This is a genomic window from Neisseria sp. HMSC058F07 (assembly GCF_001810035.1).
In the GTDB taxonomy this organism is placed as follows: Bacteria; Pseudomonadota; Gammaproteobacteria; order Burkholderiales; family Neisseriaceae; genus Neisseria; species Neisseria perflava.
This window is the reverse complement of the sequence record NZ_KV799676.1, coordinates 1-55,372: the sequence shown is the minus strand read 5'-3', so window position 1 is coordinate 55,372 and position 55,372 is coordinate 1. Positions and strand designations below refer to the sequence as shown.

At 48.5% G+C, this 55,372-nt stretch carries 46 protein-coding genes, 1 tRNA gene and 1 pseudogene; 18 read left to right on the top strand and 30 right to left on the bottom strand.

Annotated features, from left to right (window positions below):
* The 4 genes from HMPREF2696_RS05910 to HMPREF2696_RS05890 all read left to right on the top strand — a co-directional run.
* Positions 1-333, top strand: a 333-nt coding sequence (locus tag HMPREF2696_RS05910; RefSeq protein WP_070588090.1) for a DNA adenine methylase, incomplete at its 5' end; no start/stop codon positions are given.
* Positions 334-433: 100 nt separating this feature from the next.
* Entirely contained in the window at positions 434-1,168 is a 735-nt protein-coding gene (locus tag HMPREF2696_RS05905; protein WP_210383759.1) for a hypothetical protein, read from the top strand.
* 229 nt (positions 1,169-1,397) lie between these two features.
* Entirely contained in the window at positions 1,398-1,772 is a 375-nt protein-coding gene (locus HMPREF2696_RS05900) for a CopM family metallochaperone (RefSeq protein WP_070440423.1), read from the top strand.
* A 766-nt stretch (positions 1,773-2,538) separates the two neighbouring features.
* On the top strand, positions 2,539-3,879 hold the full coding sequence (locus tag HMPREF2696_RS05890) for a DUF2868 domain-containing protein (RefSeq protein ID WP_049336242.1): 1,341 nt from the start codon (positions 2,539-2,541) through the stop codon (positions 3,877-3,879).
* Positions 3,880-3,952: 73 nt separating this feature from the next.
* Here the strand turns inward: HMPREF2696_RS05890 and HMPREF2696_RS05885 are convergent, their stop codons facing one another.
* From HMPREF2696_RS05885 to grpE, 3 genes are all read right to left on the bottom strand, one after another.
* Positions 3,953-4,171, bottom strand: a complete 219-nt coding sequence (locus HMPREF2696_RS05885) for a hypothetical protein (protein ID WP_049336244.1) — start codon at positions 4,169-4,171, stop codon at positions 3,953-3,955.
* A 268-nt stretch (positions 4,172-4,439) separates the two neighbouring features.
* Positions 4,440-6,371 (bottom strand): molecular chaperone DnaK, encoded by a 1,932-nt coding sequence (gene dnaK, locus HMPREF2696_RS05880; RefSeq protein WP_070588087.1) that lies wholly within the window; start codon positions 6,369-6,371, stop codon positions 4,440-4,442.
* 304 nt (positions 6,372-6,675) lie between these two features.
* Entirely contained in the window at positions 6,676-7,236 is a 561-nt protein-coding gene (gene grpE, locus HMPREF2696_RS05875; RefSeq protein WP_049336248.1) for a nucleotide exchange factor GrpE, read from the bottom strand.
* A 150-nt stretch (positions 7,237-7,386) separates the two neighbouring features.
* On the opposite strand from grpE, the gene cysE reads away from it, so the two are divergent.
* A complete protein-coding gene (gene cysE, locus HMPREF2696_RS05870) occupies positions 7,387-8,205 on the top strand; it encodes a serine O-acetyltransferase (protein WP_004520667.1) in 819 nt (272 codons plus the stop codon).
* Positions 8,206-8,278: 73 nt separating this feature from the next.
* On the opposite strand, the gene HMPREF2696_RS05865 is transcribed toward cysE, so the two are convergent.
* Positions 8,279-8,869 (bottom strand): tyrosine-protein phosphatase, encoded by a 591-nt coding sequence (locus tag HMPREF2696_RS05865; protein ID WP_070588085.1) that lies wholly within the window; start codon positions 8,867-8,869, stop codon positions 8,279-8,281.
* A gap of 125 nt (positions 8,870-8,994) precedes the next feature.
* Between HMPREF2696_RS05865 and mnmC the strand changes: the two genes are divergently transcribed.
* Positions 8,995-10,605 (top strand): FAD-dependent 5-carboxymethylaminomethyl-2-thiouridine(34) oxidoreductase MnmC1, encoded by a 1,611-nt coding sequence (gene mnmC / locus HMPREF2696_RS05860; protein WP_070588083.1) that lies wholly within the window; start codon positions 8,995-8,997, stop codon positions 10,603-10,605.
* A 77-nt stretch (positions 10,606-10,682) separates the two neighbouring features.
* Here mnmC and HMPREF2696_RS05855 read toward each other — a convergent pair whose 3' ends face one another.
* Together HMPREF2696_RS05855 and HMPREF2696_RS05850 are read right to left on the bottom strand one after the other, a co-directional pair.
* Positions 10,683-13,055, bottom strand: a complete 2,373-nt coding sequence (locus HMPREF2696_RS05855; RefSeq protein ID WP_070588082.1) for a TonB-dependent hemoglobin/transferrin/lactoferrin family receptor — start codon at positions 13,053-13,055, stop codon at positions 10,683-10,685.
* A gap of 174 nt (positions 13,056-13,229) precedes the next feature.
* Complete coding sequence (locus HMPREF2696_RS05850) at positions 13,230-13,853, bottom strand: biliverdin-producing heme oxygenase (RefSeq protein WP_049329094.1); 624 nt, start codon at positions 13,851-13,853, stop codon at positions 13,230-13,232.
* A 404-nt stretch (positions 13,854-14,257) separates the two neighbouring features.
* Here HMPREF2696_RS05850 and HMPREF2696_RS05845 point away from each other — a divergent pair, with 404 nt between their 5' ends.
* From HMPREF2696_RS05845 to HMPREF2696_RS05835, 3 genes are read left to right on the top strand one after another with little or no spacing between them, the layout of a single operon-like run.
* On the top strand, positions 14,258-15,568 hold the full coding sequence (locus tag HMPREF2696_RS05845) for a paraquat-inducible protein A (protein ID WP_079453990.1): 1,311 nt from the start codon (positions 14,258-14,260) through the stop codon (positions 15,566-15,568).
* The gene (gene pqiB / locus HMPREF2696_RS05840; RefSeq protein WP_049344638.1) at positions 15,565-17,226 is read left to right on the top strand and encodes an intermembrane transport protein PqiB; all 1,662 of its coding nucleotides are present in this window, start codon (positions 15,565-15,567) and stop codon (positions 17,224-17,226) included. Before HMPREF2696_RS05845 ends, pqiB begins: the two co-directional genes overlap by 4 nt.
* Positions 17,226-17,744, top strand: a complete 519-nt coding sequence (locus HMPREF2696_RS05835; protein WP_004520659.1) for a PqiC family protein — start codon at positions 17,226-17,228, stop codon at positions 17,742-17,744. The genes pqiB and HMPREF2696_RS05835 overlap by 1 nt, the downstream gene beginning before the upstream one ends.
* Positions 17,745-17,801: 57 nt before the next feature.
* Here HMPREF2696_RS05835 and HMPREF2696_RS05830 read toward each other — a convergent pair whose 3' ends face one another.
* Positions 17,802-18,512, bottom strand: coding sequence for a GrxB family glutaredoxin (locus tag HMPREF2696_RS05830; RefSeq protein WP_004520658.1), 711 nt, complete (start codon positions 18,510-18,512; stop codon positions 17,802-17,804).
* An 87-nt stretch (positions 18,513-18,599) separates the two neighbouring features.
* Here HMPREF2696_RS05830 and HMPREF2696_RS05825 point away from each other — a divergent pair, with 87 nt between their 5' ends.
* The 4 genes from HMPREF2696_RS05825 (at position 18,600) to putA (ending at position 27,613) form a co-directional block, all read left to right on the top strand.
* On the top strand, positions 18,600-20,813 hold the full coding sequence (locus tag HMPREF2696_RS05825; RefSeq protein WP_070588080.1) for a RelA/SpoT family protein: 2,214 nt from the start codon (positions 18,600-18,602) through the stop codon (positions 20,811-20,813).
* Positions 20,814-21,011: 198 nt separating this feature from the next.
* Positions 21,012-21,806, top strand: a complete 795-nt coding sequence (locus tag HMPREF2696_RS05820) for a formate/nitrite transporter family protein (protein WP_036493807.1) — start codon at positions 21,012-21,014, stop codon at positions 21,804-21,806.
* A 451-nt stretch (positions 21,807-22,257) separates the two neighbouring features.
* Positions 22,258-23,784 carry a sodium/proline symporter PutP gene (gene putP / locus HMPREF2696_RS05815; protein WP_070588079.1) on the top strand — a complete coding sequence of 509 codons (1,527 nt, stop codon included), beginning with the start codon at positions 22,258-22,260 and terminating at the stop codon, positions 23,782-23,784.
* A 223-nt stretch (positions 23,785-24,007) separates the two neighbouring features.
* Entirely contained in the window at positions 24,008-27,613 is a 3,606-nt protein-coding gene (gene putA, locus HMPREF2696_RS05810) for a bifunctional proline dehydrogenase/L-glutamate gamma-semialdehyde dehydrogenase PutA (RefSeq protein ID WP_070588074.1), read from the top strand.
* Between the two features lie 57 nt (positions 27,614-27,670).
* Here the strand turns inward: putA and nth are convergent, their stop codons facing one another.
* The 4 genes and pseudogenes from nth to HMPREF2696_RS05790 all read right to left on the bottom strand — a co-directional run bounded on the left by nth (position 27,671) and on the right by HMPREF2696_RS05790 (position 31,935).
* Positions 27,671-28,300: an endonuclease III gene (gene nth / locus HMPREF2696_RS05805; RefSeq protein ID WP_049323145.1), complete on the bottom strand. Its 630-nt coding sequence runs from the start codon at positions 28,298-28,300 to the stop codon at positions 27,671-27,673.
* Between the two features lie 136 nt (positions 28,301-28,436).
* Positions 28,437-29,816, bottom strand: a complete 1,380-nt coding sequence (gene nhaC, locus HMPREF2696_RS05800) for a Na+/H+ antiporter NhaC (RefSeq protein WP_039862424.1) — start codon at positions 29,814-29,816, stop codon at positions 28,437-28,439.
* 180 nt (positions 29,817-29,996) lie between these two features.
* Positions 29,997-30,619, bottom strand: a pseudogene (locus tag HMPREF2696_RS05795) (esterase/lipase family protein).
* Between the two features lie 92 nt (positions 30,620-30,711).
* Positions 30,712-31,935 (bottom strand): sugar MFS transporter, encoded by a 1,224-nt coding sequence (locus HMPREF2696_RS05790; protein WP_070588072.1) that lies wholly within the window; start codon positions 31,933-31,935, stop codon positions 30,712-30,714.
* 273 nt (positions 31,936-32,208) lie between these two features.
* Here HMPREF2696_RS05790 and HMPREF2696_RS05785 point away from each other — a divergent pair, with 273 nt between their 5' ends.
* On the top strand, positions 32,209-32,622 hold the full coding sequence (locus HMPREF2696_RS05785) for a YqaA family protein (protein WP_070588070.1): 414 nt from the start codon (positions 32,209-32,211) through the stop codon (positions 32,620-32,622).
* 66 nt (positions 32,623-32,688) lie between these two features.
* On the opposite strand, the gene HMPREF2696_RS05780 is transcribed toward HMPREF2696_RS05785, so the two are convergent.
* From HMPREF2696_RS05780 to HMPREF2696_RS05760, 5 genes are all read right to left on the bottom strand, one after another.
* A complete protein-coding gene (locus HMPREF2696_RS05780; protein WP_070588069.1) occupies positions 32,689-33,882 on the bottom strand; it encodes an amino acid aminotransferase in 1,194 nt (397 codons plus the stop codon).
* Between the two features lie 98 nt (positions 33,883-33,980).
* Complete coding sequence (locus HMPREF2696_RS05775; protein ID WP_070588067.1) at positions 33,981-34,631, bottom strand: HAD family hydrolase; 651 nt, start codon at positions 34,629-34,631, stop codon at positions 33,981-33,983.
* An 89-nt stretch (positions 34,632-34,720) separates the two neighbouring features.
* Entirely contained in the window at positions 34,721-35,044 is a 324-nt protein-coding gene (locus tag HMPREF2696_RS05770; RefSeq protein ID WP_070588091.1) for a hypothetical protein, read from the bottom strand.
* A gap of 11 nt (positions 35,045-35,055) precedes the next feature.
* Positions 35,056-36,000: a cation diffusion facilitator family transporter gene (locus HMPREF2696_RS05765; protein WP_070588065.1), complete on the bottom strand. Its 945-nt coding sequence runs from the start codon at positions 35,998-36,000 to the stop codon at positions 35,056-35,058.
* 15 nt (positions 36,001-36,015) lie between these two features.
* Positions 36,016-36,846 carry a ferritin-like domain-containing protein gene (locus tag HMPREF2696_RS05760; RefSeq protein ID WP_070588063.1) on the bottom strand — a complete coding sequence of 277 codons (831 nt, stop codon included), beginning with the start codon at positions 36,844-36,846 and terminating at the stop codon, positions 36,016-36,018.
* Between the two features lie 289 nt (positions 36,847-37,135).
* Between HMPREF2696_RS05760 and lolA the strand changes: the two genes are divergently transcribed.
* Positions 37,136-37,756: an outer membrane lipoprotein periplasmic chaperone LolA gene (gene lolA, locus HMPREF2696_RS05755; protein WP_004520641.1), complete on the top strand. Its 621-nt coding sequence runs from the start codon at positions 37,136-37,138 to the stop codon at positions 37,754-37,756.
* Between the two features lie 93 nt (positions 37,757-37,849).
* On the opposite strand, the gene glmM is transcribed toward lolA, so the two are convergent.
* Both glmM and HMPREF2696_RS05745 read right to left on the bottom strand, forming a co-directional pair.
* Entirely contained in the window at positions 37,850-39,187 is a 1,338-nt protein-coding gene (gene glmM, locus HMPREF2696_RS05750; protein WP_004520640.1) for a phosphoglucosamine mutase, read from the bottom strand.
* 216 nt (positions 39,188-39,403) lie between these two features.
* Positions 39,404-40,270, bottom strand: a complete 867-nt coding sequence (locus HMPREF2696_RS05745; RefSeq protein WP_070503767.1) for a c-type cytochrome — start codon at positions 40,268-40,270, stop codon at positions 39,404-39,406.
* A 285-nt stretch (positions 40,271-40,555) separates the two neighbouring features.
* On the opposite strand from HMPREF2696_RS05745, the gene HMPREF2696_RS05740 reads away from it, so the two are divergent.
* Positions 40,556-40,631 (top strand) — tRNA-Arg (locus tag HMPREF2696_RS05740).
* Positions 40,632-40,725: 94 nt separating this feature from the next.
* Here HMPREF2696_RS05740 and HMPREF2696_RS05735 read toward each other — a convergent pair.
* Complete coding sequence (locus tag HMPREF2696_RS05735) at positions 40,726-41,916, bottom strand: amino acid aminotransferase (RefSeq protein WP_004520638.1); 1,191 nt, start codon at positions 41,914-41,916, stop codon at positions 40,726-40,728.
* A gap of 110 nt (positions 41,917-42,026) precedes the next feature.
* Positions 42,027-42,800, bottom strand: a complete 774-nt coding sequence (locus tag HMPREF2696_RS05730) for a FadR/GntR family transcriptional regulator (RefSeq protein ID WP_004520637.1) — start codon at positions 42,798-42,800, stop codon at positions 42,027-42,029.
* A 339-nt stretch (positions 42,801-43,139) separates the two neighbouring features.
* Between HMPREF2696_RS05730 and HMPREF2696_RS05725 the strand changes: the two genes are divergently transcribed.
* Positions 43,140-45,116, top strand: coding sequence for a TonB-dependent copper receptor (locus HMPREF2696_RS05725; RefSeq protein WP_004520636.1), 1,977 nt, complete (start codon positions 43,140-43,142; stop codon positions 45,114-45,116).
* A 127-nt stretch (positions 45,117-45,243) separates the two neighbouring features.
* Here the strand turns inward: HMPREF2696_RS05725 and HMPREF2696_RS05720 are convergent, their stop codons facing one another.
* From HMPREF2696_RS05720 to HMPREF2696_RS05705, 4 genes are all read right to left on the bottom strand, one after another.
* Positions 45,244-46,581 carry a sodium-dependent transporter gene (locus HMPREF2696_RS05720; protein WP_004520635.1) on the bottom strand — a complete coding sequence of 446 codons (1,338 nt, stop codon included), beginning with the start codon at positions 46,579-46,581 and terminating at the stop codon, positions 45,244-45,246.
* A gap of 265 nt (positions 46,582-46,846) precedes the next feature.
* On the bottom strand, positions 46,847-47,752 hold the full coding sequence (locus HMPREF2696_RS05715; RefSeq protein ID WP_049331107.1) for a metal ABC transporter solute-binding protein, Zn/Mn family: 906 nt from the start codon (positions 47,750-47,752) through the stop codon (positions 46,847-46,849).
* A 79-nt stretch (positions 47,753-47,831) separates the two neighbouring features.
* A complete protein-coding gene (locus HMPREF2696_RS05710; RefSeq protein WP_003685375.1) occupies positions 47,832-48,707 on the bottom strand; it encodes a metal ABC transporter permease in 876 nt (291 codons plus the stop codon).
* Positions 48,708-48,783: 76 nt separating this feature from the next.
* Entirely contained in the window at positions 48,784-49,509 is a 726-nt protein-coding gene (locus HMPREF2696_RS05705) for a metal ABC transporter ATP-binding protein (protein WP_004520633.1), read from the bottom strand.
* Between the two features lie 270 nt (positions 49,510-49,779).
* Here HMPREF2696_RS05705 and HMPREF2696_RS05700 point away from each other — a divergent pair, with 270 nt between their 5' ends.
* Positions 49,780-50,076 carry a DUF2288 domain-containing protein gene (locus HMPREF2696_RS05700; RefSeq protein ID WP_004520632.1) on the top strand — a complete coding sequence of 99 codons (297 nt, stop codon included), beginning with the start codon at positions 49,780-49,782 and terminating at the stop codon, positions 50,074-50,076.
* A gap of 63 nt (positions 50,077-50,139) precedes the next feature.
* Here the strand turns inward: HMPREF2696_RS05700 and apaG are convergent, their stop codons facing one another.
* From apaG to hpnD, 6 genes are all read right to left on the bottom strand, one after another.
* Positions 50,140-50,508, bottom strand: a complete 369-nt coding sequence (gene apaG, locus HMPREF2696_RS05695; RefSeq protein WP_004520630.1) for a Co2+/Mg2+ efflux protein ApaG — start codon at positions 50,506-50,508, stop codon at positions 50,140-50,142.
* A 98-nt stretch (positions 50,509-50,606) separates the two neighbouring features.
* A complete protein-coding gene (locus tag HMPREF2696_RS05690; RefSeq protein WP_039862448.1) occupies positions 50,607-51,095 on the bottom strand; it encodes a phosphatidylglycerophosphatase A family protein in 489 nt (162 codons plus the stop codon).
* The gene (gene thiL / locus HMPREF2696_RS05685; protein ID WP_004520628.1) at positions 51,088-52,044 is read right to left on the bottom strand and encodes a thiamine-phosphate kinase; all 957 of its coding nucleotides are present in this window, start codon (positions 52,042-52,044) and stop codon (positions 51,088-51,090) included. Before thiL ends, HMPREF2696_RS05690 begins: the two co-directional genes overlap by 8 nt.
* A gap of 187 nt (positions 52,045-52,231) precedes the next feature.
* Positions 52,232-52,951, bottom strand: coding sequence for an SDR family oxidoreductase (locus HMPREF2696_RS05680; RefSeq protein WP_003682583.1), 720 nt, complete (start codon positions 52,949-52,951; stop codon positions 52,232-52,234).
* Between the two features lie 95 nt (positions 52,952-53,046).
* Positions 53,047-54,354 carry a hydroxysqualene dehydroxylase HpnE gene (gene hpnE / locus HMPREF2696_RS05675; protein ID WP_070588061.1) on the bottom strand — a complete coding sequence of 436 codons (1,308 nt, stop codon included), beginning with the start codon at positions 54,352-54,354 and terminating at the stop codon, positions 53,047-53,049.
* Positions 54,351-55,199, bottom strand: coding sequence for a presqualene diphosphate synthase HpnD (hpnD, locus tag HMPREF2696_RS05670; protein ID WP_004520626.1), 849 nt, complete (start codon positions 55,197-55,199; stop codon positions 54,351-54,353). Before hpnD ends, hpnE begins: the two co-directional genes overlap by 4 nt.
* Positions 55,200-55,372: the final 173 nt, after the last annotated feature.

The window sequence follows — 55,372 nt, the reverse complement described above, 5'->3', positions numbered from 1 at the left end:
GCTGCTAAAGACCGTTTAAAAGGTGTTTATATAGAGAATGAATCATGGGATCGTTGCTTCAAACGATATGACCGTGAGCACACCTTCTTCTATGCAGCCCCACCATATTGGCAGACCGCAGGCTATGACCAATCATTTGGCTGGGAGCAGTATGAATTACTGGCCAAAGTGATGGCAGAGAGTAAGGGTAAGGTCATGCTATCCATTAATGACCACCCTGATATCAGGGAATTGTTTAAAGATTTCCGTATCACTCAACTTGAATTGGCTTATACGGTCGGAAGAAATAAAACTGGTAAAGCCAGTGGAGAATTGGTCGTATGTAATTGGTAAAATAAAAAGCGACGGTATCGTCGCTTTTGTTTTCATTTCTGAATTGCAATTTATTTGGCACAGTCGATATTTTTAAAAGTGTCAAAATTTCCGCGAAACTATGACAAATCCGCCGCGACCTTACACTGACATACAAGCAGAGGCAAGATATGGCATTTACGACACGTTACACGGCTTCGCAGATGGCGCGAAACTGTCGGAGCATATCAACCAAGCCACAGCCAAGCAACGAGGAACAGCAGGCCGCGCCCTTATCCGCCAAATCCTCAAAGATGGAAAAGAAGCCGCCGCCCAAGCCGTAGAAGCTAGCCGCGCCCGATTCCTTGAGACCTTACCACCAATGGAGGGACAGGCGCGAAGAATTGCCCGCCGCTTCGCCCTTTTGGCCGCCGTCTTGGAATATGCCGCCCCTATTACCGGCATGAGACAAGGAGCAGGAGAAGCAGGAGTAAGGCAGTGTTTCAATGAATGGCTTGAAGAAAACGGCACAGGAAACCGCGAAGACCGCCGAATCATTGAGCAAGTAACCGCCTTTATGGACGTTAACGCCCTATCTATGCGCTTTTCAGACTGGAACGCCCAAACCACAAACCAAAATCACGCAGGTTATCGGAAACAAGAGGGAAGCATAGATGAATATTGGATAATCCCCTTTACCTTTGAAAATGAAGTCTGTAAAGGATATAGCCTGCGTAAAGTGTGTGAAGTCCTACATGATCACGAATGGTTAAAAAAAGCCGATAACGGCAGATGGCAACACCAGCGCAAACGCAACGGCAGTGCAAGCCGATTCTATGTTTTGATGGGAGAAGCCCCGCCCGACTTTGACGAATAACCAAGAGCAAGCCCGCTATTACCGACAATGGCGGGCTTTTTTACGTCCAAACATTCAGGCAGACCAACCAAGAAAGCATAAAATCAACAGGAAGCCCCTAAATTTCAAAAATTAGGACTGTTTGCCCCTTTCCTTATACCAACCCTTGTGTATCGAAATAAATATTGACTTTAACCCTAGGTCAAAGTTTATGATTTGTGTTCCTTTAGTTATCACATAGGCGAAAAACATGAAAAAACTTATGACTTTTATCACACTTAGCGCTATTGCAATTTCAAATTATGCCCAAGCTAATGAGCAACCGCATCAAGCACACATGAATATGCAAATGTCGACAGGTTCTGCAATGCAACAAGAATTAATGCAAGGTATGGATCAAATGAATCAAGACATGATGGCAGCTGCGCAATATAAAGATCCTGATGTTGCTTTTGCAGCAGGTATGCTGCCACACCATATTGGCGCAGTAAAAATGGCGGAAGTTGAATTAAAATACGGAAAGGATCCTGAAATGCGTAAGCTTGCTGAGGATATTATTAACGCACAACAAGCGGAAATTGAACAAATGCAAAAATGGCTTAAAGCACACAACAAAAAAAAGTAAGCCGTAGCCTGCATCCTCGCTAACCGCGTTCTTTAAAACCAAGGTGTAGCAACTGTATTTTTCACCCCGTCTGGCAAAAATACAGTTGCTACCCAATCAATGAAACACGTTTACAGCGCAATTTTAGTCTATTTACGCCATATCTACCCAAAAGGCAGGCAGTGGAATAAATAATTTCGACACCAATACGCGCGCGCGCGTAATAACGCAGTCCCTAGATTTTTGCAAGTCCATGAAAAGAAAGCAAAAGGCGGCGGGTAACCACTTAACCGGCACTGGTAACCAATGACAAGAGCATAACTTGTTACCGCATTATCGTTGATTTATAAAGGTTTTTAGGGGCTGGTAACCAAGTAACCAGAGTAACCAGTGCATTTTGTATATATATATAGCGTTTTAAATTTGAGATGGAAGCCGCCGGCCTAATCACTCAAATAACAACACGCACCAAAAAAAGTTATAATGACCGGCACTAGACTGCTAAATTATTTTTTGACCTTTGCAAAATGTGGTGATATTTGTGGGGATATTTGAATTGCTTTATTATTTTTATAATATAAAACAATGAATTATCTCTTTAGTTCATATCCCTCCGTCCGCACCACACTCAAAATGAGCAGCTTTCGGGCTGCTTTTTTTACATCTATTCCACTATATACCCTATTCAAAATCAAAACTGCTTTTAATTTTTTGACCTTTGCAAAAAAGGGGTTTATTTGGGGGTATAACAGACGTTTCCACTTATCTTTCAGACGGCCTATCATTTATGTTGAATCCATCGCAAAAACTTGTCGAATTGGTCCGTATCCTTGAAGAACGTGCCTATATTTTTCCGGGAGATCCCGTTCAGGCGACGGAAGCGTTGCGACATATTGATGGCGGCAACGAGGAAAAACTGATACACCGTGCCCAAATTATTGACCGCGACCAGCATTTGAAATATGTGTTGCAACAGGTGGAGACAGGCTCGTTTTGGCTTTGGATTGTTGCGGCGACGTTGTTGTTTACGGTCGGTTTTTCCAGTACTTATCTTTTGATGGACAATCAGGGGCTGAACTTTTTTCTGGTATTGGCCGGGATTTTGGGCATGAATACAGTCATGCTGCTGGTGTGGCTGGCGACTTTATTCCTGCATTTGAAAAATGTGCACTTTATCAGCAGTCCGGCAACTTGGTTCCGAGGCAAAGATCCTGTCAATCAGGCAATTTTGCGGCTTTATGTGGATGAATGGCGCAAACCGCAAACGCGTTGGCTGATTGGTGCAACTTCACACGGTCTGTGGCTATGCACGCTGTCGGGAATGTTGGTTTCTGTTTTGCTGCTGCTTTTGGTGCGTCAATATACGTTCAACTGGGAAAGTACGCTTTTAAGTAATACGGCATTGGTGAAAACGGTTGAGGCTTTGTCATGGCTGCCGGAACGTTTGGGCTTTCCTGTTCCCGACAGTCAGGCAGTAATTGCAGGCCGTCTGAACAATCATATCGAAGATGCACGCGCTTGGGCGGGTTTACTCATCGGCAGCATTATCTGCTATGGCATTCTGCCGCGCTTGCTTGCTTGGCTGGCTTGCAAGATTACTTTAAAAACCCTTCGCGAACGTTTGGATTTGAATCAGCCCTACTATCAAAACATCCTCCGCACATGGCAAACGAAAATTGTCGACGCCGATGATTTTCAGGAAAACATCGTTCCCGTTTCATCTAAAATTACGCTGAATAATGCGCCCAAATGGGCTGTTACACTGGAAACGGAATGGCCTGATCCGCTTTGGTTTTCCGGCGTTTTGGCGCAAGAATGGATAGACAAAGGCGTGGCCGCCGGCAGAAAAGATTTGGAACAATTAGAAGCCGAATTGAAACAAACTCCGGCGCAACTTCTCATCGGCGTACGCACGCAAACTGTTCCCGACCGCGGCATTTTGCGTCAAATCAGCCGCTTGGCCGAAGCTACGGACGGCGGCGTTATCATTCAGCTTTTGAATCAAGACAGTTTCTCTGAAGATTTGGATACCAAACTGGATTATTGGCGCGATGCGCTGGCAGAGAGAAACATTGCCTGGCTGGAGCCGACCCGTTTGGCACAAGAAAAACGGCAAAGCGCTATTTGACAGATAAACCGAAGGCCGTCTGAAAACTGATGTTTGGGTTTCAGACGGCCTTATTTATTGTTGAGGGTTCATCTTAATGATGTTCGTGGCGATGCTCTTGATGATGTTTGGGCTTGGCTGCGTGGTGTTTGGCTTTAGGTGCAGGTTTTTTCATTTTTTGCAGTTTGGCTTTTTCGTGCATACGCTCTTGTTTCGGATGCATTTCGTGTTTGCCGTGTGCAGAAGCGACAGGAGCAAATACCAAGCCGGCAGCCGCAACCATCAAAGAGGTCATTTGAATCAGTTTTTTCATATTTATCTTCTTTCAAGGAGTTGATTTGAGGTAAAAATAAGAATTTATTCGCACTCAAGCGATGGACAAATATTAATGGCTTTGACTGTCAGCTGCTGTCAGCATTCGGCGAAATCTGTTCAAAATTTGGCAATAGAAGTATGGCGACACAATGATGTAGCAAGGTTTTGAAAGTTTACCGTCAATTTTGACAAAACGTCTTTACACATTTCCCAAACGACAAAAAGCGCGAACCTTTCGATTCGCGCTTTTTTTCAGATGGCATCAATTATTTTTTGTCGTCTTTTACTTCTTCAAAGTCGGCATCTACGATGTCGTCGTCTTTCTTAGCGGAAGACGGTTCGGCTTGTGCGCTTTCGCCTGCTTGGGCTTCGGCTTGCGCTTGAGCGTAAACCATTTCACCCAATTTTTGGCTGGCTGCACCCAAAGATTCGGCCTTGGCATCGATAGCAGCTTTGTCGTCGCCTTTAACTGCTTCTTCAGCTTCTTTCAACGCAGCTTCGATTTTTTCTTTCTCGGCAGCGTCAAGTTTGTCGCCGTAGTCAGTCAGAGATTTTTTCACAGAATGAATCAGGGCTTCGGCTTGGTTGCGAGAAGCGACCAATTCAGTCAGCTTTTTATCTTCCTCAGCATTGGCTTCGGCATCTTTTACCATGCGTTCGATTTCTTCTTCGCTCAAACCTGAAGAACCTTGGATGGTAATGTTGGCCGCTTTGCCGGTGCCTTTGTCTTTGGCAGAAACGTGCAAGATACCGTTGGCATCGATGTCGAAAGTAACTTCAATTTGTGGCATACCGCGTGGTGCAGGTGCGATGTCGCCCAAGTTGAACTGACCCAAAGATTTGTTGGCAGAAGCGCGTTCGCGTTCGCCTTGCAGTACGTGGATGGTTACTGCGCTTTGGTTGTCTTCGGCAGTTGAGAACACTTGAGACGCTTTAGTCGGAATAGTAGTGTTCTTTTGAATCAGCTTGGTCATCACGCCGCCCATGGTTTCGATACCCAAAGACAGAGGAGTTACGTCCAGCAGCAATACGTCGCTACGGCCGCCGCTCAATACTTCGCCTTGAATCGCTGCACCTACGGCAACAGCTTCATCAGGGTTCACGTCTTTACGAGGCTCTTTACCGAAGAAGGCTTTAACGGCTTCTTGTACTTTCGGCATACGGCTTTGACCACCAACCAAAATCACGTCGTCGATATCGCTGGTGCTCAAGCCGGCATCTTTCAATGCGATTTTGCAAGGCTCGATAGAACGTTGGATCAAATCTTCAACCAGGCTTTCAAATTTGGCACGGGTAATTTTCATGGCCAAGTGTTTAGGACCGGTTGCATCCATAGTGATGTATGGCAGGTTGATTTCAGTTTGCTGACCGCTGGACAATTCGATTTTGGCTTTTTCAGCAGCTTCTTTCAGACGTTGCAGAGCCATTACGTCTTGTTTCAAATCAATGCCTTGTTCTTTTTTGAACTCGTCAATGATGTAGTCGATCAAGCGTTGGTCGAAGTCTTCACCGCCCAAGAAAGTATCGCCGTTGGTAGCTAATACTTCGAATTGTTTGTCGCCGTCGAGGTTGGCGATTTCGATGATGGAAATATCGAAAGTACCGCCACCCAAGTCATATACGGCTACTTTGCGGTCTTTGTTGTCGCCTTTGTCCATACCGAATGCCAAAGCGGCAGCGGTCGGCTCGTTGATGATACGTTTTACTTCCAAACCTGCGATGCGGCCTGCGTCTTTGGTGGCTTGACGTTGGCTGTCGTTGAAGTAGGCCGGAACGGTAATCACGGCTTCAGTGACTTTCTCGCCCAAGTAAGCTTCAGCGGCTTCTTTCATTTTACGCAAAACTTCTGCGGAAATTTGAGGAGGAGACAGCTCTTTGCCTTGTGCTTTCACCCATGCATCGCCGTTGTTGGCTTTGATAATTTCGAAAGGCATAGATTCGATGTCGCGTTGAACTTCTTTGTCTTCAAATTTGTGGCCGATCAAACGTTTGGCGGCGTAAATAGTGTTTTTAGCGTTGGTTACCGCTTGGCGTTTGGCAGGCGCGCCAACGAGGATTTCGCCGCCGTCCAAATAAGCGATAACGGAAGGAGTGGTGCGTGCGCCTTCTGCGTTTTCGATCACTTTGGTTTGACCGTTTTCAGAAATGGCCAAACAAGAGTTGGTTGTACCTAAGTCAATACCGATTACTTTTGCCATATTATGTTGCTCCTAATAAATAAACTTTTCTAAATTAATAATCCTGTGGAACATTTCGTTCCGATGGCTTGTAAATAAGGTTGCTTCATTTTTTTTCAAGGCTTAATTTGAATTTTTTTTTAAATTAAATTCAAGTATTTGATTTATTTATCCACAAGCCGTTTATTCTTTTTTCAGATGGCCGGCTTTAATTTTCCGATTCCGGTTTATCGGAATGATTTTCCAATAGCGGAACATCAGGCTTTAAAACCAGATAAGGCCGTCTGAAGATTTTATGCTTGATAAACTTTATCAAGCGGTGCCTTCAATCTTCTTTTTTCGCCACGACAACCATCGCAGGACGCAGCACACGGTCAGATAGTGTGTAGCCTTTTTTCATCACGCTGACGATGGTATTCGGCTCTTGCTCGCTGACGACTGCCTGCATCGCTTGATGTTGGTGCGGATCGAGTTTGTCACCCGGCTGTGGGTTGATTTCTTTAATGTGTGTGGCATCAAATGCTTTTTGCAGCTCGTTCAAAGTCATTTGCACGCCCATTTTCAGGGCATCGAAATTACCGCTTTGGTCGAGCAGCGCCATTTCAAGATAGTCTTTGACAGGCAGCATTTCGGCCGCAAATTTTTGTCCGGCGAATTTATGGGTATCGGCAATTTCTTGCTGATGGCGGCGGCGCAGGTTTTGCTCGTTTGCCAAACCGCGCAACTCGCTGTCTTTGAGTTGGCCTTCCAACTCGGTGACACGCGCCTGAAGCTCTTCGTAAGTCGGTTCTGCTTGTTCGGTTTCAACGGTTTCGGCAGTTTCTACGGCTGCCGCTTCTTCTGCTTCGTGTTGATGTTGTTCGTTATGCTCCGTCATTTCTGACATCCTTTTAGCGTGTTGATATTCGATGTTTCATATATAAGGCCGTCTGAAAAAACTTCAAGCATTTGAACGTCGATTATCAAATGCCTTGTTAAAAGACGTTGGAAAACGGTAAGATAGCCATCTGATTTTATTCTTCAGACGGCCTCGAATATGAAAAAAGACCATTTGAATTCAACCGATTTTAATCTGTGGCACACCATCCGCGAAGAAACCGAAGCTGCCGCCGCGGCCGAACCGATGCTGGCAAGCTTCCTGCATCAAACCGTGTTGCGCCACGATTCGCTCGATTCGGTACTTGCCTACCATCTTTCCAGCAAGCTCGGCAGCCCGATTATGGATGTGCGCGCGCTGTTTGAAATTTATCAGCAGGCTTTGAGCGTGGACACCCGTATCAGCAAATGTGTCGAGGCCGACTTGAAAGCCATTTACGAGCGCGATCCGGCTTGTGACGAATATTCGCTGCCGCTGTTGTATTTCAAAGGCTTCCACGCCGTACAGGCACACCGCATCAACCACTGGCTCTATCAAAACGGCCGTAAAACGCTGGCGTATTTCCTGCAAAACCGCATGTCGGAAGTCTTCGGTGTCGACATTCACCCGGCCGCCCGTTTCGGTCACGGTTTAATGCTCGACCATGCCACCGGTTTTGTGGCCGGCGAAACCGCCGTCTTGGGCAACAATATTTCCATCCTCCACGGCGTAACGCTGGGCGGTTCGGGCAAAGAAAGCGGCGACCGCCACCCAAAAATCGGCAATGGCGTGATGATTGGTGCGAACGCTTCGATTCTGGGCAACATCCGCATCGGCGAAAATGCCAAAATCGGCGCAGGCAGCGTGGTGGTTGCCGACGTGCCGTCTTCGATTACCGTTGTCGGCGTACCGGCCAAACCGGTCGGCCGCTCTTCCAAAACTCCGTCTGCCGATATGGATCAAAGCATTCAATTATCAACAACGGATTTTGTGATTTAAGCAATCTGCCATTTAAAAGGCCGTCTGAAAGATTTGTTCTTTCAGACGGCCTTTTATGATTTAAATCTTGGTGTTAATCGCGTTTGCGCAAGACTTCCAAATGCGTTTTAACCTGCTTGACTTTCTCTTTGGTAAACAAATTGGCAATGTTTTTCCAAATGCTGTGATAACCGTAAGGCCCGTGTTGCATTTCGGCTTTTGCCTCTTCCACCGGCCAGCCTTGATAAATGATGCGGTACATTCCGGCAATCAAACCGGTACGGTCCGCGCCGTGATAACAGTGGATAAGCACTGCGCCGTTTTGCTGTTGTTTTTCAATCAGGTATAGGATTTCCGCAATCTCTTTCGGCTTAATGCTCCATGACAGCAACGGACGGTTTAGCAAGGTCAAACCATACGCCTTCAAATGATCGTCATCGTTGCGGTCGAAAAAGCGCAGGTTGATCACGCTTTGAATGCCCAGCTTGACAATGGCTTCGCCATCTTCGACAACAGGCTGCTCGCTGCGGTAAAGCTTGTCGTCGATGCGATAAAGGTTGGCATCGTGTTTGACGGGGGTTGCCCAGCGTTCGGACTGAACGGCTTTGTTGCCGTTATCCGGCGGCGCGGACGAGCAAGCGATGGGCAAGCCGGAAGCGAGAAGGCACAATAAAAGACGGCGCATAAAATTCCTGTATGAAAATCAATTGAAAATCAAAATATCATACGATTCTATCAAAACCCGTTCGGATATTCTATCCGCGCAAACCGCGTTACAATAAAGCCTCTTTTTTCAGACGGCCTTTCATCATGACCTGCCTTGCTTGGAACACCACACCCACCCTTGCTACCCTTTGCCGCGCCATCGAACAACATACCGCGCCGCTTTATTTGATTGTCTGCCTGCCTGAAAACCGTATTCCCGATTTTCCACTGTCAAATCATCCCTCCGAGCTTGAAGGCCGTCTGAACAATCGTCTCGCTCAATCCGTGAAATGCCTTCAGTTCAACAGCGTCAATATTTTAGAAAACCTATTGCCTGATATGCATCTCTGGCTGGTTCCGCTACACCGTGCCGACCGCTTACACGAACATTTCCATCATATCGAATGGCAAACCGAAGCCATACCCCAATCCTCCCCTGTTCCTCTGAAACCTTGGTTCAGACGGCCTGAACATCAAGCCGCACCCGAACACGTCCTGATTATCGGCGCAGGCATTGCCGGCGCGGCAACCGCGCGCAAACTGGCGGAGCACGGCGTACGCGTTACGGTTTTGGAGGCAGGCAAAGCGGCGCAGGCAGGCAGCGGCAACCGCCAAGGCTTGCTCTACGCCAAAATCTCGCCACACGATACCGAACAAACCGAGCTGCTGCTGACAGGCTACGGCTACACGCGCCGATTATTGGAAGACTTGCTGCCTGATTCTGACGTATGGGGCGGCGACGGCGTATTGCATTTGAATTTTGACGAAAGCGAACGCAAACGCAATCAAGCCTTGGGTTTGCAACACCAGCATAAACACCTCTACCGCAGCGTATCTGCCGAAGAGGCTGCGCACATTGCAGGCATAGACGTATTTTCAGACGGCCTTTACTGGCCGCAAGGTGTATGGCTGAATCCGCCCACTGTCGTGCATGCCTTATTGAATCATCCGCTGATTGAGTTGCACGAACACTCGCCGCTGACCGCAGTATCGCATGACGGCACACACTGGACGGCACACACGCCAAACGCGCATTTCAATGCCAGCCATATCGTTTACTGCATGGGCGCGCACAGCCCGACTGCCGCTGACACCAATGTCTCCGCCCTGCCTTTCCGCCAAATCCGCGGACAAACCGGCGTTGTGTCCTCAAGCCCGTTTTCACAAATGCTGCGTTGCGCCATTTCCGGCGAAAGCTACATCAGCCCGAGCTGGCAAGGCCACCACTGCTACGGCGCGACATTTGTCCTCAACAGCAACGATGAAACTTGGTATCCGCACGAAGAAGCCGAAAATCGTGCCGCCCTACACCAACTCAATCCGCCATTGGCACAATCCCTGTTTGAGCAAGATTCGTTTTCAGACGGCCTTCAAGACACACAAGGCCATTCCGCCCTTCGTTGCGACAGCCCCGACCACTTACCCGTTGTCGGCGCACTCGGCGACATCGCCGCCATGCAGTCCGCCTACGCCAAACTGGCATTGGACAAAAACTACCGCCTCGACAATATCCCCTGCCCTTACCTGCCCAATGCCTACATCAATACGGCACACGGCACGCGCGGCCTGGCGACAGCCCCCATCTGCGCCGCAGCCATTGCAGCCGAAATACTTGGCTTGCCCCATCCGCTATCGCAAAGGCTGAGAACCGCACTACACCCCAACCGCGCCATCATCCGCGCGATTGTTCGGCAGCATCCGTTGTTGTCCGTTTAAAATTTTCGTTTTAAATAAAAAAGGCCGTCTGAAAGTCATCAAAACTTTCAGACGGCCTTTAGCTATCCGTTAACTGCTTAGAATTTCCATTCCAGCGATACAGCGTAATTGCGGCCTGGGGCGCGGTAGCGGTCTAAGCCTTTGCCATCGCGGTCAACCCCGTTGGTGGTGCTGTAGCTGTACAGGCCGCGCAGGGAGTCCCAAGTGGTGTATTTGCGGTTGAACATATTGTACACACCGGCACGCAAAGTCAGGTTTTTAGCCGGTTTGTAGAAGCCGTACATATCAAACACATAAGCCGATTTGTTCAGCCATGGATAATCTACTACTTTTTCTTGCAAAGGCGTACCCCAACCGGTGTTTTCAAACACGGTGTACTGCGCATCTTTAGCTTTTTTCGCACCCAAATAAGTCAGGCGGGAGAATACACCCCATTTTTCGCTTGGGCTTTCATAGTCGACACCGGCAATCACTTTCAGAGGCTGAGTGGACAGCAGGCTGTTGTTGCCTGACAGTTTGCTCTTCGCGTAACCGACAGAACCAAACAATTTCCAGCCTTCAGGTACAAAAGAAACCACTTGACCTAAATTCAGACGGCCTGTCAGCTCAAGACCACGGATTCGGGCCTTGTCGATATTTTGCATCTGCCATTCCAGTTTTTCGGAATAAGGATTGCTACAAATACCATAGTAGTAATTCATCTGAGTACAGCCGACATCGCCGCTGGTGGTCAGCTTCTGCTCTTCAGACAAGAAGTTGCGGTAATTGCTTTGATACAGGTTGGCATCCAAAGTACCTTTTTCGCTGCGGCCTTGCAGAGAAAGGGTATGGGTGGTGCTGCGCTCGGCTTTCAGGTTCGGATTAGGCAACCAGGTACCTGAGCCGTGGTTGTAAGTGAAATACACTTCAGACGCATTCGGCACGCGGAAACCGGAAGTTACATCGTAACCCAAACGCCATGTCTGACTCAGCTGTGCAGCCAAGCCGACAAAACCGCTCCAGCCTTTATAAGTGTTGGCTGCAGGTGGTGTTTTGTCACAAGCATGACACTCGGCATTCAGTTGCTGCGGCGTCATTTTGGTGTAGTCGTAACGGATACCTGCACGGCTGCTGAACACGTCGTTCCATTGGATTTGGTCAGACAGCGAGAAACCGTAGTTGTTGGTTTTCACTGGATGCTGAATCGTGCTGGACGTGCGTAAAATACGGCCGCTGAAGTAGTAGTCGTCGCGGTTTAAGTTTTCAAACTCACGCTGGCTGGCGAAAGTTTTAAACGACAAGCGATGTTGGCCGCCCATTTGCAACGGTTGGCTGTCCATACGCAATGTAATGCGTTTGAAGGTTGTATCCATGCTGCGGTTGTAGATTTCGTCCAAATCCTTCTGATTATAGTTGCGCGTCCAGGTAGAATAATCCATCGGGAACGAGCCTTTGTTGTTAACCGCCGCTACTTTGGTTTTCTGATAATCGAAGTCCGCTTTCAACAACGACAACCAATTCGAATCGGGCGTCCACTCGTAAAACAGGTTGGCATTGCGCCGTCTGTTTACGTCATCGGCTTCGCGCCAAGAAGAAGCGGTCAGGTTATAAGACTCTTCGATCGTGTAATTGTGGCCTTGCTGACCGTTGAGAGATGCGCCGATACGATGGTTGTCGTTGATTTGATAAGCAATCTTACCCAAGAAGCTGTGGTATTTATGTTTGGACGGGTCAGGAATACCGCGCGCAGAACCACGGATATTCGCTCCGCTGCCGGCGCCCTCTACCGGATAACCACGCTCGCCCGCGCTTTCAGTCTCATGACCGCGACGTTGCGAATACAGCAAAGCAGCATCCACGCGGTCGTTGCTCACGCCGAAACCGAGTGTATTTGTCCATTCGCGGTTGCGGCTGCTGTAACCGTTTTTCATCATCACGCCGAACTGACGCTCAGGCAACAGCAAATCATGACCTTGCAGGGTTTGGTAATTCACGCCGCCACCCAATGCACCGCTACCGGTATTGAAAGAGTCTGCGCCCTTCACGATTTCGATGTTGCGCACGAGTTCGGGGTCGATAGACAGACGCGAGCTGTTGAAGTTGCCATAACGGGCATACAGCGAGTTTTCTTCGGAATCAGGCAGGTTTACACCGTCAATGCTGACGCCGACACGGTTGCCTTCCACGCCGCGTACGGCAAAGCCTTTTTGATGGCGGCCACTGTCGCTCAAGCCAACGTCGGTGGAATAACGTACCAAGTCTTTGTTGTCACGTACCATTTCTTGTTGGATACGGCCAAGGTTGACACGTTCCACGGCCGCAGGCGCATTGCGCTGGCCTTTAACGCGGACTTCTTTTATTTCTGCTTTAACGGGTGTGGTTTCGGTTGCAGCTTCATCCGCTGCCAAGACTGAATTGCCGAAAATACTGCCGACCAGCGCGGCAATAGGGAGCATTTGTAATGGTTTCATATTATCAACTCAAGATGTAATGGATTGTTCATCCATCAGTTAATGCATAAAAAATTTCTGATAATCATTAATGATTAATAAGACAGCAACCCGTTCAAACAAAACTTTGTAGTGTAATTAAAGGTCTCTGCAAACATCTACGCCGAGACCTTGTCTGTTTGATTTAATTATTTTTTAGAGTCTGTGCGGTGTCATACCTTCAGGTGCTTCCGCACCTTCCGGTAAACCGAAGGTTTCACGCAGAATCACTTTATAGAATTCAAAAGCTTCGCGCGCGCCTTGAATGGCTTCCGCTTCAGCTTCCGGAGTCAAGTTCAAAGCATTCAGATGCTCGACAAAAGCGCGCCAGTGTTTGCCGCGGCCGTTCGGATGAGGAGCCAGGTGGCGTGCGCCAAATTCGCCGGTGTATTCGAGTTTTTGAGCGTGTTTGAACAAGAATGCCGCGCCCAAATTAGAACCTTCGGCGCAATACAGCCAGCCGATGGCTTTATTACCGGTTTCGTGTGGCAATTCTTTGTCAAATTTGTAAGGCTCTTCGCCCAAGTCTTTCAAGTCTTGAGTCACGGCATCGTAACGCGCCATGTATTCAAGCTCTGGAATGGCTTTGTTCAATTCGGCATCTTTATAGATGTGATCGACGGCCTTATGGAAAACAGATTGAAGTTTCAAGAATTTGATGTAGTTTTCTTTGCTGGAAAAAGGCTGAACGGACATAACCAAGTTATCAACGCTGTCGTGCGTTGTCGTGGTTTGCTCTTTCAAGCGTTTGGCGAAAGTCAGCTCTTGTGTTTCACTCATGATGTTTCCTTTGAATTAAGAGACTAATGGTTTCAGACGGCCTTTATAGTTAAAAATACCGTCTAATTTGAAAAGAATCGTTTTAAAAACAAAGAAGATAATTTTTAACCTGCTTCAGATTCGTTGACCGCGTACCTTCCACAGATCTACAAGACTCATCGTGTTTTTAAATATTGAGAATATATATTATTTTTAATATAATAACAATAAACCAAACTAAGACCTATTAATAAAATTTAACAGCCCATAGCAATAACCTTCTAAACCCTTTTCAAACTTTTCAGACGGCCCAAACCTTATTAAGCAGCCGCCATTCAATCAAATATCGACCTAAATTTGGGCTATCCTTCTGTTTTCCTTTATAATGCGACATTCTTTGCACCTTCTTTATCCCCTGCCGAACCATGAAACGGATTCCTGCCTACCATCGCTGGTGGCGCTACAAGTCTTATCTTCCTGATGCGACGCTGCCTGCACATACGGTGGAATGCCCGGATTGCGGCTGCCGTATGGATATTCCGCGCCTGCGTCAGGGACAGGAAGCGCATTGTCCGGTGTGCAACCATGAAATTGTGGAGGTGGAAAACAATCCGTATATCGCGCCGATTGCCTATGCGCTGACAACCTTGATTCTGATGGCGTTCGCGTACAATATGGTGTATATCCGCGTGGATTTGTTCGGCGTAACATCGATTTTGTCGTTGCCGCAAATGATGCGGCTTTTGATTTCGCTGGATTACGGTTTTCTGGCGGAAGTGATGTTTATCCTCACCTTCGGCGCGCCCTTACTGTTTCTGCTGCTCTGCCTTTATGTTTATACGGCTTTGATACGCGAAAAGGCCTACCCTGCGCTGCGCTTTGCAACGCGTGTATTGGTGCGGTTACGTCATTGGATCATGGTGGATGTGTTTTTCATTTCCACTTTGGTGGCGTATATCAAGCTCTCGTCCGTTGCTACAGTAGAGTTCGGCTCGGCGTTTTACCTGATGTTTCCGTTGTCGGTCATGCTGATTCGGACTTCGGTATCGATTCCGCAGCATTGGGTTTATTATAAGATTCACCGTTTAACCGGCGGCCATGCGGTTCAGACGGCCACTGAAGACAAAATCTGTTGCAGCCGCTGCCTGTATTTCCGCAATAAAAACGAGCAACCTTGCGGCGTATGCGGTGCAGACTTATACCGCCGCCGCCCGAAAAGTCTGAGCATTTCGCTGGCGTTTTTAATGGCGGCGTTTATCCTGTATTTCCCTGCCAACATCCTGCCGATTATGATTTCGTCCAATCCGACGGCTTTGGAGATCAACACGATTTTCAACGGCATTGTTTATATGTGGGACGATGGCGATCGGTTGATTGCCGTGATTATCTTTAGTGCCAGTATTATGGTGCCGGTTTTGAAGATTATTGCGATGGCGGTTTTGATTTATTCCGCATACTTCAAACCCGTGATGAGCGCGGAAAAGATGTCGGTTTTGTATCGGATCACCGAATCCATCGGCCGCTGGTCGATGATTGATATTTTTGTGATTATTATTTTGATGAGTTCGTTCCACACCAATATGGCGCGCGTCGTGCCGGGTGGTGCGGCGATTTACTTCTGCCTGGTTGTTATTTTGACCATGCTTTCGGCCTATTATTTCGATCCCCGTCTGATTTGGGACAAGCAACAGCAGCTTTCAGACGGCCTTGATTCTGAGCAGACCTTAAAACAATGAAAAAACACGATTCTTCACCCAATTATCACGCCCCGGCGCGTGTCAAGAAAACCAATGTCTTCACGTCTATCGTGTGGCTGATTCCGCTGATTGCGCTGATTGCCGGCGGCTGGCTTTTGGTTAAAGACATCCGCAACCGCGGCCCTGTCGTTACGCTGTTGATGGACAGTGCCGAAGGCATCGAAGTCAACAACACCATTATTAAAGTGTTGAACGTCGATGTCGGACACGTTACCCGCATCAAATTGCGCGACGACCAAAAAGGCGTGGAAGTCACTGCACAGCTCAGCGCCGATGCCAAAGACCTTATCCGCAGCGATACCCAATTTTGGGTGGTCAAACCACGTATCGACCAAAGCGGCGTTACCGGCTTGGGAACCTTACTTTCCGGCTCATATATCGCATTCACACCAGGCAAAAGCCAAGAAACCAAAGATGTATTTGTCGTCCAAGACATTCCACCGATTGCCGCCATCGGTCAAAGCGGCCTGCGCCTGAATTTGATCGGCAAAAACGACCGCATCCTCAACGTCAGCAGCCCGGTTTTGTATGAAAATTTTATGGTCGGCCAAGTAGAAAGCGCGCATTTCGACCCGTCCGACCAAAGCGTGCATTACACCATTTTCATCCAAAGCCCCAACGACAAACTGATTAATTCCGCCAGCCGTTTTTGGCTGGAAAGTGGCATCAATATCGAAACCACAGGCAGCGGTGTCAAACTTAACTCCGCCCCTCTGCCTGCCCTGCTGTCCGGTGCGATTTCCTTTGACTCGCCTAAAACAAGCGACAGCAAAAACGTCAAAAGCGAAGACAGCTTCACGCTTTATGACAGCCGCAGCGAAGTGGCCAATCTGCCTGACGACCGCTCGCTGTATTACACTGCATTCTTCAAACAATCCGTACGCGGCCTGACTGCCGGTTCGCCTGTCGAATACAAAGGCCTGAATGTCGGCGTGGTTTCCGATGTCCCTTATTTCGACCGCAATGACAGCCTGCACTTATTTGAAAACGGTTGGATTCCCGTGCGTATCCGCATCGAGCCTTCCCGTTTGGAAATCAATGCCGACGAGCAAAGTAAAGAACATTGGAAACAACAATTTCAGACGGCCCTAAACAAAGGCCTGACCGCCACCATCTCCAGTAACAACCTGCTGACCGGCAGCAAAATGATTGAGTTGAACGATCAGCCTTCCGCCTCGCCTAAGCTGCGACCGCATACCGTTTATGCAGGCGATACCGTTATCGCAACCCAAGGCGGCGGTTTGGACGATTTGCAGGCAAAAGTGGCCGACTTGTTAGATAAGTTCAACAATCTGCCATTGGATAAAACCGTTGCCGGCTTGAACGGTTCGCTTGCCGAACTCAAGTCCACACTCAAATCTGCCAATGCCGCCCTAAGCTCTATCGACAAACTGGTCAGCAAACCGCAGACACAAAACATTCCGAACGAGTTGAACCAAACCCTGAAAGAGTTGCGTCAAACCCTGCAAGGCGTATCGCCTCAATCGCCTATCTACGGCGACGTACAAAATACGCTGCAAAGTTTGGACAAAACCTTAAAAGACGTTCAACCCGTGATTAATACTTTGAAAGAAAAACCCAACGCGCTGATTTTTAACAGCAGCAGCAAAGACCCTATCCCGAAAGGAAGCCGATAATGCGCCTCTTCCCGATTGCCGCCGCCCTGACGCTTGCCGCCTGCGGCACTGCGCAAAGCACACAATATTTCGTCCTACCCGACAGCCAGTACATCCGTCCGGCTGCACAAGGCAACGAAATCGCGGTCAAAGTCAACCTTGCCGAACCGCTTGCCAACGGCGGCCTCGTTTACCAAACCGATGCCTATCATGTGAATCTGGCGAAAAACCACCTTTGGGCGGCTCCGCTCGATGGTGCATTGGCGGCAAACCTCAGCAACAAGCTCAACCGCCTCAATCCGCATCGCACCTTTGTGCCTGCTTCACGTAGCCAAAGCAGCCAAACCCTGAAAGTCTATATCGAAGCCTTCCAAGGCAGCTATCAGGGGCAGACCACCATCAGCGGTTATGCACAATGGCCGGACGGACGCAGCAAACCGTTTAACGCCATCACGCCGCAACAAGGCGACGGCTATACCGCCATGCTCGAATCGTTGGAAAACGGTTTGTCACAGGTTGCCGATACGATTGCCTATTAAACCCAAAGGCCGTCTGAAAAAACTTTCAGACGGCCTTTTTTATGTTTCAAACATTCATCACAACGCGCGGTCAAAATACAAAGCCACGCCGGAACGTTCGCTCATCGCCAACAAATAATCCATCAATTTCTGCGGCCATTGGATACCACGCACAACGGTCAGGTTGCGCAAAATAGGGAACGTCAGGATATCTTCCAAACTGATTTCACCGCCCAAGCCTTCGCCTTCGCACACCAGCGCTTCCAGCTCTGCCAAGTCTTGATGCAGACGCTCCAGATATTGTGCCGTTTTATTCAGATTAGTCTCGAAATTGCCGATACTTTTCTCTTTTTTGTCGATAAAGTATTTTTTCGCTTCATCGGTCTCAAATTCGGGCAAACCAATTTTGACCATGCGCGGCTGTACCAGTTTGTTATTGTATTCACCCACTTTGTCCAACCAAGCCTGTACTTCTGGACGAACTTCTTCTTTCAGACGGCCTTGATCGATGTAACGGACAATATCCAAACTCTCGCCCATAAACGAACCGTCTTCTTTTTGCAGAATCGGCACTTGTTTTGAGCCAATCATGCCAATCGGTGTAGTTTCGTCATCGTTAGCCAAGACAACTTCCTCCACCGCCACATCGCGCAAGCCGAAAATCATCCTTGCACGAACGCAAAACGGGCAATGGTCGTAAATATACAGTTTCATCGAAATACTCCTTAAAATTTCAAAACGGTTAACCATAACACCCAAGGCCGTCTGAAACAAGGCTTCCTGAAACATAGTGCCACATTCGCATACAAATCTAGGGCTGTCGGCAATAAACTGTTACAATGGCAACGTTTTTATCAAAAAGAAAAAACGCACGCCATGACCACTATTCGCCAAACGCCCCAAACATCGAGTGCAACGCTGGAAGGCCTCCTCGCTTGGTTCGACGGCTATGTTGCCGCGCTGCCCGATTCCGATAAAAACCTGATTCAGACGGCCTTTGACTTAGCTAAAGAACATTACCCCGCCGATGCCCTAACGACTTACGGCGAGCCATTAATGGAACATTTTCTCGGCTCGATGCAAATCGTCAGCGAACTCGACCTCTTGCCTGATGCCGTGGCGGCTACGATTTTGTCCGACATCGGCAAATACGTTCCCACTTGGCAAGAATTGGTTACCGAACGCTGCAACAGCACCGTTTGCGAGCTGGTCAAAGGTGTGGACGAAGTGCAGAAACTGACCCAATTCGCCCGCGTGGATAGCCTTGCCACGCCGGAAGAACGCAGCCAACAGGCCGAAACCATGCGTAAAATGCTGTTGGCGATGGTTACCGACATCCGCGTCGTCCTGATCAAACTGGCGATGCGTACGCGCACCCTGCAATTTTTAAGCAACGTTCCTGACAATCCTGAAAAGCGCGCCGTTGCCAAAGAAACCCTCGACATTTTTGCCCCGCTCGCCAACCGCCTGGGCGTGTGGCAACTCAAATGGCAGCTCGAAGACTTGGGCTTCCGTCATCAAGAGCCGGAAAAATACCGCGAAATCGCCCTACTTTTGGACGAAAAACGCACCGAGCGCCTCGAATACATCGAAAACTTCCTCAATATCCTGCGTACGGAACTGAAAAAATACAATATTCATTTTGAAGTTGCCGGAAGACCGAAGCACATCTACTCCATTTACAAAAAAATGGTGAAGAAAAAGCTCACTTTCGACGGCCTGTTCGACATCCGTGCCGTACGGATTTTGGTGGACACCATTCCCGAGTGTTACACCACCTTGGGCATTGTCCACAGCCTCTGGCAGCCGATTCCGGGCGAGTTCGACGACTATATCGCCAACCCAAAAGGCAACGGCTATAAAAGTTTGCACACTGTCATCGTCGGCCCGGAAGACAAAGGTGTGGAAGTCCAAATCCGCACCTTCGACATGCACCAATTCAACGAATTCGGTGTTGCCGCCCACTGGCGTTATAAAGAAGGCGGCAAGGGCGATTCCGCCTACGAGCAGAAAATCGCTTGGTTGCGCCAACTCTTAGACTGGCGTGAAAACATGGCCGAAAGCGGCAAAGAAGACCTTGCCGCCGCCTTTAAAACCGAGCTGTTCAACGATACAATTTACGTTTTGACTCCGCACGGCAAAGTCCTCTCCCTGCCTACGGGTGCTACCCCCATCGACTTTGCCTATGCCCTGCACAGCAGCGTGGGCGACCGTTGTCGCGGCGCAAAAGTCGAAGGACAAATCGTACCACTGTCAACGCCGTTGGAAAACGGTCAACGCGTTGAAATCATTACCGCCAAAGAGGGGAACCCTTCCGTCAACTGGCTCTACGAAGGCTGGGTCAAATCCAACCGCGCCATCAGTAAAATCCGTGCCTATATCCGCCAGCAAAATGCAGATACCGTGCGCGAAGAAGGCCGCGCCCAGTTGGACAAACAGTTGTCAAAAATCTTCCCCAAACCCAATCTGCAAGCATTGGCGGAAAAGCTCGGCTTCAAAAAAACCGACGAACTCTATACGGCCATCGGTCAGGGCGAAGTTTCCAACCGCGCCATCCACAAAGCCTGCGGCGCGCTGAATGACCCGCCTCCTGTGCCGATTGATGAAACCAATATCGTCAAGCAGTCTAAAATCAAAAAAGGCGGCAAAAACGGCATTTTGATTGACGGCGAAGACGGCCTGATGACCACGCTTGCCAAATGCTGCAAACCGGCACCTCCGGACGACATTATTGGTTTCGTTACGCGCGACCGGGGCATTTCCGTCCACCGCAACACCTGCCCTTCTTTCCGCCACCTTGCCGAACAGTCTCCTGAAAAAGTGTTGAATGCAAGCTGGGCAGCCTTGCAAGAAGGACAAGTGTTTGCCGTCGATGTTGAAATCCGCGCTCAAGACCGCTCCGGTTTGCTGCGCGACGTTTCGGATGCGCTGGCACGTCATAAACTCAACGTTACCGCGGTGCAAACCCAATCGCGCGATTTGGAAGCCAGTATGCGCTTTACCCTTGAAGTCCGCCAAGTCAACGACCTGCCGCGCGTATTAGCCAGCTTGGGCGACATCAAAGGCGTTTTAAGCGTAACGCGCTTATAATTCCCATTCCCCCATCTAAAGGCCGTCTAAAAGTATTGCTTTCAGACGGCCTTTCACACATCGGCTGCCAATATATAACCTACGCTTCTATCCTTACAATCAGCCGTTATTTCCTGTCCGCCATATTCTCAGGCAAACTCGCCATCCGCATGATAAAGAAAGATATTTTTATTCTTATATTAACCTTAAGGAAACTTCATGGATACACGAGACCTGTTCCCTCATGAAATTTTGCAGGACGCCATCGGCAAGAGTTGCGCCAAATCTGAATTCAGCATCAAAATGTTGGTGATTTTGAGTTTCTTAGGCGGCGGTTATGTCGGCTTCGGCTATCTTGCCTGCCTGCGCGTCATCAGCGGCATTCCAGCCGAATGGAACGGCCTGGCCGCCCTTTTGGGCGCATCCGTGTTCCCTATCGCACTGATTTGTATCTTAATCGGCGGCGGCGAGTTGGCAACAGGCAATATGATGATTATGGCTTTGGGCAGATTGACCGGCCGCGTCAGCACCCACAAACTGGTGCGCAACTGGCTGATTGTCAGCTTGGGCAATCTGGCAGGCGCCGTTGCCATGGCCTATTTTCTCGGCCACTACGTCGGCCTTGCCGAAGGGCCAGCCACAGCGAAAACCATTGCCATTGCCGAAGCTAAAGTCAATATGGACTTCGGCCGCGCATTCGTTTCTGCCATCGCATGTAACTGGATGGTGTGTATGGGCATCTGGTTTTACTTCGGTGCACGCCATACTTCAGGACGAATCTTAGCCATGTGGTTCCCTGTTATGATCTTCGTATTAATCGGTTTCCAACACTTTGTTGCCAATATGTTCATCATTCCGGCCGGTATTTGGGCGGGCGCAAATGTCAGCTGGGGTCAATTTTTCTACAACATGATTCCCGTTTTCTTAGGCAACGTCCTGGGCGGGTCATCCTTTGTCGCAGCCTCTTATCTCTTTGCTTACAAACACTTACTAAAAGACGATTTTTCTATTTAATGTAATCTTTTTTCTAAAAAACCCGTATCTGCCCGACACAGATACGGGGTTTCTGCACAGGGCCGTCTGAAAATCCAAGTCGTTTAATTACTTTTTCTCTTTAATCCCCAAAAAACATCAGGAAAGATAGTTTCACACACTTTCCTTCGTCATCATCAGTAAAAATTTATATATTTTTATGTTTTTAAATGACTTAGCCAAAAGGCGGCATCAATTTCGAATAAAGGCTGAGTTCTTCGCTTTGCAAAAGCGACTTTTTGCGGTATGCTGGTTTAAATTATTTACAATTTAATGCATTAAGATTTCGTATTTTATTGTATTTGAAAATAATTTATCCTGTCTCTCTCGCAAAAAACAGGATTTTTAAGCTGTATTTTTATTAGAAAAAAGTTTGGGTATGAATTGCTTGCAATTTCAAACCCGTTTTAAAAGTTAGATGAGGAATAAGTACATGAATCCCATGTATATCACTTTCGCGATCTATTTGGTCGCCGTATTACTGATCGGCCTCGCCGCCTATTTTTCAACACGAAACTTCGACGACTACATTCTCGGCGGCCGCAGCTTAGGTCCGTTCGTGACCGCGATGTCTGCCGGTGCTTCCGATATGTCAGGTTGGCTTTTGATGGGTTTGCCCGGTGCCATTTACCTGAGCGGTTTGAATGAAGCTTGGATTGCCATTGGTCTGATTGTGGGTGCATACCTCAACTGGCTGTTGGTTGCAGGCCGTCTGCGCGTACATACCGAATACGCCAACAACGCGCTGACGCTTCCTGATTACTTCTTCCACCGCTTCGGTGCCGGCGGTCACTTGATGAAAGTGGTTTCTGCACTGATTATCTTGTTCTTCTTCACTATTTACTGTGCTTCAGGCATCGTAGCCGGTGCTACCCTGTTCCAAAGCCTGTTCCACGGTATGTCTTACACTCAAGCCATGTGGTTGGGTGCCGGCGCAACCATCGCCTACACTTTCTTGGGCGGTTTCTTGGCAGTAAGCTGGACCGATACCCTGCAAGCTTCTTTGATGATTTTTGCATTGGTACTGACTCCTGTAATGGTGTACTTGGGTTTGGGCGGTGCTGATCAAATGAACGCTGCCATCCAACAAGTTGCCGCTTCTACCGGTAAAGAATACGGCAGCCTGTTTGCCGGTACTACTTTTATCGGCATTATCTCTACCGCCGCTTGGGGCTTGGGCTATTTCGGCCAACCACACATTTTGGCCCGTTTCATGGCTGCCGAAAGCGCTAAATCTCTGGTTTCTGCACGCCGTATCGGTATGACCTGGATGGTTCTGTGTATGGCCGGTGCCGTGGCTGTCGGCTACTTCGGTATCGCTTACTTCGGCGCCAACCCTGCCCACGTTGATGAAATGAACGGCAACCACGAACGTATCTTCATCGCTTTGGCTACCCTGCTCTTCAACCCTTGGATTGCCGGTATCATCTTGAGCGCGATTCTCGCCGCCGTAATGTCTACCCTGTCCTGCCAATTGTTGGTTTGCTCCAGCGCGATTACCGAAGACTTCTATAAAGGCTTCCTGCGTAAAAACGCCCAACAAGCTGAATTGGTATGGATTGGCCGCGTAATGGTATTGGCTATCGCCGTGATTTCCATCCTGATTGCTTCTGACCCTGAAAGCAAAGTATTGGGCTTGGTAGCTTACGCATGGGCAGGCTTTGGTGCCGCATTCGGCCCGGTCGTTATCCTGTCTGTACTGTGGAAACGCATTACTGCCTACGGCGCACTCTCCGGCATGATTGCAGGTGCACTGACTGTAGTAGTTTGGGCTGAGTGGATCAAAAAACCTGCTTTGGCCGCACAAGAAACAGGTTTCGCTACTGTCTATGAAATCGTCCCCGGCTTTATCATTTGCACACTCGTGATTGTTTTGGTGTCCCTGATCGACAAAAAACCTTCACGCGAATTGCAAGAACGTTTCGAAAAAGCAGACGCAGAATACCGCGCCTCTAAATAAGACGTTTTCAGACGGCCTGCATGATTCCGTGCAGGCCGTCTTTACGACATAAACTGTTTCAAAATAATCTGAGCCTTATCAGAAAAAACAGCAATTTATGCGGATGCATCTTGTATCCGCATCATAATTTTATTACGATATTACTATCCTTCAGAATGCTTGTTTTAGCAGTCTTAATTCAGGCCGTCTGAAACCATGAAAAAACCTTTGGAGAACATAAATAATGTTTAACTTCGCTTTTCCAACACAAACTCCTCTGCGTCAAGCTGTAACTGATGCCTACCGCCGCGATGAAATCGAGGCCGTTCAGGATATGTTGCAACGTGCACAGATGACCGACGAAGAACGCAATGCCGCCTCCGAGCTTGCCCGTCGTTTGGTTACTCAAGTCCGCTCCAGCCGCACCAAAGCAAGCGGCGTAGATGCCTTGATGCACGAGTTCTCTCTCTCCAGTGAAGAAGGTGTTGCACTGATGTGTCTGGCCGAAGCCCTGCTGCGTATTCCGGATAATGCAACCCGTGACCGCCTGATTGCCGACAAAATCTCTGAAGGCAACTGGAAAAGCCACTTGAACAATAGCCCTTCCCTCTTCGTTAACGCGGCTGCATGGGGTCTGCTGATTACCGGCAAACTGACCGCGACAAACGACAAACAGATGAGTTCCGCATTAAGCCGTCTGATCAGCAAAGGTGGCGCACCTCTGATCCGTCAAGGTGTGAACTACGCCATGCGCCTGTTGGGCAAACAGTTCGTAACCGGCCAAACCATTGAAGAAGCGCTGCAAAACGGTAAAGAGCGCGAGAAAATGGGTTACCGCTTCTCTTTTGATATGTTGGGTGAAGCCGCATACACCGAAGAAGATGCCAACCGCTACTACAACGACTACGTTCAAGCCATTCACGCCATCGGTAAAGATGCCGCAGGCCAAGGCGTTTACGAAGGCAACGGTATCTCCGTTAAACTTTCCGCCATCCACCCACGCTATTCACGCGCCCAACACGAACGCGTTATGAGCGAATTGTTGCCACGCCTGAAAGAATTGTTCCTTTTGGGTAAAAAATACGATATCGGTATCAACATCGATGCCGAAGAAGCCAACCGTCTCGAATTGTCTTTGGACTTGATGGAAGCTTTGGTTTCCGATCCTGACTTGGCCGGCTACAAAGGTATCGGTTTCGTTGTTCAAGCCTACCAAAAACGTTGCCCGTTCGTTATCGACTATCTGATCGACCTGGCACGCCGCAACAACCAAAAACTGATGATCCGTTTGGTTAAAGGTGCATACTGGGACAGCGAAGTGAAATGGGCTCAAGTAGACGGCATGGAAGGCTATCCGACTTACACCCGTAAAGTCCATACCGACATCTCCTATCTCGCCTGCGCACGCAAACTCTTGGATGCGCAAGATGCCGTGTTCCCACAATTTGCCACCCACAACGCCTACACTTTGGGCGCAATCTACCAAATGGGTAAAGGCAAAGACTTTGAACACCAATGTCTGCACGGCATGGGCGAAACCCTGTACGACCAAGTGGTCGGCCCGCAAAACTTAGGCCGTCGCGTACGCGTGTATGCCCCGGTCGGCACACACGAAACCCTGCTTGCCTACTTGGTACGCCGTCTGTTGGAAAACGGGGCGAACTCTTCTTTCGTGAACCAAATCGTTGACGAAAACATCAGCATCGACCGCCTGATTAAGAGCCCGTTCGACACCATCGCCGAACAAGGCATCCACCTGCATCCGGCATTGCCTCTGCCGCGCGATTTGTATGGCAAAGGCCGTCTGAACTCCCAAGGCGTCGATTTCAGCAACGAAAACGTATTGCAAAACCTGCAAGAAAAACTCAACCAAGCTTCTTCCGATGACTTCCACGCCGCGTCTATCGTTAATGGCGAAGCGCGTAACGTGGGCGAAGCGCAACCCGTCCGCAACCCTGCAGACCACAACGATGTTGTCGGCACTGTCAGCTTTGCCGATGCGGCATTGGCTCAAGAAGCTATTGGTGCAGCCGTTGCCGCCCTGCCTGAGTGGAGCGCCAAACCTGCTTCAGAACGCGCCAACTGCCTGCGCCGTTTTGCCGATTTGTTGGAACAACACACGCCTGCATTGATGATGCTGGCCGTCCGCGAAGCCGGTAAAACCCTGAACAACGCCGTTGCCGAAGTACGCGAAGCCGTTGACTTCTGCCGCTACTATGCCAACGAAGCTGAGAACACCCTGCCTAAAGATGCCAAAGCCGTCGGCGCAATCGTTGCCATCAGTCCATGGAACTTCCCATTGGCCATCTTTACCGGCGAAGTGGTTTCTGCATTGGCAGCCGGTAACACCGTTATTGCCAAACCTGCCGAACAAACCAGCCTGATTGCTACTTACGCCGTTTCCCTGATGCATCAAGCCGGTATTCCGACTTCTGCACTGCAACTCGTACTCGGCGCAGGCGATGTCGGCTCTGCCCTGACCGGCGATGCCCGCATCGGCGGCGTGATCTTTACCGGTTCTACCGAAGTAGCGCGCCTGATCAACAAAGCCCTGTCCAAACGCGACGACAGCCCTGTCCTGATTGCCGAGACCGGCGGTCAAAACGCGATGATCGTGGACTCTACCGCCCTGCCGGAACAAGTCTGCCTCGACGTATTGAATTCTGCCTTCGACAGCGCGGGCCAACGTTGTTCCGCCCTGCGTATCTTGTGTGTTCAAGAAGATGTTGCCGATAAAATGGTCAACATCATCAAAGGTGCAATGGACGAATTGGTTGTCGGCAAACCGACCCAACTGACCACAGACATTGGCCCTGTCATCGATGCTGAAGCCCAACAAAACCTGTTGGCCCACATCAACAAAATGAAAGGCGTAGCAAAGGCTTACCACGAAATCAAAACTGCCGCCGACGTTGATGACAACAACTCTACCTTCGTTCGTCCAATCCTGTTTGAATTGAATAACCTGAACGAGTTGCAACGCGAAGTGTTCGGTCCTGTACTGCACGTTGTCCGCTACCGCGCCAGCGAATTGGATCAACTCATTGACCAAATCAACGCCAAAGGCTATGCTCTGACCAGCGGTGTACACAGCCGTATCGAAGGCACTGTTGACCATATCCGCGACCGCATCGAAGCTGGTAACATCTACGTTAACCGCAACATCGTTGGTGCTGTTGTCGGCGTACAACCTTTCGGCGGTCACGGCTTGTCCGGTACCGGTCCAAAAGCAGGCGGTTCATTCTATCTGCAACGCCTGGTTCGTACTCCTGAATGGGTTGCCCCAACCCTCAGCCGAATCGGCCAAGCAGACGAAGACGCGCTCAAACGTTTGGAAACCCTGGTTCACAAACTGCCGTTTAACGCAGAAGAGAAAAAAGCCGCAGCCGCAGCTTTGGGTCACGCACGCGTCCGTACCCTGCGCAAAGCCGAAACCGTATTGGTCGGCCCGACCGGCGAACGCAACTCATTGAGCTGGCGCTCTCCAGAACGTGTTTGGGTACATGGCGGCAATCTGCTGCAAGCCTTCTCTGCCCTGACCGAGCTGGCAGCCGCAGGCATCCAAACCGTTGTTGAGCCAAACAGCCCACTGGCTTCCTACTCAGCCGATTTGGACGGTTTGTTGCAAGTCAACAGCAAACCCGAAAACGCAGGCATCAGCCATGTTGCCGCTATCGAGCCTTTGAGCAGCGAGCGCAAACAAGAGTTGGCCGGCCGCGACGGTGCGCTCATCCGCATCCTGCCTTCTGAACAAGGTCTGGATATCCTGCAAGTATTTGAAGAAATCTCTTGCAGTATCAATACTACCGCTGCCGGTGGTAACGCCAGCCTGATGGCAGTTGCCGACTAATCGTAGCCAAATCAAAGGCCGTCTGAAATTCAGACGGCCTTTTTTATGTTTTTTTATTTACATTTTTGCCGGATATTCGCACAAATCGTTAATCAAACATTTGCTGCATTGCGGTTTCAAAGCCTTACACGTATAGCGGCCATGCAAAATCAACCAGTGATGGGCATCCATCAAAAATTCTTTGGGAATAAAGCGCATCAGCTTGTCTTCAACTTCACGCACATCCTTGCCCGGCGCGATTTTGGTGCGGTTGGCCACACGGAAAATATGGGTATCGACCGCCATAACAGGTTGCCCGAATGCAGTATTCAACACCACATTGGCTGTTTTACGGCCAACACCGGGCAAAGATTCCAAAGCCTCTCGGTCGGCAGGTACTTCACCGTTATATTTCTCCAGCAAAATACGGCAAGTCTGCATGATGTGTTTGGACTTGGTTTTGTAGAGGCCTATGGTTTTGGTGTATTCCATCACGCCGTCCAGCCCCAAATCCAACATAGCTTGCGGCGTATTGGCAACGGGAAAGAGTTTGGCAGTCGCTTTGTTCACGCCGACATCAGTTGCTTGTGCAGACAATAAAACGGCGATAAGCAGCTCAAATGGCGAGCTGAAATTCAACTCGGTAGTCGGATGAGGATTGGCAGCGCGGAAACGCTCGAAAATTTCTTGGCGGATTTGTTTGTTCATTGTTTGGATTATTTTTTTATTGGCGCAGCAATTATAGTGAAATCATGTTGATACGGCTACTTTAAGTAAACAAGGCCGTCTGAAGTTGTTTTCAGACGGCCTTGTTTTATAAAAGCATTGCTATTTTAAATGCTGTTTACTTCTTACTCAAAGTCAGTCCTGTCCAGCCAAACACCAGCGTCAGAGCCAAGCTCAAGTAGCAGAAGAAGGCGTAAGGCAGATATTCCCAAACGGGCACACCCAAGGCATGGCTGATAAATACGCCGCAGACGCTCCAAGGCACCAACGGGTTGATGACAGTACCCGCATCTTCAAGCGTACGGGCAAGGTTGCGCGAATGCAGACCAAGCTTGTCATAAACCGGCTTAAAGGTTTCGCCGGAAAGCAGAATACTCAAATATTGCTCGCCAATCAGGAAGTTAACACCAACCGATGTCATGGCCACGCTGAAAGTAGCGCGTCCGGCATTGGTCAGGAACGCACGAATGGCCTCCAACAAAGACGGAATCACACCGATGCTAAACAACAGGCCGCCCAAGCTCATGCCGAGTATCACAATAGTTTGCGTAAAGAACATGCTTTCCAAGCCGCCGCGAGAAATCAAACGGGCAATGTCTTTAAATGCTTCGCCTTCGAGTTTGTATCCGCCGTAAAACCACGCGCCCAGCTGTTTCAAATCAGGCGTACTATGGAAGTAAGTCACAATCAGCGCCACCACAACGGTAAACAACATGGCCACAATGGCATTGACGCGCATCAGGGCGAGGACAACCAGCAAGGCAAACGGAATCAGCGAATAGGCATGCACCAAACCGGTTGCTTCCAATTGCGCGCGGAAAGCTTCGACGCTGTTCATATCATGCGCGGCAACATTAGGCAAGAGCCACAACATCAATGCTGCACTGATCAACCACGCAGGCACAGTGGTGTACATCATGTTTTTGATGTGTTCGAACAAATCAATGCCGACAATCGAAGCGGAAATACCGGTCGTATCGGAAAGCGGCGACATTTTATCGCCAAAGAACGCACCCGACACAATCGCACCTGCCGTCATCGCCATATCGGCATGAAACGCAGCCGCCATACCCATAAATGCCACGCCGACAGTTGCACAAGTCGTCAAACTACTGCCGATGGAAATACCGATGACCGAGCAAAGCGCAAACGCCGAGAAATAAAAATAAGTCGGCGAAATCAATCCGAAACCGTAATACATCAGCGTCGGAATCGCACCACTCATCATCAGCGCGCTGACCATCAGGCCGATAAAGAAAAACAGATAAATCGCGCCCATGCCCTGCCCGACCGCGCCGATCATACCGTTTTGCATGTCTTGATATTTCAAGCCACGCATCAAACCGTACAAAAGCAAGACCACGATCGCCGTCACAATCGACATATGCGGCAGCCATTCAAGCGAAATAATCGTATAACCCATTGCTGCCACCAAAGCTAAGGCCACCGCAATGGCCTCAAAGCGCGGCATATTAAGTAAGGATTTGAAAGCAAACATTGTTCTTTGCCTTTTAAATAAGTACTTAACAGATTTTAGCATAACAGGCCGTCTGAAACCCGATTCTCAGACGGCCTGCCTGTTATTTTATAAAAACAGCTCCAGTAAAACTGCGACACTTTCTTTAAAATATATTAAATTATTAACATTAAATACTTTTAAATTAGAATAAATGAAATTTTATTGCTTTTTAAAACGTCCATCATGCAAAAATGCCACCACTTGCTCGACCGTTTTACGGTTAAACAACATACCGCTATGGCTGACAGGCAAAACGACATGATCACGCATATTCGGACAATACGTTTCGCTGACCAAAACCGTACCATCATGTTCGCCATGCAAACCTAAAACACGGCCCAGCCCTACGGTTTATTGCCGGCAATACTGCCCAACTCAACACCTTCGGGCAATTCAGGCATACTGCCGTCCAATGCACCTTTATACGAGCCGCCCAATACCGGCTTTTGCAAACCCATATTGAACACACGTTGCGCGGCACGGCTGCCTTGGTGCGGCGTACCCATGGTAACGATACGGCCGCTGACTTTATCCGGATATGCCGCCGCAAAATTGCGTAAGACCAACCCGCCCAAACTATGGCCGACAAAGTGCAGCATTTCATCAGCATGGTTCTCATCAATCCATCGCGCCAAATCTTCGACATGTCGGTTCATCGAATGTAAAACACTGTAATAATCGAACAGCGCAACTTCAAAACCTTCTTGTTCCAGCAAATATGCCAGCGGTTTCATTACCCATGAATGCATGTGCAAGCCATGCAGCAAAATGATTTTGGCCATTTTTTTCTCCTGTCATTTAAATCATTATGCCACAAAGTAAAAAGGCCGTCTGAAATCCCATAAGGTTTCAGACGGCCTTTTATCATGATGAATCATTCGTCAGCTTTGTAGCCTTTTATAGCAAAGAAGACGATGTATACGTAACAAATCGCTGATACAACGAAAGAAATCATCAGGCCGTAAGTATCCGCAGCCCAACCTTGTACCACAGGCACAATCGCACCGCCTACAATCGCAGTACACAATACGCCGGAAGCGCTGCTGGTAAATCGACCCAGACCTTTGGTTGCCAAAGAGAAAATCGTTGGGAACATGATGGAATTGAAGAAGCCGATGGCCAACAATGCCCACATCGCAACATCTGCACTGGCTTTACCTGCCAACATAGCAACGCCCAACAGGGCAACAGCAGCGGTAGCATTGAATGCCAAATAGCGGTTAGGCGCAATTTTCGCCATGATGGCAGAGCCTAAGAAGCGACCAACCATCGCGCCGCCCCAGTAGAATGACAGATATTTTGCAGCAGAGGAGTGGTCCATACCTTTCAGGTAACCCAACACGTTGACCAACAAAGAACCGATAGATACTTCTGCACCAACATAACAGAAAATACCGGCCGCACCAAAAACCAAATGACGGTATTGCCAAACACTGTGTTTGCCATCATGGTTATGTTCGCTCTCTTCTTCGGCAATTTTACGCGCATCAGGCAAACGAATCATTTTGACAAACACAGCCAAAATAATCAGTAAACCGGCCAACCCTAAATACGGAATTTGAACGGAAGAAATTTGCTCGGCTTTGCTGACAGTTTGTGTTGCATCAGCCAAAATCAGGAATGCGCCGATTTGCGGAGCAATGGTCGTACCCAAAGAGTTGAATGCCTGAACCAAAGTCAGTGTTGCAGATTCTTTACCTGGTTTGGACAGCAAAGTCACATAAGGGTTACCCGCCACTTGCAACAGCGTTACACCTGAAGCCAAAATGAACAGCGCACCCAAGAAAGTAGGATAAGAATGGCTGCCGGCGGCAGGATAGAACAACAGACAGCCGATGGCAGTCAATACGAAACCGCCGATTACACCGTTTTTATAGCCGATTTTGCCGACCAAATAACCCATAGGGATCGACATAATCGCGTAAGCGGTAAAGAAACAGAATTGAATCAGCATCGCCTGAACATAAGTCAGTTCGAAAATATCTTTCAGGTGCGGAATCAAAATATCGTTCATGCAGGTAATGAAACCCATCATGAAGAAGAGTGTGGTCAGAACGACCAGCGCAGGAGTATGATTTTGTTGTGAATGCGCGGACATAATTTGCCTTTCGTTTTGTTAAGACTCGCTAAAAAATGAGCTTGAAGCAGTTCATTAAACTTAACACCCATTAACAGCCGCCCGTATCATACTGATAATCCGTCACTTTGAAAACTATTTTCTAACAGCCGACTACATTATCCTTCAGCCGTTTAATTTTAAAAAATTTAATAATATTGGATTTATCTTTTAATAGATTAAAAAATAAAGGCATAATCCTCTTATTAAACCTATTATTTCTTTTTTACAATATCACTTGATGTAACTCAAAACATGCCCCTTCTTTACGCTTACCTTGCCCTGATTGCTTCTGCCTTCACTTCAGCCACACTACTTCCGGGTACATCCGAGGCGGCATACGCCGCATTTGTGTACCAATATCCGCAACATGCCCTCGGCGCATGTTTGTGTGCCGGTTTGGCGAATGGCTTGGGCAGTATGGTTTCGTATTACATGGGCAGAATGTTTCCGTCCAAGAAAAGGCCGTCTGGAAAAGTATTGGCGCGTATACAAAGATGGGGAATTTGGCCGCTGTTGTTTGCATGGTTGCCGATTATCGGCGATGCCCTTCCCCTTGCCGCAGGCTGGCTCAGGCTCAATGCTTTGCATTGCGCCATCATTCTGATTACAGGCAAACTGCTGCGCTATGCCATGATTTATTGGGGAATGAACACAGTTGCCGGATAAGCTTCGACAACCAAAAATAAAGGCCGTCTGAATGATTCAGACGGCCTTTTGCCTTTAATTCGACAGTTACAAGACTTTCACAATGCTTTCGCACAGGTAGTCGATATTATCATCAGTAATGCCTGCAACATTAATGCGGCCGGAGCGGACGGCATAAATGGCAAACTCATTTTTCAAACGGTCGACTTGTTCGGGAGTCAGACCGCTAAAGGAGAACATACCGTTTTGTTCAATAATGAAATCAAAGTCTTGAGTTGCGCCTTTAGCTTTGAGCAACTCGACAAATTTTTGGCGCATGGCTTTGATGCGGCCGCGCATTTCATCGAGTTCGGCAATCCATTGTGCTTTCAAATCATCATTTTTCAACACCAGCGCAATGGTGTTCGCGCCGTGTGAAGCCGGGTTGGAATACAAGGTACGGATGATGGTTTTGACTTGGCTGTGGGCGCGGGCTGCTGTTTCTTCATCTTCGGCCACCAAAGTGAACGCTCCGACGCGCTCGTTGTACATACCGAAGTTTTTGGAATAAGAGCTGGCAATCAGCAATTCTGTATTGTGTTTCAAGAACACGCGCAAGCCGTAGGCATCTTCTTCCAAGCCATTGCCAAAGCCTTGATAAGCAAAATCAAACAATGGCAACCAGCCTTTTTCGGCAGAAAGTTTTGCTAAAGTTTCCCATTGTTCGGGCGTAGGGTCGATGCCGGTAGGGTTGTGGCAGCAGCCGTGCAGCAGGACGATGTCGCCTTTTTGCGCTTGGCTCAAGTCTTCAATCATGCCGTCCCAATCCAAACCGTGTTTGGCGGCATCATAGTAGCGATAAGGTTTATCTTGGATACCGACCGCTTTGGCGATGGCGTTGTGGTTTGGCCAAGTCGGATTGGAAATCCAGATGGTTTGCGCGTTCAACTGACGTTTGGCAAACTCGGCCGCAATGCGCAATGCACCTGTACCGCCAAGGCTTTGCGCTGTTTTGGCGCGACGGCTGGCAATGATTTCGTGGTCTTTACCAAATAACAGGATTTGGGTTTGCTCGTTGTAATCGGCAACGCCGTCGATGGTCAGGTAATTTTTAGTTGTCTCGCTTTCCAACAGGCGTTTTTCAGCCTCTTTGACGGCTTTGACAATAGGCGTCGCGCCGGATGCATCTTTGTACACGCCGATACCGAGATTGACTTTCTCCGGACGGGTTTCGGCTTTAAACGCCTCGCCCAAACCTAAAATCGGATCAGCAGGAGCAGCTTCGATATGCTTGAAGAACATGATTTTTCTCTTTACAAGTAGTAAAACGGTTGAAAAAATACAAATTTATGTAATTTTACGCCGTTTCAGGCCGTCTGAAAACGGATTATTACAGGGTTTTAACGCAAGATTGCCAACAAATCCAAAGGCGTGGCAATACGGAAATCGGCGAGCCAGTTTTCGGTTTGGTCTTCGGCAGAAATATAGCCCCAATCGGCAAGCACGGTTGTCATGCCTGCATTTTTGCCTGCCTGCATATCGCGCTCTGCATCGCCGACATAAAAACATCGCTGCGCCTCAACGCCAATCTGTTCGCACGCATAAAACATAGGCTTCACGCTGGGCTTGGGTTCATCGCAAGTATCGCCACTGACAATGACGGCAGGAGGCACGGTAAACCCGAGCTTAGGCACGAGGACATCGGTAAAACGCATGGGCTTGTTGGTGATAATGCCCCATTGGATACCGCGTTGAACTAAGGCTTCCAACATTTCGTTTACGCCGTCGAACAAGATGGTTTGGTCGGCATAGCAGCGGCTGTATTCGTCCAAAAACTCTTTGCGCCATTGCATATAGTCCGGATGGTCGGGCGTAATGCCTGAGCCAAGCTTGAGCAAACCGCTTGCACCGTGGCTGGCCTGCGGACGGATTTCATCCATGCTTTTTTCAGGCAAACCGTGTCGGTGCAATACCGTATTGAGCGCGCCACCCAAATCAAGTGCGGTATCGGCAAGCGTGCCGTCAAGGTCGAATAATACGGCTTGGGTCACAAGTGTTCCTTTGATGATTTTAGAAGGCCGTCTGAACAATCTAACAAGTTTCAGACGGCCTGAATATGGTTAATGGTGATGATGAATTTTTAAACATCCAAACCGCATTGCTTTAATTTTTTACGTGCAATGCTTTTCTGTTCTTCTGTAAACAACGGTGACCATCGTTCTTGGAGAATTAAATACTCCATGCTGATTTTTAATCCTTTTTCTTGGCCGTATAAGTATAGATCATGCAATCCTTGGCTAATATCTGGCGAAGCCAGTAATTTATCGGCTGCAGCCTTACCACCCATCTCATCTACCATTTGCTTAAACCGCGTAGCCCTATAAGGTGTCGGTAATTTCTTTGCCAAATCATAAATTTCTAACATGGCATGATGAAAATCTGCCTCTAATTGTTTCTTATCCATTTTTTTCCTCATTATTCATTATGATGTTCGTGCATTTCTTGCGAACACAAAACTTCATCTTTATGCGGATGCTGTTCGCTTTCAATCTGAATCGTGCAATGCCCGATGTTGTGATGCGCCAATTCATGTTCGATGCGATAGACGATTTGTTCGGACTCTGCAACCGTCATACTGCCATCGACAACAATATGGCAGGACAAAACGTGGATATTGCTGGTAATCGTCCAAACATGCAAGTCGTGAACAGATTTTACGCCCTCCGTATTGCGGATAACGCTGAGCAACTCATCGGTATGGATGTTTTCCGGCGCGCCTTCCATCAAAATGTGCAAAGTCTGTTTAAACAGCTTCCAGCCGCTGCGCCCTACCAAAACCGCCACCAATACACTGGCAACCGTATCCGCCCATTGCCAGCCATACGCCATCATCAATACCGCTGCGACAATCGCCCCTATCGAGCCGAATAAATCGCTGATTACATGCAGGTACGCGCCGCGCATATTGACGTTTTCTTCAGTATCGCCATTTTTCAACATATAAACGGCGACACCGATGTTGACCAATAATCCGATGATACTGACCACCAACATGCCGCCCGTCAAAATTTCCGGCGGATAAAACAATCGTTTGACTGCTTCATAAAAAATCATTGCCGCAATCAACACCAGCGACAATCCGTTAAACATCGCCGTCAAAATTTCAAAACGCTTATACCCAAATGTCTTTTGCAGCGTGGTCTGTTTCTCGCCGAGTTTGAATGCCCACAATGCCACGCCCAACGAAAACGCATCGCTGAACATATGCCCCGCATCGGAAAGCAGGGCCAAAGAGTTGGTCAGCCAGCCGCCGACCGCCTCAACCAGCATAAATCCGGCAATGACGAAAAATGAAATGCGCAATACCTGCTTATTGGCGGTATGCGTGTGCGCGTGCGAATGATCGTGATGATGTGCCATAATGATTTTACCGTTTCAGACGGCCTTTTTATCCTGTTTCAAACTTTTCTCAAAATCTTCCAACATATCCAGCTCAAAACGGCTGAATCCTGCGCGTTCCCGTGCTTCGATATTGACGTAGCCGCGGAAGATAAACATATCGTAACGCGCAATCAGGCTGCGGAACAAGGCAACCGGTTCCAAACCGCGCTCACGGCAAAGATGCTGATACCAATGATTGCCGATGGCGACGTGTCCCACCTCATCGCGATAAATAATATCCAACACATCGCAGGTTTCTACATCGCCACGCTGCGCCACTTTTGCACGAATACCCGGCGTGACATCCAAACCGCGCGCTTCCAACACCCGCGGCACCAAAGCCATGCGCAATAAGGGATCGTAAGCAGTTTTATACGCCATATCCCACAAATGCCCGTGCGCTTCAAAATCGCCGTAATCGTAGCCCAAGCTGTTCAGACGGCCACGCATCAAGCCGAAGTGAAACACTTCTTCTTTCGCCACCCTTACCCAATCGCGTACAAACTGAAACGGCATATTGCGAAAACGATACGCCGCATCCAAAGCCAGATTAATCGCATTAAATTCAATGTGCGCAATCGCATGCAACATGGCCGCATAGCCTTCGACCGTATTCATCTTGCGCGGCGTAACTTCCGAAGGCGCAACCAAACACGGACGTAACGGATGACCGGCAAAACGGCAATCCACGGGTTTCGACTCATCAACCGTCAAACCTTCCGCCTCGCCCAAATGCGCAAACAAGACCTGCGTCAACCTTCCCTTTTCATCCGGATTGTCCGACAGCAAAGCCTGTTCCAATAAAGGATAAGGATTCAGATACATACAAAACCATTGTTTTAAAAAGATAAATATTATAACCGTTTTAAAAAGCAAACAGAAAGACTATAATTTCACGCTTTCCGTAAAATGACATTAAATACCACACCAAACCATCGTGTGCTTCATTAAAAAAACGTCAAAACCAAATGCAGGCCGTCTGAAGAAATGAAATTATTTCAGTCACTTGATTGGATTTTTCATATTTACACAAATTAAACCCTCCATTCAGCCCCTTGCCTGTTACACCATAACGTCTATACTGAACCCATCTCTCCGAACAAGGAACCAAAACATGAAAACTACCCGACTGTTCACCCTGACCGCTGCCGCGCTGCTTTCTTCAGCTATCGGCTTTGCACAAGCCGACGCAGTGGACGCCCTGAAAAAATTCAATAATGACGCCGACGGTATCAGCGGCAACTTCAGCCAAACCGTTCACAGCAAAAAGAAAACCCAAACCACACACGGTACATTCAAAATCCTGCGCCCTGGCTTGTTCAAATGGGAGTACACCAAACCCTACAAACAAACCATCGTCGGCGACGGCAAAACCATTTGGCTCTATGACGTAGATTTGGCACAAGTAACCAAGTCCTCACAAGACCAAACCATCGGCGACAGCCCTGCCGCCATCCTCTCCAACAAAACGGCATTGGACAGCAGCTACACGCTGAAAGAAGACGGTTCTGCCAACGGTATCGACTACGTTTTGGCTACACCTAAGAAAAACAACGCCGGCTATCAATACATCCGCATCGGCTTCAAAGGCGACAACCTCGCCGCCATGCAGCTGAAAGACAGCTTCGGCAACCAAACCAGCATCAGCTTCAGCGGTTTGAACACCAAGCCTAACCTTTCCAGCGGTATGTTCAAATTTACCCCTCCTAAAGGCGTTGATGTCTTGAGCAACTAAGCTTCTAATGAAACACAAAGGCCGTCTGAACAACAGACGGCCTTTTATAACAGACGGCCTTTTATTTAGTTCAATTCAAAATCAAACACACTGTTACTTTTGACCTTGAATGGCCGCGGCAATTTTTTCTGCGCCTTTTTTCGCCCAGTCTGCCTGCTTGGCTTCCACCATCACGCGCACGACAGGCTCGGTACCGGATGCGCGCAAGACCACGCGGCCTTTGCCTTCGAGTTCTTTTTCCACTTCAGCCAAAGCCTCTTTGGAAGCGTCCTGCCAGTTTTGGCCTTTTTTGATGCGGACGTTGATCATGGTTTGCGGATACGGCTGCCAATCGGCGCAAACGGTGGCAAGGTCTTGATTCAAGGTTTGCAATGCGGCCAAAACTTGCAGCGCGGAAATGATGCCGTCACCGGTATTGTGTTTGTCCATACACAAAATATGACCGCTGGCTTCGCCGCCAATCAGCCAACCGCGTTGGTGGAGCTGTTCCAACACATAGCGGTCGCCCACTTTGGCGCGGCAGAAATCAACGCCCTGCTCTTTCAAAGCAACTTCCATCGCCATATTGGTCATTACCGTACCCACCACGCCGCCGATCTCCACGCCTTCGTGCGCGCGTGCTTTGGCAATCACATAAATCAAGCTGTCGCCGTCATACACTTTGCCATTGCGGTCAACCATCATCAAACGGTCGCCATCGCCATCCAAGGCAATGCCGTAATCGGCTTCATTTTGCAACACAGCCGCTTGCAAAGCTTTCGGATGGGTCGCACCACATTTCTCATTGATGTTGTAGCCGTTTGGCTCATCACCGATGCTTACTACTTGCGCACCCAATTCGTGGAATACTTTAGGCGCAACTGCATAGCCCGCACCATTGGCGGTATCGACCACCAATTTCAGACCGCGCAAGTCCAAATGGCTTGGGAAAGTGGATTTACAGAACTCGATATAGCGGTCATCCGCACCATTAATCCGGCGCGCACGGCCTAAACGGCTGGATGGCTGTGTTTTCATTTCCTCATCGATTTTGGCTTCGATTTCCAATTCGATTTCATCGCTCAACTTCACACCGCCTTCGGCAAAGAATTTAATGCCGTTGTCAGAATAAACGTTATGGGACGCAGAAATCATCACACCGGCAGACAAACGCAAAGCACGGGTCAGATACGCTACGCCCGGGGTTGGCAGAGGGCCGGTTTGAATAACGTTGACACCGGCAGCAGTAAAGCCGGCAATCAGCGCGGCTTCCAGCATATAGCCTGAAATACGCGTGTCTTTACCGATCAAGACGGTTGGTTTGATTTCGCCTTCGTGCTGCACCAAAACCTGACCTGCCGCATAGCCTAATTTCAGGACAAAATCAGGATTGATAGGAAACTGACCGACTTCGCCGCGCACACCGTCAGTACCGAAATATTTTTTTGCCATGAGATAACTCCGTGATTGTTTTGTCGTATGTGAATATGGTTGAACTTCTTTAAAAGAATCTTGATTGTATTCGAAGGCCGTCTGAATCTTTCAGACGACCCTTGATCATGAGAATAATTTACTACTTCAGTATTATAGCAAGATCCAGATTTCCTGCACGAAAAAAGCGCATCCTTTTGCAGAATGCGCTTCCTATTCGAGATTCAAAATCAAATCTTAGAATTTAGCACCAGACTGATTAGCCATGTAATCAACTGCAGCTTTCACTTCATCATCGCTCAGGCTGCCGTTACCGCCTTTGGCAGGCATTGCGTTAAAGCCTTCGAGTGCGTGTTTGTGCAGGGTGTCTTTACCTTGTTTGATACGAGGAGCCCAGTCTTCTTTTTTACCTACATGAGGAACACCTGGAACTGCACCGCCGTGACATGCTTGGCAGTTGGCTTCGTAAACTTTTTTGCCGTCTGCGCCACCGGCTGCTGGAGCTGCCGCACCTTTGTCATCTGCTTTGGCCACATCTGCTTTAGGGGCTTCTGCAGGAGCTGCACCTTCAGCCGCCGGAGCTGAAGCGGCTTCACCGGAAGCGGCTGCATCGGCAGGAGCTGCGGCATCAGGATCAGGGAAAGTACCGCCGGCTTTGTTGGCCATATAAGTAATGGCGCGTTTCAATTCTTGATCGGTCAAATCAGCCGCACCGCCTTTGGCAGGCATTGCGTTGAAACCATTCAGAGCGTGTTGGAACAAGGTATCGAAACCTTGTGCAATGCGAGGCGCCCAATCGCCTTTGTTTTCAAATTTAGGCGCGTTAGGAACGATGCTGTCTGCCGCGTGACATTGAATACAGATTTTGTTGAAAATCTGATCGCCTTGACGCTCGCCGACTGGAATACCATCGCCCAATTTCAGTTGGCCGACTGGCTGGATACGGGTTTGAGTCGCAGCTTCGGTTGTTTCGGCAACATCGCCGAATGAACCGCTTCCCGCCAGTTTGATCAGGAAGTAAATCACTGCAATGACAATAACGATACCGCTCACAAGGGTGAACAATGCAGAGCCTTGGGCTTTGTGGTCGCGGAGTTGTTTCATTTGGTAGGCCTCGCCGTTAGGTTAGGTTGTGCTGTAAGTTATAGTTTATGTGTTAAACGCAGTTAACAATATTTTGCTGGATTATACTGAATTCGCAAAGGCTTTCCAATCCATCTTGAGAAAAAGATACGCAAAAATCCTCAAAAGGCCATCTAAATTCTGCTAAGCCTTTGTAGTTAATTGATTATTCCAGCTATGCAAAAAAGTGACCGCCAATGCCACTTTCAGACACTTTCAAGATAAACTTTGCCAATAAAGCCAATATGCGTTAACCTTACGGCTTTCGCACCCATAGCTCAGTTGGAAGAGTGTCAGTTTCCGAAGCTGGAGGTCACAGGTTCGATCCCTGTTGGGTGCGCCAATTATAAATAGGCCGTCTGAAAGATGAAAATTTTTCAGACGGCCTTTTGATTTACTTCAAATAAAACTACATTCAATTTCAGATTGAACGGCTATTACAACACTTTGGCAAATGCTTCGGCCACATAATCGATATTCGATGCATTCAATCCTGCCACACACATCCTACCCGAATCCAGCAGGTAAACGGCAAACTCGTCACGCAGGCGGTGTACCTGCTCTACGGTTAGGCCTGTATAGCTGAACATACCGCGCTGTTTGATGAAATAGCTGAAATCACGATTGGGGATTTTGGCCGTCAAAACATCATAAAGTTTCTGACGCATGGCACGGATGCGGTCGCGCATGGCGTAAACCTCGTTTTCCCACAAAGCGCGTAGCTCATCGCTGTTCATCACATCAGAAGCGATGTATGCGCCATGCGCGGCAGGACTGGAATAAATGCGGCGGACGGTAAATTTCAACTGTCCGAACACCAGCTCTGCTTCTTCCTTATTGGGACACACTACGCTCAAACCACCGACGCGCTCGCCGTACAGCGACAGGTTTTTCGAGAAAGAGTTGCTGACAAACAAAGGCAGACCCATTTCGACGGCTTTGCGAATTGCATACGCATCGCTGTCTAAATCTTCGCCGAAACCTTGATAGGCAATATCCATAAACGGAATCAGCTTGTGCGTTTTGATAATATCCAACACTTCATCCCATTGCGCTTTCGACATATCTACGCCGGTCGGGTTTTGACAGCATGGATGCAAAATCAAGACGCTGTTTTCCGGCAATGTTTTGAAAAACGCAGTCATTTCTTCAAATTTCACGCCGACGGTTTCAGGGTTGTAATAAGGATACGTCCCCACTTCAAAACCTGCGCCTTCAAAAATGCCTTTATGGTTGTCCCAAGTCGGATCGCTGACATAGGCTTTTGCATCAGGGAACCAACGGCGCAAAAAGTCGGCACCGACTTTCAACGCCCCCGAGCCGCCTAAAGTCTGTACGGTCGCAACGCGACCTTCTGCCAATGCCGGATTATCCTTGCCAAACAACAAACGCTGAACGGCACTCCGATAAGTATCCAAACCTTCCATCGGCAGATAAGGAGAGGGGCGCGGTACGGCCGCACGCTCTGCTTCTGCCCGGCGGACAGATTCCAAAACCGGCATTTTGCCTTCGTCATCAAAATAAATGCCTATGCTCAAATTGACTTTTTCAGGACGCTCGTCGCGTTTGAAGGTTTCAACCAAACTCAAAATCGGGTCGCCCGGATAATACTCGACATGACGGTACATGGTGCTTCCTTTGTTTTCAGACAGAATTAATGAAGATTGTGGCACTAAAAGGCCTTATTTGCAAAATCAGGCCGTCTGAAAAATTCAGACGGCCTGATTATTTTTAAACGCTACCAATCTACTCGTTTCAAATCGTTTTGTGCCAATACATCCGCATGCTCGCTGCGGCTTTGATATTCCCTGTCCTGCAAAATGCGGCGGGCGACATAATTCAAATGCAGTTTGGCCGCTTCCGCCGCCTCAGCCGGTTTGGCCTGGGCAATGGCTTCAAAAATAGCGCGGTGCTGGGCAATTAGCGTCGGGCGCGGGTCTTCGGTTTGATGGATATAGATAATGCCGCTGCGTGTTTGCTGATAAAGCATTTTGAGCAGGCTGCTGGAAAGGTGGCTGAACAGGATATTGTGTGCGGCATCAGCAATAGTTTGATGGAAACTGACGTCTGCCTCGGCTTGATGTTCCAAATTTCCGCTTTCACAGGCCGTTTCAAACTTCTGCTGCCAGAAGTCAATACGTTTCAAATCGGCGTCAGTCCGTCTTTCGGCGGCCAGCGCCGCCATACAGCCTTCAACGTGACAACTGAAATCGAATACGTCTGTTTCCCAATTGGTATGTTTGCCGAGCAACTCCTGCCAGCTTTGCAAAAAATCCTGCTGCGGCTTGACGGAAACATAATAGCCATCGCCCTGCCGCGCTTCCAAAACCTGCTTGGCAATCAAGATATTCAATGCCACCCTGACTGACGGACGCGATACGCCGAATTCTTCCGCAAGCGTACGTTCGGGAGGCAATTTACTGCCTTCTTCATAAATGCCGGTCGCGATACGTTCTTCCAAAACGGCTAAAACCTGATCGCTGATTTTTTGCGGACGAACCAATTTCGTCATGTTGTATTCCTGATGATTGAAGGACAGTTGTATTCAAACGGCCATAAATTGGATTGACCAATTGGCCGCTCATTCTAATCAATCCCCTATTTTTTCGTCAAGGAATGCCATTCTTCCCATCGCAAGCAGTTTAATTCAAACACATTCATTTTTATCAAGTAACCTCACCAATGCCTTCAAATCAATATTTTGGTATGACCAATCTTAATAAACAACCTATGCGCCCAAAATCTGAAAATATTGATTTAGATTAAAATCCCGCTGCTTCTATTTAACTAGACTTTATGTATAATACTTAGGTATTAGTTAACATTATTCCTAATAATAGAGAGAAACAATATGAAATACCCACCATTACTTATCTTACCCATTACCTTAGCCGTATCCCAAACATGGGCAGATACCGATCCTACACCTGAAGAAACGGTTACCCTTTCCCCTGTCACCGTCACCGGCACACAACAACAAAAAGCCAACCGCGTTACTTTCAACCCCAAAGCTGCTTTGCAACCCCTCCCTGCCGGAGACGGGGCAGACCTTTTACAATCCGTGCCCAACATGAGCATCATCCGTAAAGGAGGTAGCTCGGGCGATCCGCTGTTCCGTGGTTTGGGCGGCTCGCGCCTCTCCGTCAATGCCGACGATCAGTTTATTTATGGCGGTTGCGGTATGCGCATGGACCCGCCGACTGCCTATATCCACCCCAATTCATTTGATAAAGTCGTGGTTACTAAAGGCCCGCAAACCGTTACCCAAGGCATGGGTTTGGTCAGCGGCTCAGTGCAATTTATCCGTACAGATCCTGATTTCACTGAGAAACCTTACAATATTAACGCCACCCTGACAGCAGGCAGCAACGACCGCCTTGACGGCTCGCTGGAAGCCGAGTTCGGCGGCAAATACGGCTATGTCCGTACCAATATCTCCCATAACGAAGCCGACGATTACAAAGACGGCGACGGCAACCGCATTCACTCCCACTTCAAACGCGACAGCCAAATGTTGCAACTGGGTGTTACTCCGACAGAAAACACCACCATTGCCGGCACATACGAGCGCAGCAGAGCCAAGGTTGCCTACGCCGACCGCATGATGGACGGCAGCAAATTCGACCGTGATGCGTGGAATATCCGTTTTACCCAACGCAACCTCACACCATGGTTCAGCGAGTTGGAACTGCGCTACGGTAAAAGCGAAATCGACCACGTGATGGACACATACAGCCTGCGTACCATCTACAATCCTGCCGGCAAGCAGATTAAAAATGCCAACAACCCTAAACGCAATACCGATACAGGCCGTCTGAAAGCCACTTTCGATTGGGACAAACTCAACCTGCAAACCGGTTTGGATTATTTGGACGACGTCCACGTCGCGCGTCATGAGCGTGGCGGCGACGGCTACAGCCACAAGCCTTACATGCCCAACCAAAGTTTCAAACAATGGGGTATTTTCACCGAAGCCTCTTGGCAACAAACCGACAATCAACGCTGGGTAGCAGGTTTTCGCCATGACCAAGTCAAAGCGCATTACGATACCGCGCGTGTTACCGACCCCGTTTTGAAACATCAGAAATTCAATTTGAACTCAGGCTTCCTGCGTTGGGAAAGAAATACGGACAACGGTCTGAAATACTATGCCGGATTCGGCATTGCCGAACGCGCGCCTGACTACTGGGAACGCCTGCACTCTGAAAACAAAGCCATCCGCGCAGAGCAAAACCGCCAAATCGATGCAGGCGTAATCTGGAAACGTCCTAATCTCCACGCATCCGTATCCGTATTCGGCAGCGACATCAAAGACTTCATCATGATGGAGAGCAAAGACAAGATTTTCAACGTGCGCAACATCAACGCTTCACGCTTTGGCGGCGAAGCCGAAGTCAAATGGACATTTGCGCCTAACTGGGAAGTCGGCACCAGCCTCGCCTACACCCACGGCAAAAACCGTACCGACGGCAAACCTTTGGCACAAACGCCACCGCTCGAGTGGAACAACACCCTCGCCTTTGACAACGGCAAATTCAGTGCGGGCGCATTATGGCGCGTCGTGGCCAAACAAAACCGTTACAGCAAAGGCCAAGGCAATATCGTCGGCCAAGACATCGGCGCTTCTTCGGGCTTTGGCGTACTCTCGCTCAACGCTGGTTGGAAATTCAGCAAATACGCCACATTACAAGGTGGCGTGGACAACGTGTTCAACAAAAACTATGCTGAATTCGTCAGCCGCGGCGGCGACCCGTCTGCCGGTACACAAACCATGCGCGTGAACGAACCCGGCCGTACTGCATGGCTGAGACTGCAAGCGAAGTTCTAATCAGCCTCATGCGTATATAAAAAGGCCGTCTGAAAAATTTTCAGACGGCCTTAATATTTTTAATGATGTTTTTAAACAAACAGTCCGGCGAAACAATGCAACGCCGGACTGTTTGCTCTCTATCGGATTAAATCAAACCCAAAGAGTTGATGAACACGACAATAATCGCAATCGGCGCAAGATAGCGAAGCGCACCCAACCACAGGTAAAGCAGCTGTTTCGGAATGGTGCTGCCCATGCCCGCATCACGCAGGACAGACTGTTTGTCCTGAACCCATGATGTAAACACGGCAACGCTCAATGCGCCAATCGGCATGATGACGGCAGAAATAATGAAGTCCCACAAATCAAAAATAGTTTTTCCGAAAATCTTAAAATCGCCCCAAACGCCAAATGACAGCGCCGAAGGAATACCAACTATGAAAATCGCAATACCGGTTACCCAAGCGTGGCTGCTGCGCTTTTTCTCGTCTTGGCGGATGGTTGCCGCGATAACGGTTTCCAGCATGGAAAACGCGGAAGTCAGCGTCGCAAAGACAACCAACAGCATAAACACGGCAAACAAATACGTACCCATCGGCATTTTCATGAAGACCGCAGGCAACACGACAAAAATCAAACCAGGGCCTTGGCCGGGTTCAAAACCGAAGGCAAATACCGCAGGGAAAATCACCAAACCGGCCAGCAGCGACACAAACAGGTTCATCCACATAATCATATGGCCGGAGCGGAACATATCCTGATCCTTACCCAAATACGAGGCATAGGTAATCATCGCGGACACGCCAATACTCAACGCAAAAAATGCCTGACCCAAAGCAGTCAGCATCGTACCCGGTTTCAAATACGACCAATCCGGTTTCAACAAGAATGCCACGCCCTCCATTGCGCCGGGCAAGGTCAGCGAACGGATAGCCAGCGCGATAAAAAGGATAAACAAACCCGGCATCAACACGCGGTTTGCCTTTTCAATGCCGTCTGAAACGCCGCCTTTAACCACCCAAATGGTAATCAGCATGAACAAGCCTTGGTAAAACAGCGAACCAAACGGCGAAGAAATCGTTTTGCCGAACAAGGCTTCAAAGTCTGCGCCGGCATGAATTTCGCCGGTAAAGCTGTGCACGACGTAGTTCAATACCCAGCCGCCGACCACGCTGTAAAACGACAGCAAAATAAAACACGCTGCCACGCCCATGCGGCCAACCCACGGCCACTGCGAACCCGGACGCAATGCTTTGAAAGAATCGATGGCGTTTTTACCGCCTGTACGACCGATGTAAAACTCGGCCAATTGAACCGGCAAAGCCACCAAAATAGTAAAAATCAAAAACAAAAGGAAGAATACGGCGCCGCCGTTTGTACCGGCTGTATAAGGGAATTTCCAAATTGCACCCAAACCGATGGCCGAGCCTGCCGCAGCAAGCACAAAGCCGATTTTGGATGACCAAGATGAATGGTTGCTCATGATGTAATATTAAGAAACGTGAAGATGCCGAATTGTAACAGGGCGAAGTCAAGCCGTGAGTGGCCGGCAGACAGCCGATAAGCAATTCGCACGGATGGTGCGTACTTGCCAAGCAAATTAGCATGAATTTTTGATAATTAAACTTCTAATAGCATAAATTTTATTTTTATATTCTAAATTTGACGGTTTATTTTAAAATAAGCATATAAAAGGCCGTCTGAAACCTTGTTTCCAAGTTTCAGACGGCCTTTATCTTTAAGCCGCTTTATTTTTTCATGGCATCGGTCATAACTTTGACATTGTAGCGGTACATGCCGATGTAGCTATTGGCCGGTGCACCACCCAATGCATCGGAATACAAACGTCCGCTGACATTAACGCCGGTTTCTTTGGCAATACGGTCAATCATGCGCGTGTCTTTGATGTTTTCAGTAAAGACGGCTTTAATGCCCTCGCGTTTGATTTGGCGGATAATAGAAGCCACTTGTTTGGCAGACGGCTCGGCTTCGCTGCTCACGCCTTGAGGGGCGATAAATTCAATATTGTAGCGTTTGCCCATGTAAGAGAACGCGTCGTGTCCGGTCAAGACTTTTCGCTTGGCGGCAGGTACGGCATTAAAGGCAGCCTGCGCATCGCTGTGCAGTTTTTTTAGCTGCATTTGATAGTTGCCCAAACGTTGCTGATAGTAGGTTTTGCCTTCAGGGTCGGCTTGAATCAAAGCATTGGCAACGTTTTGCGCATAAGTACCCATCAGGACGGGGTCGGTCCAAACGTGCGGATCAAACTCGCCGTGATCGTGATGATGGCCTTCGTGATCGTGGTCATGATGATGTCCACCCTCTTCTGCTTTCAAAGCCTGAATGCCTTTGGTTGCTTCGGCGAAAGGAACTTTACTCTGTTTGACTGCACGCTGTACATCGGCGGCTTCCAAGCCCAAACCGTTAAGCAATACCAATTTGGCACTGCGGATTTTTTTGATGTCGCCACTGGTCATGTGGTAGGCATGGCTGTCTTGGTTGGGGCCCACCAAGCTTTGAACGGCCACACGGTCGCCACCAATCTGTTTGGCCACGTCGCCCAAAATGCTGAAGCTGGTGACAACAGGCAGCGGAGCGGCATAAGCTGCACCGGTCAATAATGCGGCAACGATGCCGAGTTTCCAATGTTTCATATTCTCTCCAGTGATATAACGTAACATTAACATCATCATAAAACAGACCGCCTGATTATTCAAGCGGCCGTCTGAAAAATCATGCCGTGCGGTGTTTCTTGCGGCGCAGCCATTTTGCCAAAATGCCGCCCTCCCAACCGAACACGACGGAAATCAGGTAAAGCGTGCCGCAGCATAAAATAATCGCCGGGCCGGACGGAATTTCGATATGGTAGGAAAACAACAGTCCTGCCAAGCCGCAAAGCAAAGCCAATGCGACAGACAAAATCATCAGCCAACCCATGCTTTTCGCCCACAGTCTGGCGGTAATCGCCGGCAACATCATCAAACCGACCGACATCAGCGTACCCAATGCCTGAAAACCGGCAACCAGATTCATCACGACCAACACTAAAAACAACACATGCCAAAAGCCGCCCTTACCACCGACAGCTTTGAGGAACAAAGGGTCTATGCTTTCCAACACCAGCGGACGGAACATGACCGCCATCAGCAAAATAGTGACGCTCGCAGAAACAGCAATCAGCTGCAAAGCCGGAATATCGACCGCCAACACCGAGCCAAACAACAAATGCAGCAAATCGACGCTGCTGCCGTTTTTGCTGACCAAAACCACGCCGATGGCGAGGCTGCTCAAATAAAATGCGGCAAAGTTCGCGTCTTCTTTCAATGAAGTAAACCGGCTGACCAAACCTGCCAGTAAAGCCATCAGCAAACCGGCTGCAAAACCGCCGACGCTCATTGCAGGCAAACTCAAGCCGGCAAACATATAGCCAATGGCCGCACCGGGCAAAACCGCATGACTCAAGGCATCGCCCACCAAACTCATGCGGCGCATCACCAAAAACACACCGACAGGCGCCGCGCTCAATGCCAAGCAGAAAATTGATGCCAAAGCATAGCGCATAAAGTCAAATTCGGCGAACGGCGCGACGACCAAATCATATAAATCCATGTTTTATCGCTTTTTTATTAATCTCTGAAAGCCTGAGGCCGTCTGAAAAATACTTACTTTCAGACGGCCTTGTCCATTAAACCGCGCACCAATCGGCCGCTTCCTGTTTCTGCATCATTCGGTTTGCCTGTGCCAAAAACTCATCGGTCAACACATTTTCCGTCGCGCCAGCAGTCACTTTTTCACGCGCCAAAAGCAGCGTGTTGGCAAAATATGCCCTCACCTGCTCGTAATCATGCAACACGGCAATCACTGCCTGACCGTCCTGATGGCACTGGCGCAAAACTTCCAACAGCGCATAAGTCGTCCGCGCGTCCACCGCATTAAACGGCTCATCCAGCAACAAAAATTTGGCATCCTGCACCAGCATCCGTGCAAACAATACGCGTTGGAACTGACCATTGGACAAGTGCGCGATTTGGCGTGTAGCAAAATCCTGCATTTCCACGCGTTCCAAAGCCGCCATCACGCGCTTTTTCTGCGCCGCGTTCACGCGTCCGAAAAAGCCGATTTCATACCACAGCCCCATCGCCGCCAGTTCAAACACCGTCATCGGCTGGCTGCGGTCAATATCCGACTGCTGCGGCAGATAGGCAATATCCTTGCGCGCCATATTTTCATAGCGCACGCTGCCCGTGTCCGTCTTCTGCAAGCCCATAATGGCTTTGAGCAGGGTCGATTTACCCGCGCCGTTCGGTCCGAAAATCGTCCACATCTTCCCATCTTCAAACACCATATCGACATGATGCACCACCGGCATGCGCTGATAGCTGACCGTCAAATTTTCCACTACGATACTCATGGCGATACCGCCCAAAAATATACAGCCCACAACGCCGCCAATGCGACAAGCGCAATCAGCAGCCTTTGCAGCAATCCGGTCAACAATACAGAATTCATAAGCCTAAAACCGCCCTTGTCCAAATACGGACAACAGGCCGTCTGAAAGAAAATTAAAACATTAAAATGATACTGTATAACGTTAACCCTGTAAATTTCTTTCGTTTTCAGACGGCATCGGGCAAAAGGCCGAATATCGGTTACAATCCGTTTTTTATTTGATGATTGTCCTATGTCTATTCCACTCTTAAACGAAAAACTCAATACCGAAACCGCCCGCATTTCATGGGAAGAGCTGCAACCCCACTTCGCACGCGGTGCCGCCGTCTATGTTGCGCCCGATTTGGATTTGATTGCCGTCGCCCGTCATGTTGCCGAAGATGAAGCCGCGCCATTGAAACAATGGATGGAACAAGGCAAATTCGGTGCCATCAGCGATGATATGGCACGCACATTTTTAGCGGATAAGCAGGAAATGTGGGCGGTTGTCGTAGCGCCGTGGGTATTGGTACAGCCTTGCAAAGACTGATAAGGTCGTCTGAAAAATAAAACCGGAACATTTCCCATGTTCCGGTTTTATTTTTCAGACGACCTATTGCAAAGTAAAGCCTGCTTTGAATTCAAGCTTCGGCACCCCGATAACGAAACGTTTGCCGATGCTGTCTTCAAACTCATACGCGCCTTCGATACTGCCCCAAGGCGTGCTGATTTGCGAACCGCTGTTGTACTCATAGGCTTCGCCCGGGTACAAAACAGGTTGCTCTTCAATCAGGCCAACATGACCGACCTGCTCTGTCTCACCGTGTCCGTCGGTGATTTCCCAAAAACGCTGACGCAAAGTAATGATTTTATCACTGCGGTTGCAGATGGTGATCAGATAATTGAAGGCGTAACGGTCGCGATAGACGTCGCTCTGACCGGCCATATAACGCGGCTCCACGTTAATCTCGATTTCATTCATAATTGTTTACCCCGTATGGTATTTATTTTATTTCAATATCCGGATAATTCCGGCGTGCCCGCCCTATTTTTGCAAAGGGTCGAAACACTTAAAACGCATCACGCGATCCAATAAAACAGGCCCAAGACCATCAAGGTCATCACAGCCGCAATCAAATCATCAAGCATAATGCCTAAACCTCCATGAATCCATTGGTCAAACCATTTTATCGGCCATGGTTTCAACGCATCAAACAAGCGGAAAATAACAAAAGCCGCCAGCCACCAGCTCCATTTAAACGGAATCAGCGACAGCACCAACAGCATCGCGACAATTTCATCCCAGACGATACCGCCGTAATCCTGAATACCCAGCTCCCTCTCGGTATAACCGCAAATGCGGATACCCCAGAAGAACAAGGCGATACACAATAAAAGCAATATCCAGCCGTCTATGCCCAACAGGCACAATACAAAAGCCAGAGGTAATGCTGCCAGCGTTCCGGCCGTACCCGGAGCAACCGGCGACAAGCCGCTGCCAAAACCGAATCCTAAAAAACACAATGGTTTGTGCAACAGCCAAGAAAAAGTAGGTTTACGTTCAGCCAAAATGATCAAATCCTAAAGAAGTCAGTTCCAATACGCCGCCTTCGGCATCCAAAATATTCAGACGGCCTGAGTCAGTCATTTTACCAATTCGGGCGACCGGTACGCCACTTTGTTCCGCTACCTGATAAACGCGTTCCCTATCTTCTGGAGCAGCAGTAAAAATCAGTTCGTAATCATCGCCGCCGGCTAATACCGCCGACAACCATTGTTCGCGCGACAAAACGTTTTTCAATTCAGGCAACGACGGCACACAATCGGCAAATATTTCCGCCCCGACAGCAGAGGCTTTTAAAATATGCCCCACATCTTGAGCCAGGCCGTCTGAAACATCTTGCGCGGCATGGGCAAACGGCAACAATGCCTGCCCCAATGAAACGCGCGGTTCCGGACGGAGCAATTTATCATCGCAAACTGCCATGATTTCAGACGGTAATTGATAATGCCCCAGATGTTTGTTCAAAGCAGCGGCAGCCAAACCCAACCGACCCGATACCCAAATATCGTCGCCGACTTCGGCCGCATCACGCCGCAGGGCATTCCCTGTCGGAACTTCACCTACTATTGTTACATTAAAGACCAAATCGCCTTTGGTGGTATCGCCACCAATCAACACCGTATCAAAACGCGCGGCCAAAGCAAAAAAGCTATCGCAAAAACGTTTGAGCCAGTCTTGATTCAATTCAGGCAGCGCAGCACTGAGCAACACCCAACGAGGTTTGGCACCCATAGCGGCCATATCGGATAAGTTTACTGCAAGCATTTTCCATGCCAAATCTTCAGGTGAAACATCTTCAAAAAAATGTCTGCCCTTAACCAACATATCAGCGCTAAAACATAAATCAAATCCGTTACTTGGGCGAATAATAGCGGCATCGTCCCCTATGCCCAAAATCAAACCTTCCGATTTTTGTCGCTGCAAATATTGTCTGATAAAGTCAAATTCCGTCATATTTATCCAATACAACTATAACTTAGATTACTATATCTAATTTTGTGCCAGCCTGATGTTTGCCTGCTAAAACGTCAAACATTACACTTCAACATTATTTAGATATAAAACTCAATAAGTTAAAGGCCGTCTGAAAATATAGATTTCAGACGGCCTCATGTTCTCAAACCACTCTGAGCAGGTAGATTTACAGATAGACGATTTCGCCTGTCCGCCCCCTGCTCTCTTGACTTGCCCACCAAATAAATTGCGGCAGGACATCTTCGTAGTTTTTACGTTCGCTTTTCGATTCGCCCGGATGCGATTTAATACGTTGCGGCGAATTGATGGCGCCCGGCACCAAAACATTGGCACGCAGGTTGTCAAAACGTTCCCACTCGTCCGCGGCCACTTTACACAAATAATTGAGCGCAGCTTTGGAGGCACCGAAACCGCCCCAATAGGCTTGCGGTTTTTCGCCGTGGCTTTCGCCGACAAAAATCACAGAAGCATCTTCGGATTGCTTCAACAATGGGAACAGCGCACGGGTCAAACCCATAGGCGCAACGGTGTTGATACGGTATTGGTTGACCCATTCCGATACGGTTTGAAAATCCAATGGCGACAAGGCATAGAAATAGCTGGCACAATGTACCACGCCATCCAATTTTCCGCCGGTCGCTTCATCAATAGTCTCCGCAAATTGCTTAAACTCTTTCTCCTCCGCGCTCATCAAATCAAAGCAGATGGCAAACGGCTCAGGGCTGCCCGCAGCCACAATGGCATCATATACTTTTTCCAAACGCTTTTGATGACGCGCCACCAAAATGACAGTCGCTCCGGCAGCCGCATAGGCTTTGGCAACCTGCTCGCCCAAGCCTTGGGATGCGCCGGTAATCAAGATGGTTTTGTTCGCTAATGTCGTCATGACTTTTCCTTGAACTTTATGGTTTTGGATATTGTATCGGCTTGGTAAGTTTTGTAAAGTCAAAAAGGCCGTCTGAACATTCAGACGGCCTCAGTTTATTCAACCCGCAAATCCAGCATAAGTTTTTCAGCCGCAGCAAAGCCCGACTGAACCGCAGCTTCCAATGTTGCCGGATAACGCGGATGGAGATAGTCGCCGGCTGGATAAATACGGCGATGATGCAACCATGAGAAATCAGGTTGTACAAAATCAACCGTTGCCGCCGTAGTCGCGCGTTTTTCAGTAATAATGCGTACGGCTTCAGGCGTACCCAAATCCGAACAAATCCGCTTAATGTCCGCATGAATTTTCTCGGCTAAATCTTTATCCTTCCGTGCCTCGGTGTAATCGGAAACGCTGATGACGACCGCGACTTCATTATCCGGCAAACCCAACGCCCCCCGATGTAACACCCATTGCGCCGCACCATCAAAAAATCCCGTTAAAGGCGCAGGTAGTTTGACTGCTTGTGCATAACGCAAATAAACCGTAGTAATCGCATGGTAATGCAACGATTGATAGGCCGTCTGAATATAGTCAGGCGTATCTTCAGGCAGAAGTGCGTCAACATGATATGGTGCAATAGCCAAAACAACCGCATCAAATACTTCGCCATTGATTTCAACTCGGCCATCGATATGATGGTTTAAATGGGAAATACGAGTTTCAAGATGTATTTCTGCACCATGCTTGTGCAGAAAATCCAAAGCCGGTTCGGCTACGATCCGCCCTAAATCCTGCTTAGGCAAAAGATAATCGCTGTTCGCCTTTTCAGACCACACGCCATCATTCAATACATTACATAAAATGCGCAACGATGCCTGTTCTAACGGCGTATTTAAAGCACCCCAAACCAAAGGTTGCCAAAATTGCCCAAGCAGGCTGCGCGGAACATTTCGTGTTCTCAACCACTTTGCAACCGTCAAATCGGTTTTATGATGATCAGCCCAACGTTGCAATGCCGACATATCCGACAGCAATTTGATTTTCAATGAAAAAGAAAGATTTTTAGCACGCAGGATACCGACAAGCAAATGCCAAGGCGCAGGCAGAGAGGCCGTCTGAAACTGCAATCCCTCATGAATGTACCATCGCAAAGGCTGGCGTAAAAAGGCTGATTCAGGTTGAACGCCGATATGTTGCATCAAAGTTTGAACACCATGATACGCACCCAACAAGATATGCTGCCCATTATCCAAAAAGCTGAATCCACCATCTTTCCCAGCTATGCTACGCGCCCTACCGCCAGCCTGTCTCCCAGCCTCAAACAAAGAAATATCGGCTCGATGAATCAGGGAAACCGCCGCAGACAAACCTGCCCAACCGGCACCAATTACAGCAATTTTTGGACGCTTAGTCTTCATGGTTTAAATCCAAACAGCCAAGTTTTCAAAGCAATACGTTTTTTACGGGGAGAAGGAATCGCAATTTTATAAGTCAACACATTTTGCGCACCATCACGGTCAATTTCATTCAACAACGCATAATAAATAGCCGCCATAATCAGGCCGACTTTTTGTGATTTCTTATCCTCAGCCGGCAAAAGCAACATCGCTTCACGATAAGTTTCACGCGCCCTATTCACTTGAAACTGCATCAATTGTGCAAAATTTTCTGTCGGTTTGCACTGCATAATTACGTTGGCAGGTACGTCAAACTTCTGCATTTCCTCTATCGGCAGATAAATTCTTCCTTGTCGCGCATCTTCGCCCACATCACGAATAATGTTCGTCAACTGCAAAGCCAAGCCCATTTTGTCCGCATATTCCAAAGTTTTCAGATTGGAAAAACCTAAAATCCGCGCAATAAGACGCCCCACAACTCCGGCAACACGGTGACAATACAGCTTTAATTCATCAAAACTACCATAACGAGCCTGCTCCAAATCCATCTGCATGCCATCAATCAAGGCCTCAAATTCATTCTTCGGCAAGTCAAAATTTTCCCGAATATCTTTTAAAGCCTGATGAACGGGATGCTCAGGCATCTCATTATTAAACACTTTCTCCAAATCACTGCGCCACCAGTTCAACGTTATCTGAGCTACATTTGGATCGGTACAGCTATCAACTACATCGTCTAGTTCGCGACAAAAAGCGTATAAAACAGTGATCGCATTCCGTTTTTCTACCGATAAAAAACGAAAGCCGGATAAAAAACTGGAATGGCTTTCGGCAACCTTTTGATGACAATAATCCAAAGCAAGCACTGTGTATCCTAAAAATATCGTTATAAATAATTAGCAGGGATTTTATCTGTATTTAAAAAAGTACGCCAATATCAAAAATTCATCTTACAACAAGGCCGTCTGAAAGCTAATCTTAAGTATCTTTCAGACGGCCTAATATCTTACGTTGCCAAGATCGAAACCAGCAGCATCAC

Coding starts and splice junctions, on each gene's coding strand:
- HMPREF2696_RS05735 (WP_004520638.1), bottom strand. CDS start 41,916: ATGTACCGTCATGTCGAGTATTATCCGGGCGACCCGATTTTGAGTTTG.
- HMPREF2696_RS05865 (WP_070588085.1), bottom strand. CDS start 8,869: ATGCGCCGTCTTTTATTGTGCCTTCTCGCTTCCGGCTTGCCCATCGCT.
- HMPREF2696_RS05785 (WP_070588070.1), top strand. CDS start 32,209: ATGCCCCTTCTTTACGCTTACCTTGCCCTGATTGCTTCTGCCTTCACT.
- HMPREF2696_RS05715 (WP_049331107.1), bottom strand. CDS start 47,752: ATGAAACATTGGAAACTCGGCATCGTTGCCGCATTATTGACCGGTGCA.
- HMPREF2696_RS05705 (WP_004520633.1), bottom strand. CDS start 49,509: ATGAGTATCGTAGTGGAAAATTTGACGGTCAGCTATCAGCGCATGCCG.
- HMPREF2696_RS05780 (WP_070588069.1), bottom strand. CDS start 33,882: ATGTTCTTCAAGCATATCGAAGCTGCTCCTGCTGATCCGATTTTAGGT.
- HMPREF2696_RS05885 (WP_049336244.1), bottom strand. CDS start 4,171: ATGAAAAAACTGATTCAAATGACCTCTTTGATGGTTGCGGCTGCCGGC.
- HMPREF2696_RS05845 (WP_079453990.1), top strand. CDS start 14,258: ATGAAACGGATTCCTGCCTACCATCGCTGGTGGCGCTACAAGTCTTAT.
- cysE (WP_004520667.1), top strand. CDS start 7,387: ATGAAAAAAGACCATTTGAATTCAACCGATTTTAATCTGTGGCACACC.
- HMPREF2696_RS05825 (WP_070588080.1), top strand. CDS start 18,600: ATGACCACTATTCGCCAAACGCCCCAAACATCGAGTGCAACGCTGGAA.
- HMPREF2696_RS05855 (WP_070588082.1), bottom strand. CDS start 13,055: ATGAAACCATTACAAATGCTCCCTATTGCCGCGCTGGTCGGCAGTATT.
- HMPREF2696_RS05760 (WP_070588063.1), bottom strand. CDS start 36,846: ATGTATCTGAATCCTTATCCTTTATTGGAACAGGCTTTGCTGTCGGAC.
- hpnE (WP_070588061.1), bottom strand. CDS start 54,354: ATGAAGACTAAGCGTCCAAAAATTGCTGTAATTGGTGCCGGTTGGGCA.
- putA (WP_070588074.1), top strand. CDS start 24,008: ATGTTTAACTTCGCTTTTCCAACACAAACTCCTCTGCGTCAAGCTGTA.
- dnaK (WP_070588087.1), bottom strand. CDS start 6,371: ATGGCAAAAGTAATCGGTATTGACTTAGGTACAACCAACTCTTGTTTG.
- pqiB (WP_049344638.1), top strand. CDS start 15,565: ATGAAAAAACACGATTCTTCACCCAATTATCACGCCCCGGCGCGTGTC.
- HMPREF2696_RS05730 (WP_004520637.1), bottom strand. CDS start 42,800: ATGACGAAATTGGTTCGTCCGCAAAAAATCAGCGATCAGGTTTTAGCC.
- HMPREF2696_RS05830 (WP_004520658.1), bottom strand. CDS start 18,512: ATGTTTCAGGAAGCCTTGTTTCAGACGGCCTTGGGTGTTATGGTTAAC.
- HMPREF2696_RS05820 (WP_036493807.1), top strand. CDS start 21,012: ATGGATACACGAGACCTGTTCCCTCATGAAATTTTGCAGGACGCCATC.
- HMPREF2696_RS05900 (WP_070440423.1), top strand. CDS start 1,398: ATGAAAAAACTTATGACTTTTATCACACTTAGCGCTATTGCAATTTCA.
- HMPREF2696_RS05835 (WP_004520659.1), top strand. CDS start 17,226: ATGCGCCTCTTCCCGATTGCCGCCGCCCTGACGCTTGCCGCCTGCGGC.
- putP (WP_070588079.1), top strand. CDS start 22,258: ATGAATCCCATGTATATCACTTTCGCGATCTATTTGGTCGCCGTATTA.
- HMPREF2696_RS05890 (WP_049336242.1), top strand. CDS start 2,539: ATGTTGAATCCATCGCAAAAACTTGTCGAATTGGTCCGTATCCTTGAA.
- HMPREF2696_RS05745 (WP_070503767.1), bottom strand. CDS start 40,270: ATGAAACAACTCCGCGACCACAAAGCCCAAGGCTCTGCATTGTTCACC.
- HMPREF2696_RS05850 (WP_049329094.1), bottom strand. CDS start 13,853: ATGAGTGAAACACAAGAGCTGACTTTCGCCAAACGCTTGAAAGAGCAA.
- grpE (WP_049336248.1), bottom strand. CDS start 7,236: ATGTCAGAAATGACGGAGCATAACGAACAACATCAACACGAAGCAGAA.
- HMPREF2696_RS05710 (WP_003685375.1), bottom strand. CDS start 48,707: ATGGATTTATATGATTTGGTCGTCGCGCCGTTCGCCGAATTTGACTTT.
- nhaC (WP_039862424.1), bottom strand. CDS start 29,816: ATGTTTGCTTTCAAATCCTTACTTAATATGCCGCGCTTTGAGGCCATT.
- HMPREF2696_RS05720 (WP_004520635.1), bottom strand. CDS start 46,581: ATGAGCAACCATTCATCTTGGTCATCCAAAATCGGCTTTGTGCTTGCT.
- HMPREF2696_RS05700 (WP_004520632.1), top strand. CDS start 49,780: ATGTCTATTCCACTCTTAAACGAAAAACTCAATACCGAAACCGCCCGC.
- thiL (WP_004520628.1), bottom strand. CDS start 52,044: ATGACGGAATTTGACTTTATCAGACAATATTTGCAGCGACAAAAATCG.
- HMPREF2696_RS05725 (WP_004520636.1), top strand. CDS start 43,140: ATGAAATACCCACCATTACTTATCTTACCCATTACCTTAGCCGTATCC.
- nth (WP_049323145.1), bottom strand. CDS start 28,300: ATGAACAAACAAATCCGCCAAGAAATTTTCGAGCGTTTCCGCGCTGCC.
- HMPREF2696_RS05765 (WP_070588065.1), bottom strand. CDS start 36,000: ATGGCACATCATCACGATCATTCGCACGCGCACACGCATACCGCCAAT.
- lolA (WP_004520641.1), top strand. CDS start 37,136: ATGAAAACTACCCGACTGTTCACCCTGACCGCTGCCGCGCTGCTTTCT.
- mnmC (WP_070588083.1), top strand. CDS start 8,995: ATGACCTGCCTTGCTTGGAACACCACACCCACCCTTGCTACCCTTTGC.
- HMPREF2696_RS05790 (WP_070588072.1), bottom strand. CDS start 31,935: ATGTCCGCGCATTCACAACAAAATCATACTCCTGCGCTGGTCGTTCTG.
- HMPREF2696_RS05770 (WP_070588091.1), bottom strand. CDS start 35,044: ATGGATAAGAAACAATTAGAGGCAGATTTTCATCATGCCATGTTAGAA.
- apaG (WP_004520630.1), bottom strand. CDS start 50,508: ATGAATGAAATCGAGATTAACGTGGAGCCGCGTTATATGGCCGGTCAG.
- HMPREF2696_RS05680 (WP_003682583.1), bottom strand. CDS start 52,951: ATGACGACATTAGCGAACAAAACCATCTTGATTACCGGCGCATCCCAA.
- HMPREF2696_RS05905 (WP_210383759.1), top strand. CDS start 434: ATGACAAATCCGCCGCGACCTTACACTGACATACAAGCAGAGGCAAGA.
- glmM (WP_004520640.1), bottom strand. CDS start 39,187: ATGGCAAAAAAATATTTCGGTACTGACGGTGTGCGCGGCGAAGTCGGT.